General features: G+C 66.0%; 46 protein-coding genes and 2 tRNA genes. 24 read left to right on the plus strand and 24 right to left on the minus strand.

Features of this window, described 5'->3' with window-relative positions:
- Positions 1-14 precede the first annotated feature (14 nt).
- Together C8J46_RS12285 and C8J46_RS12290 are read left to right on the plus strand one after the other, a co-directional pair.
- Complete coding sequence (locus C8J46_RS12285; RefSeq protein ID WP_243643350.1) at positions 15-236, plus strand: hypothetical protein; 222 nt, start codon at positions 15-17, stop codon at positions 234-236.
- Entirely contained in the window at positions 233-1180 is a 948-nt protein-coding gene (locus C8J46_RS12290; RefSeq protein WP_132739404.1) for an aldo/keto reductase, read from the plus strand. The genes C8J46_RS12285 and C8J46_RS12290 overlap by 4 nt, the downstream gene beginning before the upstream one ends.
- Before the next feature lie 181 nt (positions 1181-1361).
- Here C8J46_RS12290 and C8J46_RS12295 read toward each other — a convergent pair whose 3' ends face one another.
- Genes C8J46_RS12295 through C8J46_RS12310 form a run of 4 tightly spaced genes read right to left on the minus strand, consistent with a single transcriptional unit; the run spans position 1362 to position 7318 of the window.
- Positions 1362-1676 (minus strand): hypothetical protein, encoded by a 315-nt coding sequence (locus tag C8J46_RS12295; protein ID WP_132739407.1) that lies wholly within the window; start codon positions 1674-1676, stop codon positions 1362-1364.
- A 48-nt stretch (positions 1677-1724) separates the two neighbouring features.
- Complete coding sequence (locus tag C8J46_RS12300) at positions 1725-3833, minus strand: S9 family peptidase (RefSeq protein ID WP_207894166.1); 2109 nt, start codon at positions 3831-3833, stop codon at positions 1725-1727.
- Positions 3830-5905 carry a S9 family peptidase gene (locus tag C8J46_RS12305; RefSeq protein WP_132739410.1) on the minus strand — a complete coding sequence of 692 codons (2076 nt, stop codon included), beginning with the start codon at positions 5903-5905 and terminating at the stop codon, positions 3830-3832. The genes C8J46_RS12300 and C8J46_RS12305 overlap by 4 nt, the downstream gene beginning before the upstream one ends.
- A gap of 42 nt (positions 5906-5947) precedes the next feature.
- Entirely contained in the window at positions 5948-7318 is a 1371-nt protein-coding gene (locus tag C8J46_RS12310; protein WP_132739413.1) for a cytochrome P450, read from the minus strand.
- Between the two features lie 104 nt (positions 7319-7422).
- Between C8J46_RS12310 and C8J46_RS12315 the strand changes: the two genes are divergently transcribed.
- Positions 7423-8202, plus strand: a complete 780-nt coding sequence (locus C8J46_RS12315; RefSeq protein ID WP_132739416.1) for an SDR family NAD(P)-dependent oxidoreductase — start codon at positions 7423-7425, stop codon at positions 8200-8202.
- 300 nt (positions 8203-8502) lie between these two features.
- Here C8J46_RS12315 and C8J46_RS12320 read toward each other — a convergent pair whose 3' ends face one another.
- Both C8J46_RS12320 and C8J46_RS12325 read right to left on the minus strand, forming a co-directional pair.
- Positions 8503-10122: a choline dehydrogenase gene (locus C8J46_RS12320; protein WP_132739419.1), complete on the minus strand. Its 1620-nt coding sequence runs from the start codon at positions 10120-10122 to the stop codon at positions 8503-8505.
- 57 nt (positions 10123-10179) lie between these two features.
- Positions 10180-10752: a TetR/AcrR family transcriptional regulator gene (locus C8J46_RS12325; RefSeq protein WP_165886535.1), complete on the minus strand. Its 573-nt coding sequence runs from the start codon at positions 10750-10752 to the stop codon at positions 10180-10182.
- Positions 10753-10847: 95 nt separating this feature from the next.
- On the opposite strand from C8J46_RS12325, the gene C8J46_RS12330 reads away from it, so the two are divergent.
- The 6 genes from C8J46_RS12330 to C8J46_RS12355 are packed head-to-tail and all read left to right on the plus strand — an operon-like array spanning position 10848 to position 18140.
- On the plus strand, positions 10848-12101 hold the full coding sequence (locus C8J46_RS12330; RefSeq protein ID WP_132739425.1) for an acetyl-CoA C-acetyltransferase: 1254 nt from the start codon (positions 10848-10850) through the stop codon (positions 12099-12101).
- Positions 12101-13639: an acyl-CoA synthetase gene (locus C8J46_RS12335; RefSeq protein ID WP_132739427.1), complete on the plus strand. Its 1539-nt coding sequence runs from the start codon at positions 12101-12103 to the stop codon at positions 13637-13639. Before C8J46_RS12330 ends, C8J46_RS12335 begins: the two co-directional genes overlap by 1 nt.
- Positions 13636-14733, plus strand: coding sequence for an acyl-CoA dehydrogenase family protein (locus C8J46_RS12340; RefSeq protein ID WP_132739430.1), 1098 nt, complete (start codon positions 13636-13638; stop codon positions 14731-14733). The genes C8J46_RS12335 and C8J46_RS12340 overlap by 4 nt, the downstream gene beginning before the upstream one ends.
- A gap of 12 nt (positions 14734-14745) precedes the next feature.
- Positions 14746-15951, plus strand: coding sequence for an acyl-CoA dehydrogenase family protein (locus tag C8J46_RS12345; RefSeq protein WP_132739433.1), 1206 nt, complete (start codon positions 14746-14748; stop codon positions 15949-15951).
- A gap of 37 nt (positions 15952-15988) precedes the next feature.
- Complete coding sequence (locus C8J46_RS12350; protein WP_132739435.1) at positions 15989-16669, plus strand: hypothetical protein; 681 nt, start codon at positions 15989-15991, stop codon at positions 16667-16669.
- A 55-nt stretch (positions 16670-16724) separates the two neighbouring features.
- The gene (locus C8J46_RS12355) at positions 16725-18140 is read left to right on the plus strand and encodes a coniferyl aldehyde dehydrogenase (RefSeq protein ID WP_132739438.1); all 1416 of its coding nucleotides are present in this window, start codon (positions 16725-16727) and stop codon (positions 18138-18140) included.
- Between the two features lie 181 nt (positions 18141-18321).
- Here the strand turns inward: C8J46_RS12355 and C8J46_RS12360 are convergent, their stop codons facing one another.
- The 3 genes from C8J46_RS12360 to C8J46_RS12370 form a co-directional block, all read right to left on the minus strand.
- Positions 18322-20301, minus strand: coding sequence for a PAS domain-containing sensor histidine kinase (locus C8J46_RS12360; protein ID WP_132739441.1), 1980 nt, complete (start codon positions 20299-20301; stop codon positions 18322-18324).
- A gap of 1 nt (position 20302) precedes the next feature.
- Entirely contained in the window at positions 20303-21814 is a 1512-nt protein-coding gene (locus C8J46_RS12365; RefSeq protein WP_279388901.1) for an ATPase domain-containing protein, read from the minus strand.
- Positions 21815-21969: 155 nt separating this feature from the next.
- Entirely contained in the window at positions 21970-23127 is a 1158-nt protein-coding gene (locus tag C8J46_RS12370) for a lactonase family protein (protein WP_132739443.1), read from the minus strand.
- Positions 23128-23346: 219 nt separating this feature from the next.
- Here C8J46_RS12370 and C8J46_RS12375 point away from each other — a divergent pair, with 219 nt between their 5' ends.
- Positions 23347-24897: an MFS transporter gene (locus C8J46_RS12375; protein ID WP_132739446.1), complete on the plus strand. Its 1551-nt coding sequence runs from the start codon at positions 23347-23349 to the stop codon at positions 24895-24897.
- Positions 24894-25898 (plus strand): helix-turn-helix domain-containing protein, encoded by a 1005-nt coding sequence (locus C8J46_RS12380; RefSeq protein ID WP_132739449.1) that lies wholly within the window; start codon positions 24894-24896, stop codon positions 25896-25898. Before C8J46_RS12375 ends, C8J46_RS12380 begins: the two co-directional genes overlap by 4 nt.
- Before the next feature lie 16 nt (positions 25899-25914).
- Here the strand turns inward: C8J46_RS12380 and C8J46_RS12385 are convergent, their stop codons facing one another.
- The 7 genes from C8J46_RS12385 to radA all read right to left on the minus strand — a co-directional run bounded on the left by C8J46_RS12385 (position 25915) and on the right by radA (position 31729).
- Entirely contained in the window at positions 25915-26241 is a 327-nt protein-coding gene (locus C8J46_RS12385; RefSeq protein WP_132739451.1) for a DUF423 domain-containing protein, read from the minus strand.
- Positions 26238-28001 (minus strand): cation:proton antiporter, encoded by a 1764-nt coding sequence (locus tag C8J46_RS12390; protein WP_132739454.1) that lies wholly within the window; start codon positions 27999-28001, stop codon positions 26238-26240. Before C8J46_RS12390 ends, C8J46_RS12385 begins: the two co-directional genes overlap by 4 nt.
- Positions 28001-28432 carry an iron-sulfur cluster assembly scaffold protein gene (locus C8J46_RS12395; protein WP_132739456.1) on the minus strand — a complete coding sequence of 144 codons (432 nt, stop codon included), beginning with the start codon at positions 28430-28432 and terminating at the stop codon, positions 28001-28003. Before C8J46_RS12395 ends, C8J46_RS12390 begins: the two co-directional genes overlap by 1 nt.
- Positions 28429-28995, minus strand: a complete 567-nt coding sequence (locus tag C8J46_RS12400; protein ID WP_132739459.1) for a CvpA family protein — start codon at positions 28993-28995, stop codon at positions 28429-28431. The genes C8J46_RS12395 and C8J46_RS12400 overlap by 4 nt, the downstream gene beginning before the upstream one ends.
- Positions 28996-29054: 59 nt before the next feature.
- The gene (locus C8J46_RS12405) at positions 29055-29636 is read right to left on the minus strand and encodes a YkgJ family cysteine cluster protein (protein WP_243643352.1); all 582 of its coding nucleotides are present in this window, start codon (positions 29634-29636) and stop codon (positions 29055-29057) included.
- 3 nt (positions 29637-29639) lie between these two features.
- On the minus strand, positions 29640-29960 hold the full coding sequence (locus C8J46_RS12410; protein ID WP_132739462.1) for a hypothetical protein: 321 nt from the start codon (positions 29958-29960) through the stop codon (positions 29640-29642).
- Between the two features lie 398 nt (positions 29961-30358).
- Positions 30359-31729, minus strand: coding sequence for a DNA repair protein RadA (radA, locus tag C8J46_RS12415; protein ID WP_056052850.1), 1371 nt, complete (start codon positions 31727-31729; stop codon positions 30359-30361).
- Positions 31730-31832: 103 nt separating this feature from the next.
- Between radA and C8J46_RS12420 the strand changes: the two genes are divergently transcribed.
- Positions 31833-32984 (plus strand): glycosyltransferase family 1 protein, encoded by a 1152-nt coding sequence (locus tag C8J46_RS12420; RefSeq protein ID WP_132739670.1) that lies wholly within the window; start codon positions 31833-31835, stop codon positions 32982-32984.
- Between the two features lie 169 nt (positions 32985-33153).
- Here the strand turns inward: C8J46_RS12420 and C8J46_RS12425 are convergent, their stop codons facing one another.
- Complete coding sequence (locus tag C8J46_RS12425) at positions 33154-33444, minus strand: DUF2218 domain-containing protein (RefSeq protein ID WP_132739465.1); 291 nt, start codon at positions 33442-33444, stop codon at positions 33154-33156.
- The gene (locus tag C8J46_RS12430; RefSeq protein ID WP_132739468.1) at positions 33441-34022 is read right to left on the minus strand and encodes a PadR family transcriptional regulator; all 582 of its coding nucleotides are present in this window, start codon (positions 34020-34022) and stop codon (positions 33441-33443) included. The genes C8J46_RS12425 and C8J46_RS12430 overlap by 4 nt, the downstream gene beginning before the upstream one ends.
- 291 nt (positions 34023-34313) lie before the next feature.
- Here C8J46_RS12430 and C8J46_RS12435 point away from each other — a divergent pair, with 291 nt between their 5' ends.
- The 5 genes from C8J46_RS12435 (at position 34314) to C8J46_RS12455 (ending at position 39023) form a co-directional block, all read left to right on the plus strand.
- Positions 34314-35633 (plus strand): replication-associated recombination protein A, encoded by a 1320-nt coding sequence (locus C8J46_RS12435; RefSeq protein ID WP_132739673.1) that lies wholly within the window; start codon positions 34314-34316, stop codon positions 35631-35633.
- Positions 35626-36498: a hypothetical protein gene (locus C8J46_RS12440; protein ID WP_132739470.1), complete on the plus strand. Its 873-nt coding sequence runs from the start codon at positions 35626-35628 to the stop codon at positions 36496-36498. Before C8J46_RS12435 ends, C8J46_RS12440 begins: the two co-directional genes overlap by 8 nt.
- Positions 36499-36530: 32 nt before the next feature.
- Positions 36531-36606: transfer RNA gene (locus C8J46_RS12445), tRNA-Thr, on the plus strand.
- A 142-nt stretch (positions 36607-36748) separates the two neighbouring features.
- Positions 36749-38722, plus strand: coding sequence for a beta-N-acetylglucosaminidase domain-containing protein (locus C8J46_RS12450; RefSeq protein WP_132739473.1), 1974 nt, complete (start codon positions 36749-36751; stop codon positions 38720-38722).
- Positions 38709-39023, plus strand: coding sequence for a GCN5-related N-acetyltransferase (locus C8J46_RS12455; RefSeq protein WP_132739476.1), 315 nt, complete (start codon positions 38709-38711; stop codon positions 39021-39023). The genes C8J46_RS12450 and C8J46_RS12455 overlap by 14 nt, the downstream gene beginning before the upstream one ends.
- Before the next feature lie 6 nt (positions 39024-39029).
- On the opposite strand, the gene C8J46_RS12460 is transcribed toward C8J46_RS12455, so the two are convergent.
- From C8J46_RS12460 to C8J46_RS12470, 4 genes are all read right to left on the minus strand, one after another.
- Complete coding sequence (locus C8J46_RS12460) at positions 39030-39695, minus strand: UPF0149 family protein (protein WP_132739479.1); 666 nt, start codon at positions 39693-39695, stop codon at positions 39030-39032.
- A 25-nt stretch (positions 39696-39720) separates the two neighbouring features.
- Positions 39721-39918 carry a hypothetical protein gene (locus tag C8J46_RS20840; protein ID WP_165886517.1) on the minus strand — a complete coding sequence of 66 codons (198 nt, stop codon included), beginning with the start codon at positions 39916-39918 and terminating at the stop codon, positions 39721-39723.
- Positions 39919-40005: 87 nt separating this feature from the next.
- Positions 40006-41028 carry a ribosome small subunit-dependent GTPase A gene (rsgA, locus tag C8J46_RS12465; RefSeq protein WP_243643353.1) on the minus strand — a complete coding sequence of 341 codons (1023 nt, stop codon included), beginning with the start codon at positions 41026-41028 and terminating at the stop codon, positions 40006-40008.
- Positions 41029-41190: 162 nt separating this feature from the next.
- Positions 41191-41556, minus strand: a complete 366-nt coding sequence (locus C8J46_RS12470; protein WP_132739482.1) for a hypothetical protein — start codon at positions 41554-41556, stop codon at positions 41191-41193.
- A 305-nt stretch (positions 41557-41861) separates the two neighbouring features.
- On the opposite strand from C8J46_RS12470, the gene C8J46_RS12475 reads away from it, so the two are divergent.
- Positions 41862-42677, plus strand: coding sequence for a glycoside hydrolase family 16 protein (locus C8J46_RS12475; RefSeq protein WP_132739485.1), 816 nt, complete (start codon positions 41862-41864; stop codon positions 42675-42677).
- A 12-nt stretch (positions 42678-42689) separates the two neighbouring features.
- On the opposite strand, the gene C8J46_RS12480 is transcribed toward C8J46_RS12475, so the two are convergent.
- Positions 42690-43907, minus strand: coding sequence for an MFS transporter (locus C8J46_RS12480; RefSeq protein WP_132739488.1), 1218 nt, complete (start codon positions 43905-43907; stop codon positions 42690-42692).
- Between the two features lie 280 nt (positions 43908-44187).
- Between C8J46_RS12480 and C8J46_RS12485 the strand changes: the two genes are divergently transcribed.
- The 6 genes from C8J46_RS12485 (at position 44188) to C8J46_RS12510 (ending at position 53349) form a co-directional block, all read left to right on the plus strand.
- Positions 44188-47238, plus strand: coding sequence for a TonB-dependent receptor (locus C8J46_RS12485; RefSeq protein WP_132739491.1), 3051 nt, complete (start codon positions 44188-44190; stop codon positions 47236-47238).
- Between the two features lie 231 nt (positions 47239-47469).
- Positions 47470-49050, plus strand: a complete 1581-nt coding sequence (locus C8J46_RS12490) for a tryptophan halogenase family protein (protein WP_132739494.1) — start codon at positions 47470-47472, stop codon at positions 49048-49050.
- On the plus strand, positions 49050-49760 hold the full coding sequence (locus tag C8J46_RS12495; protein ID WP_132739497.1) for a SapC family protein: 711 nt from the start codon (positions 49050-49052) through the stop codon (positions 49758-49760). The genes C8J46_RS12490 and C8J46_RS12495 overlap by 1 nt, the downstream gene beginning before the upstream one ends.
- Positions 49753-50784 carry a cupin-like domain-containing protein gene (locus C8J46_RS12500; RefSeq protein WP_132739500.1) on the plus strand — a complete coding sequence of 344 codons (1032 nt, stop codon included), beginning with the start codon at positions 49753-49755 and terminating at the stop codon, positions 50782-50784. The genes C8J46_RS12495 and C8J46_RS12500 overlap by 8 nt, the downstream gene beginning before the upstream one ends.
- Positions 50781-52292: a tryptophan halogenase family protein gene (locus C8J46_RS12505; RefSeq protein ID WP_132739503.1), complete on the plus strand. Its 1512-nt coding sequence runs from the start codon at positions 50781-50783 to the stop codon at positions 52290-52292. Before C8J46_RS12500 ends, C8J46_RS12505 begins: the two co-directional genes overlap by 4 nt.
- A gap of 10 nt (positions 52293-52302) precedes the next feature.
- Positions 52303-53349 (plus strand): LacI family DNA-binding transcriptional regulator, encoded by a 1047-nt coding sequence (locus C8J46_RS12510; protein WP_132739506.1) that lies wholly within the window; start codon positions 52303-52305, stop codon positions 53347-53349.
- A gap of 92 nt (positions 53350-53441) precedes the next feature.
- On the opposite strand, the gene C8J46_RS12515 is transcribed toward C8J46_RS12510, so the two are convergent.
- A tRNA-Met gene (locus C8J46_RS12515) sits at positions 53442-53518 on the minus strand.
- Between the last annotated feature and the right edge of the window lie 18 nt (positions 53519-53536).

Here is a 53536-nt window from a genome sequence, read left to right on the forward strand (position 1 = left end):
ATGACGGTGTGGTGGTGGGGGCGCTGTTTGCTATTTCTTCGTTGGCAGCCTGCTCACCCGCCAGCGAACCCGGCGCCGTCACCGCCGACGAAGCGCATCAGTTGAACGAAGCCGCCGCGATGCTCGACGCCAACAGCGTCGATCTGAACGCGATTGCCGCCGCTTCTGACGACACTGCGCCCGACACCGAAACACCATCGAATCCCCTCTCGAACCAAAGCGATCAGACCCGATGACCCTTCGCCGCCTCGGCTCGACCGATCTGAAGATCGCCCCCCTCGTCCTCGGCGGCAACGTGTTCGGTTGGACCGCCGACCGCGCCGCGAGCTTTGCCGTGCTCGACGCGTTCGTCGCCGGCGGCGGCACGATGATCGATACCGCCGACGTGTATTCGGCGTGGGTCGACGGCCACAAGGGCGGCGAGTCCGAGGCAATGATCGGCGAATGGCTGAAGGCCAGCGGGAAGCGCGACGACGTGCTGATCGCGACCAAGGTCGGCATGCTCCCTGGCGAAGGCGGCGAGAAGCTCGCCCCCGCGCGTATCGCCGCGGCCGCCGAAGCCTCGCTCAAGCGCCTCGGCACCGATCGCATCGATCTGTATTACGCACACCAGGACGACGACTCGCAAACGCAGGAAGCCGTCCTCGAAGCGTTCGGTAAGCTGGTCGATGCGGGGAAAGTCCGCGTCATCGGCGCGTCGAACTTCCACGCCGCCCGCCTCAAGTCCGCTGTCGAGGCCGCGAAGACGTCGGATCTGCCGCGCTACCATGTGCTCCAGCCCGAATATAACCTCGTCAGCCGGACCAAGTTCGAGGGCGAATTGCAGGATTACTGCGTTACGGAGAATATCGGTGTGCTGCCGTATTACGGCCTCGCATCGGGCTTCCTGACCGGCAAATACCGTACCAAGGATGATCTCGGCCAGAGCGTCCGCGGCGGCCGGATGGGCGAACTGCTCGAAGGCAAGGGCAAGGCCGTTCTGGAGGCGATGGACTCGGTCGTCGAAGCCACCAGGGCCATCCACGCACAGGTCGCACTCGCCTGGCTGATCGCGCAACCCGGCGTGACGGCGCCGATCGCCAGCGCCACCAGCGTGAAGCAGATCGAGGACCTGCTCCCCGCGATGACGCTCGAATTGTCGAAGGACCAGCTGGACGCGTTGACCGACGCTGGCGCGTAGACTTTCAAGTATCAGACGTCCGCGAACCTCCCCGTCATCCTGACGAAAGTCAGGACCCAGGGTTACAGAAGACAGCGTTTGGTGCTCTGGGTCCTGACTTTCGTCAGGATGACGGGTTTTGCCGGGTTATCTCGGACAACCATTCCAGAACTGTGGCGTAACGCTTCGCAACGACAAAGCCTCACGAACCCCAAGGGCTAGCCGTCTTCGGCACCGACGCTCTTGAGGATGCACCGCTCACGCCATCCAACCCGGCGAGCGGCAGCGCATCCGCCGCATTCCCGCTCGTAACCGGCACCGACACCAGAACCGCGATATCCGCCGCCGTCTCCGGATCGGTCAGCCGGTGAACGATGTCGCGCACCGTCGCCACTTCCCAACCATCGTCATACGCGATCGCGAGCTTGTGACCGACCGCCGGCAGCGCATCGAACTCATAATCCTCCTGCCGATCTGCCGCAGCCCAGCTCGCGCCCATGAAAATCCGAACCAGCATCCGCGCACCTTCTCGTTTCGATCCGGCACTGCTCCGAGTGCCGAGCCGTTATTTAGCCAGCCCAAGTTGTTGCAGCATGAACGCCTGCCACTCGGAATTCTGCCGGTAACGCTCGAACCGCCCCGACTTGCCGCCATGCCCCGCCTCCATGTTCACCCGGAACAGCAGCGGGTTCGTGTCCGTCTTCAGTTCGCGCAATTTGGCGACCCATTTGGTCGGCTCGTAATATTGCACCTGGCTGTCCCACAGCCCGGTGCCGACATACAGCGCCGGATAGGCCTTCGCCTTGACGTTATCGTACGGCGAATAGCTCAGCATATAATCGTACGACGCCTTCTGCGCGGGGTTGCCCCATTCGTCATACTCGAACGTCGTCAGCGGGATCGACGCGTCGAGCATCGTCGTCACCACGTCGACGAACGGCACCTGCGCGATGATCAGCTTGTAATCCTGCGGCGCCATGTTCGCGACGCCGCCCATCAGCAGCCCGCCGGCACTACCGCCCATCGCCGCGACGCGGTCCTTGGCGGCGTATTTCTGCGCGACGAGATACCGCGTGACGTCGATGAAGTCGGTGAAGCTGTTCTTCTTGTTGAGCAGATGCCCGTCGTCATACCAGCCACGGCCCATCTCCTGCCCGCCGCGGATATGCGCGATCGCATACACCACGCCGCGATCGAGCAGGCCGATGCGGCCCGGATCGACGCCCGGATCGCTCGATATCCCGTAGCTGCCATAGGCGTATTGGAAGAGCGGCGCGGTGCCGTCGCGCTTGGTGCCCTTGGCGTAGACCAGCGACACGGGGATCCGGGTGCCGTCTCGCGCTGGCGCCCAGACGCGTTCGGTGACGTATTTTGCGGGATCGTAACCCGGCACCGGCGCGACCTTCAGCACGCGCCGCTCGCCGGTCTTCGCATTGACCTCGTAGGTGGTCGTCGGGGTGACGAGCGAGCCATAGGTGTAGCGCACCCACGGAGTCGACGTCTCCTCGTTGACGTCGAGCGACATGCGATAGGCAGGTTCGTCGGCGGTCACGGCGGTCGACTTGCCCGCATCGTTGAGCACCCGGATCATGCGGTTGCCGCCCTCGCGCTGGTCGATCGCGACGAATCCGTCGAACGGCTTGAACCCCTCGATGAAGACGCTGTCGCTGGCCGGCGTCAGATCGCGCCACGCTGCCGTGCCCTTGGCGAGATCAGCGTCGGCGACGGTGACGAGCTTGTAGTTCTTTGCGTCCCGGTTGGTGCGGATGATCCAGCGGTTGCCGATGTGATCCGCGCCGTAGCGGAACTCGCGCGCGCGCGGCGCGACGATCGTGAAGCTGGTCGGCGTGACGGCCGGGGCGCAGCGTTGCTCGTCGCTGACCGTGCTGCTCACGCCGATGCAGATAAACTTGTCGTCTGCCGTGCGCGAGACGCCCATCGAGTAGGTATCGTCCTTCTCCTCGTACAGCAGCCGATCGCTGGCGACGGGCGTGCCGAGGACGTGCGCCTTTACGCGGTAGCCCCGGAGCGTGACGGGGTCCTTCTCGACGTAGAGAATGGTCTTGTTGTCGTCCGCCCAGACAACGTTCGGCTCGATGTTCGACAGCGTGTCGGCGATCGTCGCGCCGGTCGCGAGGTCCTTGACCTTGAGGACATACTGCCGACGGCCGATGGTATCCTCGGCCCACGCGACGCGGGCGTTGTCGGCGCTCACCGCCCAGTCGCTCAGCGCGAAGAAGCTGTGGCCCTTCGCCATCGCCGGCTGGTCGAACAGTGTTTCGGCAGGTGCGGTGCGGCTGCCCTTGCGGCGCTCGAGGATCGGGTAATCCGCACCGGTCTGGAACCGCGAGCCGTAATAATAGCCGTTCTTCGCATACGGCACCGAGCTGTCGTCCTGCTTGATATGCGCGACGGTCTCCTCGTACAGTTTCGCCTGGAGCGGCTTCAGCGACGCGAGTTGCGCATCGGCGTAAGCGTTCTCCGCGGCGAGATAGGCGAGCATCTCGGGGTTCTTCCGCGTGTCGTCGCGCAGCCAGTAATAGTCATCCTCGCGAGCGCCGTTGGGCGACGTCACCTGGAACGGCTTCTTCGCCACGCGCGGCGGCTGGACCTGCGCGACCGCCGCCGTCGAGACCAGCGCCACGCCGGCAAGCATCATGTACCGTATCGTCATTGTGCTGCTCCCTGTGCCGGTGCTGTTGCGACTGCCGGCTTCCGGTATCGATCGAACCAGGCGATGATCGCCGACGCCTTCGCCGCGGACTGCGACGGGCGGGCGGCGAGGCCACCGTGGCTCGCGCCCGGCACCTTCACTAGCGCGGTCGGCACGCCGCGGATCTGGAGCGCCGCGTAATATTGCTCGGATTCGCTCACCGGCGTCCGGTAATCGTCGCCACCGACCACGACCAGGGTCGGCGTCTTCACGTTGCCGACCAGGCTCAACGGCGAACGGTTCCAATAGCTCATCGGATCCTCCCATGGCAGCTTGGTGAACCAATAGCGCGAGGTGAACAGCGTATTGTCCATCGTCAGCGCCTCGCTGATCCAGTTGATTACCGGCTTTTGTGTTGCGGCGGCCTTGAACCGGTCGGTCTTGCCGACGATCCACGCGGTCAGCAGCCCGCCGCCCGATCCGCCGGTCACGAACAGATTGTCCGGGTCGGCGGTGCCGTCCTTGATCGCCGCATCGACCGAGGCGATCAGGTCGTCGTAATCGGCGGCGGGGTAGGTCTTGTCGATCAGGTTCGCGAATTCGGCGCCGTAGGAGGTCGAGCCGCGCGGGTTGGTCCAGAGCACGGCGTAGCCGGCCGCGGCGTAGAGCTGCATGTCGGTCGCGAAGCCGGGACCGTAGGCGGCGTTCGGACCGCCGTGGATTTCGAGGATCAGCGGCACACGCTGGCCCGCGACACGGCCCGGCGGGGTCGCGAGCCATGCGTCGATCGGGCGACCATCGGGCGCGGTCACCGCGATCTTGCGGACCTGCGCGAGCGCCTTCGATCCGGTCAGCACCGCGTTGAGCATCGTCAGGCGGCGGGGTTTACCGCCCGCCAGAACCCAGACGTCGGCGGGCGCGCTCGCGTCGCCGCCAGTATAGGCGATCGTCCCGCCCTTCGAGACCGAGAACTCGCCGCCGGTATAGGGACGGTCGAGCCCGCCGCCCGCGACGTTGTCGATCAGCGGCGTGACGCGGCCATCGACACCGATGCGGGCGACGCGGCGCTGGCCGTGGTCGTCATAGCTTGCATAGAGGCTGCGGCCGTCGGCGGACCACACTGCGTCTTCGATCGCGCGATCGAGTGTCGCGGTGAGCGAGTGCGGCGAGGCGGCGTCACGGTCGCCGACATAGAGCTGCGTATTCTCATAGCTGCGGCGCTTGTCGTCGAAACCGAGCCAGGCGATCTTCGCGCCGTCCGGCGACACGCGCGGCTGCGCATCGGGACCGTCGCGCGTCGTCAGCGTCCGCATCGTGCCGCTCGTCGCGTCGACCGCGATCACGTCGGAGTTCATCACCTGGCGGTCGGCCGCCGCCCCCCGGATTGCGGCGAAGACAATGCTGCCGCCGTCTGGCGTCCATGACAGGGGGCCGCCATCGTCGAACTTGCCGTATGTCAGCTGCCGCGCGGCGCCTCCGTCGGCACCGACCACGAAGAGGTGGTCGTAACCCGGCTTCACATAGCCCGGTCCGTCGTTGCGGTAGTTGACGCGGTCGATGATCGTCAGCGGCTCGGCCCATTTCGCGCCCTCGGGCTTGGGCGGCTGCGTACCGAGCTTAGTGCCCTCGCCCGCTACGGTCGCGATATAGGCGAGTTTCGTCCCGTCCGGCGACCAAGCGAGCGCCTGCGGATCGCCGGGGAAACTGGTCACGCGCGCGCTCTGCGCACCGCCGATCCAACGGACGAACAGCTGTGATCCCTCGCCGTCGCGGGCGGCATAGGCGATCCGCGCACCATCGGGCGACCAGCGTGGGCTGCTGCCGTCGGTCGCAAACGGCGTCTGCCGTCCGCTCGCGACGTCGATCAGCCAGAGCGACGACTGCATTTTGTCCGTCATCACGTCGCCGGTGCGGCGGACATAGACGATCGTCTTGCCGTCCGGGCTGATCTGCGGATCAGCCGCGATCGTCAGACCGAACAGGTCGCTCCCGGTGAAGCTGCGCGTCGGTGCGTCCGGTAGTGGCGCGGCCGGCTGTTGCTGGGCAAGGGCCGGCGTCGCCGCGAGCAGAAGGAGGGCAAGGGTCAAGCGCAACGAACGGCTCCTTCGAATGAACCGCGCGAAGATGACACACTATTACGGGGTGGCAAGCGGTACGAACGTCACCGGCAAACCATCCTTCGGGCGCGGGATCGGGAAGACCTGCCACGCATCGCCGCTGCCCGCCGCCGCCTCGATCCGGTAGCGCGTGAGCAGGTGCGCGATCAGCAGCCGCATCTGCATCGTCGCGAAGTGCAAGCCGATGCACATATGCGCGCCGCCCCCGAACGGCACCCACGCGAACCGGTGGCGGCCCTTCGACGCCTCGGGCGTGAAGCGCAGCGGGTCGAACCGCTCTGGATCGGGCCAGTATTCGGCCATCCGGTGCGTGTAGGTGATCGCCGTCCCGACGCTCGTGCCCGCGGGAATATCATACCCGCCGAAGCTAAAATCCTTCAGTGCGCGGCGCGGGATCGACGGGACGGGCGGCATCATCCGCAGCGATTCCTTGAACGCGTATTCGGTGAGGATCAGGCGATCGAGCTGCTCGGTCAGCGGCAGCGCCGTATCCAGCGCGGCGACTTCCTCGCGCAGCCGCTCCTGCCACTCCGGGTTGCGCGCGAGCAGCATGACCAAGCTCGTCGCAGACGACGTGATCGTGTCGTGCGCCGCCATCATTAGGAAATTCATGTGGTCGGCGATCGCCAGCGCGCTCAGCGGCGCGCCGTCGTCATCGGTCGCGCGGCAGAACTGCGAGAAGAAATCCTGGCCGTTTCCGGTCCGGCGCGCGGGAATCTCACGCTCGAAGAAGTCGACCAGATACGCGCGGGCCTTCACCCCCTTGCGCATCTGCGTCCCCGGCCACGGCTTGCGGATCGGCGACACGCTTGCCTGCACCTCGTCGACGAACGCCTGGTTGATCCGATCCGCCTCCGCGCCGAGCGGCACGCCGAGGAAGCTGGTCGCGGCGAGATCGAGCGTGAGCTTTTTCACCACGTCGTAGAAGCGCAACGTCTGCCCGGCCCAGCCACCGATCGCCGCTTCGATCCCGGTATCGAGTTCGGTCGCATAATGCCGCATCGGCTCGGGCTTGAACGCCACCGACAACGTCCTCCGGTCGGCGCGATGCTTGTCGAAATCCATCAGCATCAGACCGCGCGGGAACAGGAGGTTGAGCACCGGCCCCCAGCCCTGTTCGGACGAGAAGATCTTGTCGCGATCGAACAGCACCAGTTCGTTCGCATCGGGACCGAGCAGGTTGACGCCGGTACCGCCGAGCGCGCGATTGCGATACACCGGGCCATAGCGCGCCGCCATGGTCTCCGAAAACGCGATCGGATCGGCGAGCAGTTTGAAGGTGTTGCCGACGAACGGCAGTCCGTAATTGCCCGGGATATGATCGAGCGCGCCCTTACGTTGACGCGGGAGCCAGTGCGCGCTGGCGTTCTGCAACATGGCGTGGCTCATCGGCGGATCCTCAGCGACATGCCGGCTTGGCAAGCCTCGAATACCGGCATAACTAATGTTCTGCAACCGGGGCGCGGATCCCGGGGCTTTGACAGGAGAGATGCATGGACCTCGCAAACAGTGCTGCCGTGGTGACCGGCGGCGCGTCGGGATTGGGCGCGGCGACCGCGCGCGCGTTGGCCGCCAAGGGCGCGAAAGTGGCGATCTTCGACCTCCAGGCGGACAAGGGCGAAGCGCTCGCGGCGGAGATCGGCGGGGTGTTCTGCAAGGTCGACGTGACCTCGGACGACAGCGTGGACGCCGGGTTCGCAGCGGCGCGCACGGCGCACGGTCAGGAGCGGATCCTGGTCAATTGCGCAGGCACGGGGAATGCGGCGAAGACGGCGGGGCGATCGAAGCAGGACGGCTCGATCAAGCATTTCCCGCTCGATGCGTTCGACCGGATCATCCAGATCAACCTGGTCGGCACGTTCCGCTGTCTCGCCAAGTCGGCGGCGGGGATGCTGACGCTTGAGCCGGGCGAGGACGGCGAGCGGGGGGCGATCGTCAATACGGCTAGCGCGGCGGCGGAGGATGGCCAGATGGGCCAAGCTGCCTATTCAGCGTCGAAGGCGGGCGTGGTTGGCATGACCTTACCGATCGCGCGCGACCTTATGAGCGAGGGAATCCGAGTGAACACGATCCTGCCGGGGATCTTCGACACACCGTTGCTGGCCGCCGCGCCGCAGCAGGTGCGCGATGCGCTGGCGGCGTCGGTGCCGTTTCCGAAGCGCCTCGGCCGGCCGGAAGAGTTTGCGGCGCTGGCGCTGACGATGATCGAATGTGGGTATTTCAATGGGGAAGACGTGCGGCTGGACGGCGCGATCCGGATGGCGCCGCGGTGATGTAGGCCGTCCTCACCCTTCCCACCCGGCAGGAGCCGCGCGCATCCCTTCTCTCTCCCAACTCTGAGAGAGAGAGAGAGAGAGAGAGAGAGACGCCGAGGGCGGCGATGGGTGAGGATCGACGGGTGCGCAGGACTAAAACCCATCACCACCACCCCGGCGAAGGCCGGGGCCCAGTTGGGGAACGGTGCTAACGAAGGACCGCGCGTCGTTATTGCCACCTTTCCACCTGGGCCCCGGCCTCCGCCGGGGTGGTGGTTAGTTAGCGAGGGTAGTGCTCGGTTTAGCGGGACGTTGCCCTCAAGCCGCCCGAGCCAATTGCCGTCCCTTGATCATGTCCGCCGCCTTCTCCGCGATCATGATCGTCGGTGCGTTGGTGTTCGACCCGATCAACGTCGGCATCACCGACGCGTCCACCACCCTCAGACCCTGCAAGCCGCGCACCGCCAACGTCGCATCGACCACCGCCAGCTTGTCGTCCGCGGTGCCCATCTTGCACGTCCCGACCGGATGGTAGATCGTTTCGGCCGTCCGCCGCACCCAGGCGTCGATCTCGTCGTCGGTCCGCACGTCTTCGCCCGGCGACAGCTCCCCCGCCCGGTACGGATCGAGCGCCGCCTGCCGAGCGACCTCACGACCGATCCCGACACACGCTCGCATCACCCGCCGATCCTCCGCCGTCGCCAGATAGTTCGCGACGATCACCGGATCGGCGAACGGATCCGCCGAGCGCAGCCCGATCCGCCCGCGACTTTCCGGCCGCAACTGGCACAGATGCAGCGTGAAGCCGTCCTCGGTCGCCTTCACCTTGCCATGATCCTGCATGATCGCGAGCACCGCGTGGATCTGCACGTCGGGCCGCGACAGCCCCTCGCGCGACGATACGAACGCGCCGGCCTCGAGGAACTGCTGCCGCCCCGCCCCCTTGCCGCGCAACAGGTAGTTGAGCCCGACGCCGATCATCCCGACACCCTTGGTCATCGCATAGCCGGTCCGCAGCCCACGCGATTTCCAGTTCATCACGACGTCGAGATGATCCTGTAAATTTTCGCCCACGCCGGGCAGCGCATGCACCACGCCGACCCCCGCCGCGGTCAGCCGGTCGGGATCGCCGATCCCCGACAGTTGGAGGATCTGTGGCGACTGCACCGCCCCCGCGCACAAAAGCACCTCGCGCGTCGCGGTCACCGACTCCGCCCGCGCGCCCTTGTCGAGCACATAGTCGACACCGACCGCCCGCCCCTTGTCGATCCGGATCCGCGTCGTCCGCGCCCCCGTCACACAGGTCAGATTTCGCCGCGCCAACACCGGCCGCAGATACGCTGCCGCGGTGCTCCAGCGCTTCCCGTCCGCCACCGTCAGGTCGTACCGCCCGAACCCCTCCTGGCTCGCGCCGTTAAAGTCCTCGGTCACCGGGTACCCCGCCTGCCGTCCCGCCTCGACCAGCGCGTCGTAGAACGGGCTGTCGGACTCGCCGCCCGAGATCGTCAGCGGCCCGCCGCCACCGTGCAGGGCGCACTCGCCGCGGTGATGCCCCTCGAGCCGCTTGAAATACGGCAGCACGTCGTCGAACGACCAACCGGGCAAGCCCATCTGCCGCCACTCGTCGTAATCCTGCGGATGACCCCGCGTGTAGATCATGCCGTTGATCGACGAACTGCCGCCCAGCCCCTTGCCGCGCGGCCACCACAGCCGGCGGTTGTCGAGATGCGGCTCGGGCTCGGTCGAAAAGCCCCAATTGCTCGCATTCTTGCTCTTTATAAGCTCGCCGACCCCCGCCGGCATCCGCACCAACACGCCGTCGTTGCGCCCGCCCGCCTCGAGCAGCAGCACGCTCACATCGGGGTCCTCGGTCAGTCGCGCGGCGAGCACACAGCCGGCCGAGCCCGCGCCGATAATCACGTAGTCATACGTCTGCATGCCCGCATCCTCTTGTTCACGCTCCGCTTTTTTACGGAGTCGCGTCAGTTCCCTACGCTAGCGCTCGCACAGCAGGGTCAGCAATCCCTCACGCAACACGCTACGCTCGATCTCTTCGGCCGCAGCGACCTGGCTAAGCCCGATTGCCAAGAGCGCGTAACCCCGAATCCCTGCCTCAACCGGCTCGAACCCATGTGCCACGAGTTGCTCGACGAGGAACGCCATTACCTTGTCGTCATGCTCGCGGATCGCCGCCGCCACCCGCGCGTCGCTTTTCGCCCAGGCGCGCATCGCCAAGGCCAGCTGGGCCATGTCGTGGTCGCGAACATGATCCGCGAATGCCCGAATGCGCTCGACCGGTGGAAGCTCCGACGCGGACAGCGTGACGATCAACGGATCGATATGCGATTCGACGAAATACCCCGCGAGCGCCGCGTGATATCCATCGAAGTCTTTGAAATGATGATAGAAGCTTCCCGTCGATGCACCGAGCGCCTGCGCCAGGCCGCGGAGTTTTAGCGCACGCAGCCCGCCGTCCTTCAGCAACTGCAGGCCAATTTCCAACCAGTCGCGCGGCGCCAGATCAGCGCGTGGTGCCGCCCCGTCTTCCAACAATACCCTGCTTGACAAGCCATTCCCCATAACGAATGTTACGTCGTACCGAAGCCGGACGCAATCCGGCTCAGGCACCACGACCGAACCGGCGGGTGCAACAGGAGAGCGATGTGGCCGAGGCACTGATCATCGACGCCGTCCGTACCCCGCGCGGTATCGGCAAGACCGGCAAGGGCGCGCTTGCGCACATGCACCCCCAACATCTCGCCGCGACCGTCCTGAAGGCGATTGCCGAGCGAAACAAGCTGGATACCGCCGATGTCGACGACATCATCTGGTCGACCTCGACCCAGCGCGGTGAGCAGAGCGGCGATCTCGGGCGGATGGCGGCGCTTGATGCGGGCTATGACGTCAAGGCGAGCGGGACGACGCTCGACCGGTTCTGCGGCGGCGGGATTACCGCGGTAAACTTCGCCGCGGCGCAGATCATGAGCGGGATGGAAGACCTCGTCATTGCCGGCGGTACCGAGATGATGTCGCTGACCACGACGATGATGCAGGACGACATGGCGGCGGGGAAGCGGCCGCTCGGGATCGGCTCGGGCAACGCCAGGCTAGACGCGGCGCATCCGCAATCGAACCAGGGCATCTGCGCCGACGCGATCGCCAGTATCGAAGGGATCGACCGCGAAACGCTCGAAGCGCTTGGGCTGGAAAGCCAGCGCCGTGCCGCGGTAGCGATCGCCGAAGGGCGGTTCGATCGCAGCCTCGTGCCGGTCACCGACGATACCGGTGCGCTGGTGCTCGAGAAGGATGAATATCCGCGGCCCGATACGACTGCCGAGGGCCTTGCGGCGTTGCGCCCTTCGTTTGCCGGGATTGCCGACATACCGCTCGACGACAAGGGCACGACGTATCGCAAGCAGATCAACCGGCGTTATCCCGACGTCGATATCAAGCACGTCCATCATGCCGGCAATTCGTCGGGCGTGGTCGACGGCGCCGCCGCCGTGTTGCTCGCCAGCGCCGACTATGCCGCCAAGCACGGACTCAAACCTCGTGCGCGGATCGTCGCGATGGCAAACATGGGCGACGACCCGACGCTGATGCTCAACGCCCCCGTCCCCGCCGCGCGAAAAGTGCTGGCGAAGGCTGGATTGACGGTCGACGATATCGATCTGTGGGAGATCAACGAGGCGTTCGCGGTGGTCGCCGAGAAGTTCATCCGCGACCTGAAGCTTGACCGCGACAAGGTGAACGTCAATGGCGGCTCGATCGCGCTCGGCCATCCGATCGGCGCGACCGGCGCGATCCTGATCGGCACCATATTGGACGAGCTCGAACGCCGCGACCTGAAGCGCGGGCTCGTGACGATGTGCGCGGGCGGCGGGATGGCCCCGGCGATCATCATCGAGCGCGTCTGATGCACCCCGTCGCGCACGCGCTGACGACGCCCGACAAGCCCGCCTACATCATGGCGGTGACGGGCGAGACGGTGACGTATCGCGACTTGGACGAACGGGCGAACCAAGGGGCGCATCTGCTCCGCTCGCTCGGGATGAAGCGCGGTGACGGGATCGCGGTGCTGATGGACAATTCGCCGCGCTATCTCGAAGTGATGTGGGCGGCGGAGCGCACCGGCGTCTACTGCACCTGCCTGTCCTCGAAACTCACCGCGAGTGAGGCAGCGTACATCATCCGCGACGGCAATTGCCGCGTGCTGATCGCGAGCGAGGGGTGCGGCGAGGTTGCGGCGGCGCTGGTGCCGATGCTCGACGACGTGCGCCGCTACGTCGTCGACGGCGCGATCGACGAGTACGCGTCTTATGAAGCGGCGCGCGATGCAAAACCCGCCACGCCCATTGCCGATCCATCGCCCGGCGGCATCCTGCTCTATTCGTCGGGCACCACTGGCAAGCCGAAGGGCGTCAAGCACGCGCTGTCGGACGAGGCGTTCGGCACCAACGTCTCGCCGCTCGTGATGCTCGGGAAGGGGCTCTACGGGTTCACGCCCGAGATGGTCTATCTCTCGCCCGCGCCGCTGTATCATGCGGCGCCGCTGCGCTGGTCGATGGCGGTGCATCAGGTCGGCGGCACCGTCGTCGTCATGGAGCATTTCGATCCCGAAGCTGCGCTCGCTGCGATCGAACGCTACCGGATCACGCACGCGCAATGGGTGCCGACGCACTTCATCCGCCTGCTCAAACTCCCGCCCGAGGTCCGTGCCCGCTACGACGTGTCGTCATTGAAGGCGGTTTGGCACGCCGCGGCTCCCTGCCCGCTCCCGGTCAAGCAGGCGATGATCGACTGGTGGGGCCCGATCATCGGCGAATATTACGCGGGTACCGAAGGCAACGGGTTCTGCGCGATCTCCAGCGCGGAATGGCTGGCGCATAAGGGCTCGGTCGGACGTAATCTGACCGCTAAGACGATGATCTGCGACGAGGAGGGCAACGCTCTGCCGCCACGCGCTGAAGGCGACGTCTATTTCGCGGGCGGTGGGGCGTTCGAATATCACAACGACCCCGCCAAGACTGCCGAGGCCGCCAACGCGCAGGGCTGGACGACGCTCGGCGATGTCGGCTGGCTCGACGAGGAAGGCTATCTCTACCTCACCGACCGCAAGAGCTTCATGATCATTTCGGGCGGCGTGAACATCTACCCCGCCGAGATCGAGAACCTCCTCGTCACCCACCCGAAGGTCGCCGACGTCGCGGTGATCGGCGCGCCCGACGACGAGATGGGCGAGCAGGTGGTGGCGATAATCTGCCCCGCCGATCCATCCGAGGACCGCGCGCAACTTGCCGCCGAACTCAGCGCATTCGCCCGGGCGAACCTCAGCCACGTCAAGGCGCCACGCCGGATCGACTTCCGCGAGACGCTGCCGCGGCACGAGACGGGCAAGCTCTACAAGCGCCTGCTGCGCGACGAATATTGGGCGCATTCGAAGGAGTCCGCATGAACTTCGATTATTCCGACGACCAGAAATTCCTGAAGGACGAAGCGCGCAAATTCCTGACGGCGCATTGCGGCAGCGACCGCGTCCGCGCGGTGCTCGACGATCCCGCCAAAGCGCATGATGCGGACTTATGGAAAGCGGTCGGCGCACAAGGCTGGCTCGGCGCAGCGATCCCCGAAGAGTTCGGCGGACTAGGCCTCGGCCATATCGAACTCTGCGCGATCGCCGAGGAACTGGGCCGCGCCTGCGCCCCGATCCCGTTCGCCTCGACCGTCTATTTCGTCGCCGAAGCCTTGATGCTCTACGGCAGCGACACCCAGAAGGTCCGATGGCTGCCGAGGATCGCGGCGGGCGACGTCAACGGCGCGTTCGCTACCTCCGAAGGCGCCGGCCCCGTCACCGCACGCTCGATCCGTACCACCGTCTCCGCCGGCAAGCTCACCGGCGAGAAGATCCCCGTCACCGACGGCGACGTCGCCGACCTGATCGTCGTCCTAGCCCGCGACGGCCTCTACCTTGTCGAAAAGGGCGTTGGCGTTACTGCCGAAGTCCTCGAAACGCTCGACCCGACTCGCAGCGCCGCCCGCCTCACCTTCACCGACGCCCCGTGCGAGAAACTCGGCAGCGACGACGGCATCGCCGCGATGCAGGCGGTATTCGACCGCGCCGCGGTGCTCCTCGCGTTCGAGCAACTCGGCGGCGCGGATCGCTGTCTTGAGATGGCGAAAGGCTACGCGCTCGATCGCTACGCGTTCGGCCGACAAATCGGTGGCTACCAGGCGATCAAGCACAAGCTCGCCGACATGTACGTGAAGAACGAACTCGCGCGCTCGAATGCCTATTACGGCGCGTGGGCGCTGAACGTGGGCGCCGCCGAACTGCCGCTCGCTGCCGCCACCGCGCGCGTCGCCGCCTCTGACGCATACTGGTTCGCATCGAAGGAGAACATCCAGACGCATGGCGGGATGGGCTTCACCTGGGAGTCCGACTGCCACCTCTATTACCGCCGCTCGCGCCAGCTCGCGCTCGTCGCCGGCAGCCCCGCCGCGTGGCGCGAACGCCTCGTCGGCCAACTCGAAATGCGCAACGCCGCCTGATCGGAGCAGCACATGGACTTCAAGGACAGCGACGCCGAAGCCACCTACCGCGCCGCCGCGCGAGACTGGCTCGACGCGAACATCGCCGAGCATGACGCCGGCCGTTACCCCGACGACATGACCAAAGCGAAGGCGTGGCAGGCGCGCAAAGCGGCGGGCGGATACGCCTGCATCACCTGGCCGCAGGAATGGGGCGGCGGCGGCGGCACGCCGATCGAAAGCGTCATCTTCGGCCAGGAAGAGGCGAAACACGCGGTCGACGGCAGCTATTTCACGATCGGGCTCGGCATGTGCGTGCCGACCGTGATGGCCTATGCCGACGACGCGACCAAGCACCGTTTCGTCGGCCCGGCGGTACGCGGCGACGAGATCTGGTCGCAGCTCTTCTCCGAACCCGCCGGCGGCTCCGACGTCGCCGCGATCCGCACGCGCGCCGTCCGCGACGGCGACGACTGGGTGATCAACGGTCAGAAGGTCTGGACCTCGGGCGCGCATTACAGCGATTACGGCATCGTTCTGGTCCGCACCAACCCCGACGTGCCCAAGCACCAGGGCCTGACGATGTTCTGGCTCGACCTGAAGGCGCCGGGGATCGAGATCCGCTCGATCCACCAGATGTCCGGCGGGTCGAGCTTCAACGAAGTCTGGTTCGAGGACGTCCGGATTTCCGACGCGCAACGCCTCGGACCCGTAGACGGCGGCTGGAAGGTCGCGCTGTTCACGCTGATGAACGAGCGCCTCGCGATCGGCACGAGCGGCGGCGTCGGCCCCGAGGACATCCTCGCCTTCGCCGCCCAGGCCAATGGCGCAGACGGCCCGTTGCTGAAGGACACCGCGTTCCGCCAGACGCTCGCCGACTGGTGGGTGCAATCGGAGGGCCTGCGGAACACCCGGATGCGGACGATCACCGCGCTATCGAAAGGCCAGGTGCCCGGTCCCGAAAGCTCGATTGGCAAGATCGTCGCCGCCAACCAGTTGCAGGCGATCGGCAACACCGCGGTCGAGGCGGGCGATCAATACGGCATCATATCCGACCCCGCGCTGACCCCGTTGAAGGGCGCGTTCCACGCCGCGACGATGTGGGCACCCGGCCTGCGCATCGCTGGCGGCACCGACGAGATCCTCAAGAACATCATCGCCGAACGCGTCCTCGGCCTGCCCGGCGAAATCCGCGTCGACAAGGACCAGGCGTTCCGGAATTTGCCGGTGGGGGCGTGAAAATTAGCAATCGCGCCCTAGTCGTTGATCGTCGCCGATGACTGGCGATCATCCCGTCATCATACTTGATAACGGTGATGATCGAACGACGCGCCGCCCGTACAAGTCAACGCTTCGCGTCGCGCATAGAACGTCCGGCCTGGTGGTGCTGACGTTTGCCGTCCTGCACATGGCTAATCACTTGGTGGGCCTGCAGGGTCAGGCCGACCATATCGCGTTCATGGCTGCGATCCGCCCCGTCTATCGCAACCCGGTCGTCGAGCCGATCCTTCTCACGCTGATCATAGTCCAGGTGTTGAGTGGTATCACGCTCGTCATTCGCGGCTGGCGCGGAAGAACGGGCATCGCGGCTTGGCTTCAGGCCATCTCCGGTCTGTACCTGTCGGCGTTTCTGCTCAATCATGTCGCCTCCATCCTCTACGGGCGGATCGCGCTCGCGCTCGACACCGATTTTAGGTTCGCTGCGGCAGGCTTTCATGTCGCCGGATTCTACTGGTTTTTTGCGCCCTATTACCTGCTCGCGATCACCGCGCTTTTCACGCATCTGGGGTGCGCGGCCTATTGGCTGACGTACGCCCGAAGCCAACGGTTGGGAGTCGGCCTGTTGGCGGCTTTCTGTAGTCTCGGCGTCGTCTTCGGCGCGTTTGTAATCGCGGCCTTGTCCGGCTTGCTGTACGCGGTCGATATCCCGACGGCGTACCTCAGGACATATCAATAGCATCATCAATCATGCGCTCGAATGCCTGAAAACTCCCCATTCCTAGGATGCCCCGATGACCGACATGCACACCATCCTGACCACCCAGCGCGAAGCGTTCATGGCCGAGATGCCGGTCACCAAGGCGGTCCGTCTCGACCGACTCAAGCGTGCGGCGGCGATGGTGCGCGATAACGCGGCGCGGTTCTGCGACGCCGTGTCGGAGGATTTCGGGCACCGCAGCCGCGAGCAGACGATGATGACCGATATCGGCGCGTCGCTCGCGCCGATCGCGCATGCCGCCAAGCATCTCGACCGCTGGATGAAGCGCGACCGCCGTCCGGTCCAGTTCCCGCTCGGCCTGCTCGGCGCGAAGGCGTGGGTCGAATACCAGCCCAAGGGCGTGATCGGCATCATCGCGCCGTGGAATTTCCCCGTGAACCTGCTGATCGGGCCGCTCGCGGGCGTGTTCGCCGCGGGCAATCGCGCGATGGCGAAGACGAGTGAATACACCCCCGCCACCGCGGCGCTGTTCGAGGAGATCGCCCCCAAGTATTTCGCGCAGGACGAACTCGCGATCGTCTCGGGCGATGCGGAGGTCGGCAAGGCGTTTTCCGCGCTCCCGTTCGACCACCTCATCTTCACCGGCGCGACCGCGATCGGCCGCCACATCCTCCACGCCGCCGCCGACAATTTGACCCCCGTAACGCTCGAACTCGGCGGCAAGTCCCCCGTCATCCTTGGTGCATCGGCGGATATCGCGAAGGCGACCGAACGCGTGACGCTCGGTAAGATGATGAACGCGGGCCAGATCTGCCTCGCGCCCGACTATATGCTCGTCCCCTCGGCGGATGAGGCCAAGGTCGTCGACGGCATCAAGGCCGCCGCCAGCGCGATGTACCCGACGCTGCTCGCCAACGCCGACTACACCTCGGTGGTCAACGATCGCCACCACCAGCGTCTCACCGACTGGATCGCCGACGCCCGTGCGAAGGGTGCGACGGTCGAGGTCGTGAACCCCGCCAACGAGGATTTCGGCGCCGCCAACTCGCGGAAAATGCCGCTGCACATCGTCCGCGACGCGACCGACGACATGATCGTGATGCAGGAGGAGATCTTCGGCCCGGTCCTGCCGATCCGCCGCTACGACGGGATCGACGACGCGATCGCGCAGGTGAACCGCCGCGACCGGCCGCTAGGGCTCTATTATTTCGGCAGCGACGAGGCGGAACGCCGCCGCGTGCTCGACCGCACCATCTCGGGCGGGGTGACGCTCGACGACGTGATCTTCCACATCTCGATGGAGGACCTCCCCTTCGGCGGCAGCGGCCCATCGGGGATGGGGGCGTATCACGGCATCGACGGCTTCCGCACCTTCAGCCACGCGCGCGCCGTCTTCAAGCAATCGCGGCTCGATGTCGCCAAGCTCGCCGGGTTGAAGCCGCCTTACGGCGCGGCGGCGGCCAAGACGATCGCGCGCATGGTCCGCTGAGTATCCTTTTTGAGTAAGCAAGCCTGCTTCCCCGTGAAGGCGGGGATCCAGACCGGGCTCCGCCTCCGCGGGAGAACAGGGCGCGGAGCCGTCGATTTTACAGACCTTGCAGGCCGGACCGTGTCCGGCATGACGGTGAGAAAGCCGAGGTGGCAATCTCAAATCGAATGCGCGATCAGCCTTAGTCGGCTGCGCGCAGTTTCGGCCGCCGCGCGGGCGATTGCCGCAGCAATTCGTCGACCCGCGCGGCCAGGTCGACCTGGCGAAACGGCTTGGCGAGCCGGATGATGTCGTCGGGGACATCCTCGCCCGCCGCCGCATAGCCGGTGACGAGCAGCGCCGGCATGCGGTTGCCTGACGATCGCAACTCCCCGATCAATTGGCCCCCGGTCATCCCCGGCATCAGGTAGTCGCTGACGAGAATATCGGCATCGACGCCCGATCGGATCGCCGACAGCGCCTGGCTCGCCGATGCCATCTCGACGACGACATAGCCGATGTCGCGCAGCATATCCGCGGTCGCCGCGCGCACCAGATCCTCGTCGTCGACCAGCAGCACCTTCGCGCCCTGTCGCGCCTGGACGGGTTCGGACGCGGTTTCGATCGTATCGACGGGCGTCTCGGTCGTCGCGGGCAGCCAAAGCTCCACTGCGGTCCCGGCACCCGGCTCGCTCGTCAGGCGCAGCGTGCCGCCCGATTGTGCGGCAAGACCATGGACCATCGACAAGCCAAGCCCGGTGCCTTTGCCCACGCCCTTGGTCGAGAAGAACGGCTCGGTGGCCCGTGCCAGCGTCGCGCGGTCCATCCCGGTTCCGGTATCTGCCGCAGTCAGCCGGACATAACTCCCCGCCGCGAGCCCGACAATATTGCGGTCGTCGACCACCGACTGACTGACCGACAGCGTCAGCCGCCCGCCCCCCGGCATCGCATCGCGCGCGTTGATCGCGAGGTTGAGAAGCGCCAATTCGAGCTGGTTGGGATCGACCCGCGCCGACGACAGATGTTGCGGCACTTCGAGCACCACGGTGATCGACGGTCCGAGCGATCGACGGATCAGGTCGACAAGCCCGTCGATCAATGCGCCGATATCGACCGCGCGCGGCTGCAACACCTGGCGCCGCGCGAACGCAAGCAGGCGCTGCGTCAGCGTCGCGGCGCGCTCGGCCGCCTGCAGCGCGCCCCCGATCATCCGTTGCGTCCGCTCGTCGTCCTTGTGCCGCCGTCGCATCAGGTCGAGGCTGCCGACGATCGGGGTCAGCAGATTGTTGAAATCATGCGCCACGCCACCGGTCAGCTGGCCGATCGCGTCCATCTTCTGTGCCTGGGCGAGTTGTGCATCGGCTTCCTTGCGATCGGTCACGTCGGAGATGACGCCCGACATCCGCACCGCCGCACCTTCGGGATCGTGGCGGACCCGGCCTTTGAGGACGACCCAGCGCTTGACCCCGTCGGCCGCGTCGATGCTGCATTCGAGATCGAGCGTCCCGATCCGCCATGCCTCGTCGACCGCATGCTTCACGTCGTCGCGCTGCTTGGGATCGATATGCTCGAGAAACGAGTCGAGGTTCCACTGCGCGATGCCGTGCGGATACCCGAAGATATCGTCATGCCGCTGCGTCCGGCGCGTTTCTCCGGTCGTTAGGTCGAAGTCCCAGCTGCCCATCCCGGCCGCATCGAGCGCGATTTCGAGGCTTTCGCGCGCCAGCCGGAGTTCGGCGGTACGATCCTCGACCGCACGCTCGAGCGTGACCGCGACATCGCGCAGTTCATATTGCCGACTGCGTGCGGTCAGCGCCGACCGGATCGCGCCCAGCATCGCCTCGGCATGGAGCGGCCGTTCGAGCAGCACGACATTGCCAAGATCGCGCAGGCGCTGCGTCGCGTGCAATGTCCGCGGCGTCTTGGTGCCGTTTGTCAGCACGACGAACGGGATATCCGCCCAGCTTGGTTGCGCGGACACCCAGGCGGTCAGCGCGGTCGAATCCTCGGCGGTCAGCGCTTCCTCGGTGAGCAGCACCGCACCCGCCGCGACATCGAGGTGTCGGAGCAACGCCGCTTGATCATCACAGATCGTCGCAACAATCGCGTTTCTGTCGAGCAGATCGGCCGCAATTGCCGCATCGCGGCCACGCGGCGCGAGAATTAGCACCCGATCCTGCATGCTAGCGCTGCGCGTCCTCGGTCCCGATCCGGCTAGCCATGAGTGTTTTCCCTTCACCGGAGAATGTCGGCACGCCGGTCAGCACGCCTTGGAAATGCCGGAGAGGTTCGCCGACATGCAGACCACTGCTGCCGATCTGAAACTCCCGGATCGTCCGTTCGTGCCGTGCGGTACGCGTCTTGATCACCGAAATCGCCTGACGGACTTCGCCATGCGCCTCGAAATAGCGCAGTTGGACGATCGTATCGGACAGATAGCTCAGGTCGACATCGGACCGGACGTCCCCGGTAATCCCGTGCAACCCGAGGATCAGCAGGCTGACGATGCCCTTCTGGCCGAGATAGGTCAGCATCTCGTGCATTTGCAGGATCAGGAACTGCTCGTTCGGCATCGCTTGCAGGTATGCGTTCAGGCTGTCGATCACGACGACCTTGGCACCGTGCACCTCGACCGCCGCACGCACCGCGTTGGAGAACTCCCCCGGCGACATTTCGGCAGGGTCGATCGCGCGCAACAGCAATTGCCCGCTGTCGACGAACGGCGCCATGTCCATGCCGAGCGCGTCACTCCGCTTGAGCAACGTCGGCAACCGCTCGTCGAACAGGAAATAGGCGGCGCGCTCACCGCGCTTCAGCGCTGCGATCATGCACTGTACCGATGCGGTGGTCTTGCCGACGCCCGCCGGGCCGGTCAGCAGCGTGGCCGTGCCGGGAATGAGCCCGCCGCCAAGCAAAGCGTCGAGTTCGTTCGACCCGGTCGACATCGCCTCGTCCGAATAGGGATCGCCGTGCTCCGACGCGACTAGTCGAGGATAGACGCGAAGCCCGCCTCGCTCGATCTCGAAGTCGTGATAGCCGCCGCGGTACCGCACGCCGCGCATCTTGACGACGTGCAGCCGCCGCCGTTGCGACCCGAAGCCGGACAGCGTCTGCTCAAGCGACACCACACCGTGCGCGATGCTGTGCAACTGGAGATCGCTGCCGCTGCCGCTCTTGTCGTCGAGAAACAGCACGGTGCAGTCGCGCGTCGAGAAGAAGTGCTTCAGCGCGAGGATCTGGCGACGATAGCGGATCGGGCTCTGCGCGAGCAGGCGCAATTCGGACAGGCTGTCGATGACGATCCGCGCCGGGCGGATTTCGTCGACCTTTGCCATCACGTCGCGGACCGTTTCGCCGAGTTCGACTTCGCTCGGGTGGAGCAACGTCTGTTCGTGATCTTCGCTGAACCCGTCCGCAGGGACCATCTCGAACAGCACCAGCGAGTCCAGCGACCAGCCATGCGTCTTGGCGACCGCGCGCAGTTCGACCTCGGTCTCGGCCAGCGTGATATACAGGCCGATTTCACCCGCCTCCACGCCAGCCAGCAGGAACCCCAGCCCGAGCGTGGTCTTTCCCGTGCCCGGCGTCCCCTCGATCAGATACATCCGGTCCGGGGTCAGTCCGCCATTGAGGATATCGTCGAGCCCGTCGATCCCTGTCCGTGCCCGCGTCGGCAGGTCGTCGTCTTGTGCCAATTGGCACTCCTTCCTCTCGCCCGGCGCGCCACTATCGGACACCAAAGCTCGGTGAACATAGGAGGTCGCGGGATAATCGCAAAGCCGGGGCAATGTCCGCGCCGCCGCTGGCTCAAACGACGCGCAGATCGACGCCCCGGTCGCGTCGGATACGGCTATTCCGGTCGCCCGAGGAACACGACGCCCGGTACGGACAGCGTCTCCCCGGTCGCCGCGAGACGGCCATCGCCGGCGACCCGGAAGACCACCAGCGTCCCCGATCGCTCGTTGCCCACGACTAGCTGCCGTTCGTCATCGAGCAGCGCGAAGACGCGCGGCCAGTGGCCACCGCTGGCGATGTGCTGGAGCAGCGTCGGCACGCCCGCGGCATCGAGCGCGAACACGGCGATGCTGTCATGGCCGCGGTTCGAGACGTAAAGCCGCCGCCCGGCGCGATCGATCGCGATATGCGCAGCCTGTGACGCGCCGGTATGGCCTTTGGGCAGGGTCGAGATGCTATGACGCGTCACGAAGTGCCCGTCCGTGCGCGCATCGAGCGTATAAAGCGTGTTCGACAGCTCGCAGACGACATAGGCCAGCGGCTGCCGCGGGTGCCGGGCGATGTGACGCGGGCCCGCCCCGGCCGGCGCACGCCATGCGACCACCGGCGGCGCCACGCTTCGCGCCTGCGGATCGAAGCGATAGGCGAAGATCGCGTCGGCCCCGAGATCGACCGCATGAAGCCAGCGCCGGTCCGGACTGAACCCGACCCAGTGCGCATGCGGGGCTTCCTGGCGGTCGTGATCCTTCCCGGTACCCATGCCCGCGCCGATACCGGTATCCGCATGGCGGAACACCGTCGCGGGTGCGGGCACCCCGGTACGCCGATCGAGCTGGATGAACGCGACGCTGCCGCTCGAATAGTTCGCGACGGCGAGGCAGGCGGATGGCCGATCGAGCGCCAGGTGGCACGGGTCGGCACCACCGGTCGACACCGTCGCGCGGTGATCCCAGCCGGTGGCCCAGCCAGTGGCATAAGCGGACACTTCGCCCTGCGCCTGCTCACGGACCAGATACCACATGCCGCCAGGACCGCCGCCGATCCCGAACGATGCATCCGCGATCCCCGTGACCGGCGTCCCGACCCGCCATCGATCGCCTTCTCCGGCGATCGGATACAGACCCTTGCCGCCCTCGCGCGCATAGGTTCCAGCGATCAGTCTCGGTGCGAGGCTCGCTGCCCTAGCTGCGCGCGCCGCCGCCGCCGCCAGCGGAAAGACGAGGGTCGCACCCATCGCGCCGAGCATCGTCCTGCGTGTCGTTCGATATGCCATGCTCTACTCCCCTGCACCCGGCCTTTTAGACGCCGGCGCCAGCCAAGCAAGCATCGCCGACCGGGCAAAAGATCGGCATCACTCTATCAATTAACTATAATCTGCAGGGCCATTTGCGCTGATTGCTCGACCAGTTTTCGCGATATCTGCAACAAGCATAATAATACTTACCCCAGACCGGTCGCCAAAACCTTGGTTATAAAAACCGGCCCGATTTGGATGTTTTTATCCTCTATCCGAATACAAGATTCAGCCAAGCTAGTCCTGCCCCCCGCCCCTACGATCTTGTCACAATTACACCAGCCACCGCCGCCTGATCGCACGGCCGCCGGCCGGTCGCGACCAAGGCTTGACCCCTGCGACGGCGAAGACCAAGTCGCTGCTGTTATTGGAAATATCGAACGCCGGGGGGCGCGGGTCATCAGGCGTATTATTACCATATTCGCCACGCTTCATTGTCTCGCGTTCATCGATCGTACCATGATTGGTGGCGCGTTGCCGTTGATGCGTGTGGACCTGCCGATGACCGATGCCGGAGCGGGTTGGCTGATCGGGACCGCGTTCGCCTTGCCGTATGGCGTGACCGCATTGGTGCTGGCGACGATCCTCCGTGGGCGGCGGGTATCGCTATGGTGGTTGATCGGCGGCGTGACGATCTGGACCGCTGCCACGCTCGTGACCGGCGCGGCACAGTCCACCGCCGCGCTGATGCTGGCGCGAGCGGGGCTCGGCATTGGTCAGGCGATGTTCGTGCCGGTCGCGATCGCCTGGCTCGTCGACGTTGCAGGCATCGACGGTCGCGCACGCGCGCTGTCGCTCTTCACGAGCGGGTCGACGATCGGGCGAAGCACCGCGCTGTTGACGATCGGCGCCCTGCTTTCGGCATTGACCGTCATCACCCCCGGTAATTCTGCAAGCGCTCTCGGCGGCATCGCGCATTGGCGCCTGCTCTTCATGATCACCGCGTTGCCGAACATCGTGATGATCCCGCTGCTCGCCGGTCTCCGCAAGAGAGACGCGCGCCACCGCTCCGTCGGGCCTGCGTTCGATGATCCCATGCCCGATATGCTCCCCAGCCCATCGGCGACTGCGCTACGAGCGCCACCCCGGGCGTCGGCACACGCCGGTGTCCAATGGGGGACCATCGCGCTGTTCTTTGCGGCGGCGATCATGCCCATAATGCTTATTCAGGCGATGGGCGCGTGGTTGCCGACTCTGTTTGTACGAGACCGCGGGATCCTGCCCGCCCAGGCGGCAATGCTGCTGGGGGCCATCACGCTATTCACCGCGCCCGCTGGCCAGCTTGCGGGCGGCTGGCTGATGACGCGCTTTGCATCCTGGCACCGTCATGTCCCGGCGATCATCCTGGTCAGCTTGATCGCAACATTGCTGCCGCTGGCGGCGCTGGTCTGGGCGCCGGGATTGGCGGGGGCGGCCGTCGGCGTGGCGATCGCGAACCTTACGCTCGGGATCGCATCGTTTTGCGGGCTGTTCGGTGTGCAAATGCTAAGTCCGGTGTCGGCACGCATCACCATCAACGGCATCTTCTTCGCGCTGGTCACGCTGGTTGGCGTGGGTATCGGACCGTTGCTGACGGGGGCGCTGGCGACCTTTGCCCATAGCGGTCCCGCCACGATCGGGGCGGGCACCATGTCCCCGGCCGGGGCGCTCGGCACCGCGTTATTCACGACAGGCGTCATCGCAAGCTGCGCCTGCGCCATGGCCGTCGGTGCGGTACGAGACCGCTATCGCCAGCACTGCGCCGTATGACCAGTCCCGAAACACCCGAGCGGGTCGCGTTCGACAGCGAGGCGTTGCCACCGGACGAGCGGATGGATCGCTATCGCGCATTATATGCGATCGGCGCTGACGTCACGCAGGTCGGTCCCAACCCGCGTGCGACGTTCGAGGCGTGGCGACTGGACCGCGCGCTGCTCTACGACCGGCGGCTGAACGACATAAGCCATAGTCGGAGCGAACAGCGGGTCGGTCACGACGGGTTCACGCACTGGACCGTCACCCTGGTATTCGAAGGCCTGTTGCAGGTCGATTTCGGCGATGGCATGCTGGACATCAGGGCCGGCGAAATCGTCCTGATCGATGTCAGCCGCGCGACACGCAACATGATGCGGCACGCGCGGATCGCGACGCTGGCGATCGCGCAAGACCGGATCGAGGAGACCGTAGGGCCGATCGGCGCGCTCCATGGGCGCGTGCTGGCCGCCGATCATTGCCGACTTTACGCCGATTTCGTCGGGTCGCTGCTATCCAACCTGCCAACGATGAAGACGTCGTCGCTTCCGGCTGCGACCTCCGCGCTGTGCACGCTGTTGAAGGTTGCACTGGAAGCCTATGGTCTACACGACGCAGTGGTCGAAGGCAGCCGCGACGGGCGGCGGCTTGGTCAGCTTCGCACGTTGGTCGATGGACGGCTGGGCGACCCGACCTTCGATCCCGAGACGGCGATTGCGGAAAGCGGCGTCTCGCGCGCAACGCTATACCGGATGCTGCGGCCGCAACGCGGGCTTGCGGCCTTCATACTTGCACGTCGCCTCGAACATGTTCGGCGGGCGCTCTCCAACGCCGCCGAACGGCGCTCATTCGCAGACATCGCGCTCGATGCAGGGTTAGTCACCGAAAGCCATGCGAGCCGTGCGTTTCTGGCCCGCTATGGGCTGCGGCCCGGCGGCTATCGGGCGGCGATCGCCACCGCCATCGCCGAGACGGATCCGATCGAGCAAATGCGGTTATGGCAGCAGGAACTGCGCTGATCTGCACGCGAAAGGTTTAGCCGCGCGCGGTCCAGGCCAGCCACAACCAGCCGCCGATCAGCAGTGCCCCACCGATCGGCGTGATCGCGCCGAACCAGCGCGGTGCGCCCAGCGCCATCGCGTACAGCGTCAGCGCAAAGATCGCCGCACCGACCACGAACAGCCACGCCGGCCCGCGCGCCTCCATCCGGATCGCAACCAGCGCCGCGACGACGTGGACGAGCTGATATTGCGCGCCGGTCTTCAACCATTCCGCGGCCGAGCCGGTCGCACCGTGCGCACCGAACGCCCCTGCCGCGACTGCGATCGCCCCGGACAATGCTGCGAGAATGGCGATGATCATTGCGTATCATTCCCCCAGGGAAAGCGTTTGGCAGTCTCGGCCCGCGCCGCGCGCATGTCGCCGGAGTCGATCTGCAACTGCAACCGCTCCTTGTCGCGCGACCGGTATTGCTCCTCCGCACGGTCGATATCCGCCGGCGACACGTCGAGCCCGCGCAGCGCCAGCCGCGCCATCTTCACCGCGGACTCCATCACTTCGCGCACCACCGCGGTCGCCGACGTGTTCTTCAACTTCACCAGCGCACGGCGATCGAACGCGCGGACGTAAATCGCGGCGTCCGGGAACGCCTCATGCACGCCCTCGATCGTGTCCGGATCGAGCTGGTCGCCGTCCATGCAGAAGCAGATGATCTCCGCCTCCGCCGCGCCCGCCTGTCGCAACAGGTCGAGCCGCGTGCCGTCGCCATAATAAACCTTCGCGCCGAACTCGCCGGCGATGTCGATCATCTCGATATCGGTGTCGATCAGCGTCACCGGGATATCCTGCGCGAGCAACATCTGGCCGACCGTCTGGCCGAACCGTCCATAGCCGACGATGATCGCATTGGCGCCGTCGACCTTGGGCCCGTCGCGCTCCTGCCCGTCGGCGATCGGCTCGGTCCGGAAGCGGCGTGTGATACCCATCAGGAACGGCGTGGTCGCCATCGACAGCGTGATGATCGCGCCGAACAGGCTGGCCGCCTGCGGTTCGATCAACAGCCCCGCCTGCGCCTGCGCGAACAGCACGAAGCCGAACTCGCCGCCCTGGCTGAGTAAAAGGCCGAGCGCGAACGCCTGCCGCCACGTCATCTTGAACGCCATGCCGATCAGCATGATCACGCTGGTCTTGGTCAGGATCAGCGCCGCCGCCATCGCCATCACGAAGAACGGCCGCTCGGCGATCGCGCCCAGGTCGAGCACCATGCCGACCGCGAGGAAGAACAACCCGAGCAGGATCGAGCGGAACGGCTCGACATCGGCCTCCAGTTCATGCCGATACGGGCTGTCCGCGAGCATCACGCCCGCGATGAACGCCCCAAGTGCGGTCGACAGCCCAAGCCATTCCATGATCGCCGCGCTGGCGATAACCGTGAACAGCCCAGCGAACACGAACATCTCGCGCTCGCCGAGATTGCCGATCAGCCGGAAGAACGGCCGCAGCAGGAAGCGCCCGGCGATCACCAGACCGACGACCGCCAGCACCGTATAGACCGCGAGCAGCCAGCCCGGCGGTGCGTTGGCATCGGCCGGGTTGCGGCTCATCGCCGCGACGATCGTGATCAAGGGCACGATCGAAAGGTCCTGGAACAACAGGATCGAGAAGGCGCGCTCGCCGAACGGCGTTCGCATCCGCCCCGACGAGCGCAGCATCGGCAGCACCTGCGCGGTCGACGAAAGCGCGAGCGGGAGCCCGAGCGCGAGCGCGGCGGGGAGCGAGAACTTCGCGCCGATCCAGACGATCGCGGTGATTGCGAGCCCGCAGATCGCGACCTGCAAGAGGCCGAGCCCGAAAATCTCCTCCTTCATCCGCCACAAGCGGGAGGGATTGAGTTCGAGACCGACGATGAACAGCAGGAGCGTGATGCCGAGTTCCGCGAACCCGAGCTTAGACTCCGCATCGCCGACCAGTCCCAGCACATGCGGCCCGACGACCGCGCCCGCGACCAGGTAACCCAGCGTCGCACCGAGCCCGAGCCGGCGGAACAGCAGCACGAACATCAGGCCGAAACCGAGCAATACGACGCCGTCGCGGAGCAGCGACGGGGCCGTACCCTCCGCCATCAGACTTTCGCCTTTGCAGCGGTGTCGGCAGCCTCGGCCGCGGCTTCGAAGGCGAGCCGGATCGAGGGGTGGCGCGCGGTATAGTCGAGCGCGGGGGTGAAGATATCCATCCCCGGCCAATCGGGCGCTTCGCCCTCGCGCGCAAGCCACGCGGTCAGCGCGTCGCGGGTCGCGGCGAGTTCGGCAGGGGTGCGGCCGAGGATGTTCGCCGCCAGCAACGACGACGACGCCTGCCCCAGCGCGCAGGCCCGGACCAGCAGACCGACCTCGCTGACGCGACCTTCGCCGTCCACCGCGACGTCGATCGTCACCCGGCTGCCACAGATCGGCGAGCGTTTCTCCGCGGTCGCCATCGGCTCGGGGAGGCGTTCGTGATACGGGATCGTCGCGGCAAGGCGGAGGATCTCGGCGTTGTAGAGGGGCGCGCTCATGGCTTTGGTTCGCTTGCGTTGTCGGATTTGGAAGGCGGCGTACGGGCGCCGAATACGGGCTGACCGCGACGACGACGGTCGACGAAATCGGCGATGCCCGCGCTGGTCGCGTTGAGCAGCGGGTAGGTCCGCGACCGGGTCATCCATTCCGGGCGGCGCGATGGTCCGCCACTCATCGTGTCGATGACCAGCGTCGCGAGCAGGAACACGAGGCTGGCGAGGATCAACCCTTTCAACGCCCCGAAGCCGAAGCCAAGCGCACGGTCAACCGGACCAAGTATCGAAGTCCGCGTCCGCGCCCCGATCGCATTGGCGACCAGCCGCCCGCCGATATAGGTAACGCCGGTGATGATCGCGAACGCGAGCACCGCCGCACCGCCGACCGTGCCGACCATCGGCGACAGCGCCGCGGCGAGCGGGATGTGGAACAGCTTCAACATCGCCACCATCGCCACCCAGGCGAACATCGACAGGACTTCGGTGACGAACCCGCGGATCAGCCCCAGCACCGCCGAGCCGGCGACGGCGAGCAGGACGACGATGTCTAGGGCGGAAAGGTTCATGGCTTCTGGAATAGGGACGCGGGAGGCGAACCGCTAGTGCGCGCTGCGCCCGACGATTCTTAGCGGTTCAAGCCGAAAACACCGTAGCGTTCGCGCCACGCGGCGACTTCGCCCTGCAGATGCCTGGGCGCTGCCTCTCCCGAGAGGACAAAGCCAGCGACGTCGTTGTCGGGATGCATCAGCATTTTCTCCGCCCCGTCGCTGAACCACACCGGGACTAGCTGGTCGCACACGGCGTCCAATACCGCCGCCGCCATGCCGTTCGCGATCGCATCGCTGCCGGCGAGCATACGGACATGGATCGAGACGCCTTCGAGACAGGTCTGCGGCTTGTCGACGAAATTGAGCGACACGAGCAGCCCGGACCGGTCGGGCCGAGCCGCGTCGGGCAGGCTCGCGACCCGGCGCCAGACGCAGAACCACGTCCGGCAGATGCGCGGGCGGATCGCATGGATACCGCACCCTTGGTCGCAGAGGTGGATGCACGGCGTTCCCGCGGGTTTGGCGAACTCGGGCGTCTTCACCGTCAGCTCGGTGCAGCACGCCGTGCAATCCCCGCACGCCCGATCAGGAAGGATCGGTCCCAGCAGCGCGGTTTCCACGTCGGCATGTGGTTGGGTCGGGATGTCACGCCGATCCACGGTTCAATTCCCTTCGGAATCCACCGTGAAGACCATCGGCTTGCCTCGAGACATCGGTTCCCATCCCGCCTGCAAGGCGGCCCGCACGCCGCGCACGATCGTCGCGTCGTCGATCTGGAGCCGCCCGCGTGGCAAGCCCTTCAACAGACGCTTAGGCGCGGGGAATTCCAGCAGCGCTTCGCGTTGCGCATCGTCCTGCAACAGCGAGATAGTCATGCCCTTCCAACCATCGGCATCCGTGTGCTGCGGCTCGCGCTCGAGGTTCCAATCGTATCGGGTGCCATCGACCTCGACAGTACCGGTATTGCTTTTCGTGTTCGCCATGCGAGCGCCATAGCATGGCTGTCGCGAGAGGCCATGCGTTCGGGGGTGGCGGATTTGCAGGACGCGGTGCCGTTGCGTGCGGTTTCATTAACCGGTGATCGCCCCCCCCACCGCCCCACCCCGGCGGAGGCCGGGGCCCAGTTGGAGAGGTCGCAGTAATTAAGCGCAGCGGTCGCCATCAGCGTCTCCCAACTGGGCCCCGGCCTCCGCCGGGGTGGGGCTCTTCTTGGGTCAAATCAGGCCGAACAATAAAAGGATGACAAGGACTTTAGAGCGCGAGTTATCCAATCGGATATCAACGGGCCGCCCACCCCGTCACTAACGCTGCCCTGTTCTCCCGCGAAGGCGGGAGCCCAGTCTGGATCCCCGCCTTCGCGGGGAAACAAGATTTTGAGCGCCTACCCCCGCCCCATCATGTGATCCACGAACGACGCAAGCGTCTTGAACCCCGAGAGCTTCATCCCGCTCTTCTCCCCCGTCATCGACGCCGGCACCAGCGCGCGCTCGAAGCCGAGCTTGCTCGCTTCCTTCAACCGCAGCGGGCCATGCGCGACCGGACGGATCTCGCCCGACAGCGCAACCTCGCCGAACGCCACCGCATCGACCGGCACCGGCCGCTCCGACATCGCAGAAATCAGCGCCGCCGCCACCGCCAGATCCGCCGCGGGATCCTGCACGCGGTACCCACCGGCGATGTTGAGATACACTTCGGCGTTGGAGAAGCTCAGCCCGCACCGCGCTTCCAGCACGGCCAGGATCATCGCGAGCCGACCTGAATCCCAGCCGACCACCGCACGTCTCGGCGTAGCGCCGGACGCCAAACGAACGGTCAACGCCTGGATCTCGACCAGCACCGGCCTCGTCCCCTCCAACGCCGGGAATACCGTCGCACCGGTCATCGCGTCGTCACGGTGCGTCAGGAACAGCGACGACGGATTGCCGACCTCCGCCAGTCCTTCGGTCTGCATCGAGAACACGCCGATCTCGTCGGTCCCGCCGAAGCGGTTCTTGATCGCGCGGAGGATGCGGTATTGGTGGCTCCGCTCGCCTTCGAACGACAGCACCGTGTCGACCATGTGCTCGAGCACGCGAGGACCGGCAATTGAGCCGTCCTTCGTCACGTGCCCGACCAGCACGACCGCGGTCCCGCGTTCCTTGGCAAAGCGGATCAGCTCCTGCGCCGAGGCACGGACCTGGCTGACCGTCCCCGGAGCGCCCTCGATCAAGTCGGAGTGCATCGTCTGGATCGAATCGATCACCAGCATCGCGGGCGGCTTGGTCTGCAACGTCGTCAGGATGTCGCGCGTCGACGTTGCCGCCGCCAGCTGCACCGGCGCATTGCCCAAGCCCAGCCGCCGCGCGCGCAGACGCACTTGGTCCGCCGCTTCTTCGCCCGATACGTACGCGACCGACTGCCCGGCCAGCGCCATCTTCGCCGCCGCCTGCAACAGCAGCGTCGACTTGCCGATCCCAGGATCGCCGCCGATCAGCGTCGCCGAGCCCTCGACGAACCCGCCGCCCAGCGCACGGTCGAGTTCGGCGATGCCCGTCGCCATCCGGTCGGGCAGCTTGATCTCCGCATCGAGCCCGACCAGCTGGATCGCTCGGCCGCCGGTCTGGAGATTATGCTTCGAATGGAACGGCGTGGCGGCGGTGTTCGCCTCCTCGACCAGCGTGTTCCACTCGTTGCAATCGGCGCATTGCCCCGCCCAGCGGTGCGACACCGATCCGCAGGCCTGACATACATAACGCTTCTGGGGTTTCGCCATGCGGCCGATGTACGAGAACGATACGGGAACATCAATGGCCGGCATACGACCTATGTTGCGGATTTAGTGGCGCTTGACGGCGCACGGCGTTATCCGCGCGATGATGCACGCCACCGACCTGCGCATCGCCCTGTTCAGCGGCAACTATAATTACGTCCGCGACGGCGCGAACCAGGCGTTGAATCTGCTCGTCGGTCATCTGTTGTCGAAGGGCGCGACGGTGCGTGTCTATTCGCCGACCAATGCCAAGCCGGCCTTCCCGCCGACCGGCGATCTGGTCGCGGTGCCGTCGTTGCCGCTGCCGGCGGGGCGCGGCGAATACAAGATGGCGCGCGGGCTGCCCGCGGCGATCCGCCGCGATCTCGACGCGTTCGCGCCGAACATCGTCCACGTGTCAGCGCCCGATTTTCTTGGCCACCGCGCGATCAGTTATGGACGCCGAAACGGTATCGCGACGGTTGCGTCGCTGCACACGCGGTTCGAGACGTATTTCCGCTATTACAAGATGGCGTTCTTCGAACCCGTGATGGTGAAGATCCTCACGCGCTTCTACAACCGCGTCGACGAAGTGCTGGTGCCGGGGCGCGGCATGGCGGAGATCGTCCGCGACTGGGGTGTGACAACGCCGACCGCGATCTGGTCGCGCGGCGTGAACCACGACCGCTTCGCACCGACGCGCCGGGACCTGGAGTGGCGACGCGCGCGCGGTATTGCAGACAGCGAGGTCGCGGTCGGGTTTCTCGGGCGGCTGGTGAAGGAAAAGGGTCTCGACGTCTTTGCGGACGTGATCCGAACGCTGGAACAGCGCGGGTTGCGTCACAAGGTGCTGGTGATCGGCGAGGGTCCGGCGCGCGACTGGTTCGCCGAGCGCGTGCCGGGCGCGGTCTTCGCCGGGTTCCAGTCGGGTGACGATCTCGGCCGCGCGGTCGCGTCGATGGATGTGTTCTTCAATCCGAGCGTGACCGAGACGTTCGGCAACGTGACGCTGGAGGCGATGGCGGCAGGTGTGCCGGTGGTCGCTGCGCGTGCGTCGGGTGCGGTCGGGCTGGTCGATGACGGCGTGACCGGGTTCCTGGTGCCACCGACCGATATCGCCGGCTACGCCGATGCGATCGGGCGGATCGTGTCGGAGCCGGGCCTGCGCGAGACGATGGGCTGGGCCGGGCATGACAAGGCCGCTGGCTATCTGTGGGATACGATCAACCAGACGGTGCTGGATACGTATCTCGAGGTGATGGCGCGGCGGGGTGGCTAAGTTGTCTGCCACGTGTACCTTTCGAATTCACCTTCCCCCCGCTCCCCTCCCCGTCACCCCAGCGAAAGCTGGGGTATCCCTGTTGGCGGGCGCCGCGACCCGAATGGGGAGATCCCAGCTTTCGCTGGGATGACGATCGAGGGCCGGGATGACGGTTTGGGGGACGATGTCAGACCGTCACCCAGTCGAACGTCAGCGGCGCCTCGCGGAAGGCGAAGCGGTCGAGGTGGCTCGACACCACCCCGCGCATCCGCTCGACGTCCTCGCCCTCCGGCACGGTCAGCGCGACGTCGAGCGTTTCGCTGTCGGCGCGCATCTCCAGCACCGCCCCGTTCGGGAAGGCGATGCGGCCCTCTTCCTCCGAGAAGGTGACCTCCATCTTGTGGCTCCAATGCTTGGCGAGCTGCTGGAGATACTTGCTGGCCGAATGCGTCGGCACCCTTGCAACCGAGACGCTCACTTGAGGCGCTCGATCTTCTGTGCGGCTTCGTCGAGCAGTGCCGCGACCTCGTGCAGCGTGTCCTCATTGACGTCCTCGCGCATCAGCCGGTGCTGGAGCACCTGCCGCAGATTGCCCATCGCCCGCCGGATTGGCGCGCCATCGGTCCGCTCGGATTCCGCCCCGACCGCCGCCAGCCGCGCGAACAGGCCGTCCACCACGGCCGCATTCTCGGCCAGATGCGCGCGGCCCTCGTCGCTCGCCGCAAAGCGCTTTTTCGCGCCTTCCGACTGCTGCTCCTCGATCAGCCCCATCTCGTCGAGCATGCTGAGCGTCGGATAGACGACCCCCGGGCTCGGCGCATAGCCACCGCCGGTCAGCCCCTCGATCTCGCGGATCAGGTCGTAGCCGTGACGCGGTGCGTCCGCGATCAGCTTCAGCATCACGAGCTTCAGCTCGCCGCCATCGAACAGCCGACGCCGACCACCGGAACCACGATGGCCGTGGCGACCATGACCTTCGTGGCCGGGGCGACCGCGGCCTTCGCCGTCAGCCCGCGGACCACCGGTCCAAGCTCCATAACCCATACCAAAACGCATTTGAGTGCTCTCCGATATATCTTCATTCATGAGTTGCGATATATCGCAGAATGTTTCTGATTCAAGAGGCGGGTGAAATAAGATTCGCTTTTTCACGTCTGTCATCCCCGCGGAGGCGGGAGACCCAGACCCTCGGACCGAGCGAGCATGCATAGCAGTCAGCCAGTATGGATCCCCGCCTGCGCGGGGATGACGATGCGTGTGAAACTGACAATACGTGCGAGGAAGACTAGCGCGCGCATGCATTGCGGACGGATGGGCAAACCGGTCGCCCGCCCCTATCTTGCCGGAATGGCCGACCTCTTCGCGGGCTTCGAACCCGCCGCCCCTACCGAAACGCACCCCGAAAACGCGCCGCTCGCCGACCGCCTGCGTCCGCGCACGCTGAGCGAGGTGGTCGGGCAGGATCACATCACCGGCCTCGAAGGCGCGATCGGGCGGATGGTGTCGGCAGGACGGCTGTCCTCGATCATCCTCTGGGGGCCCCCCGGCACCGGCAAGACCACGATCGCGCGGTTGCTCGCCGATGCGGTCGACCTGCGGTTCGTCGCGATCTCCGCGGTGTTCTCCGGCGTCGCCGACCTCAAGAAATCGTTCGCCGAAGCGCGCGAGCACGCCAAGATCGGCAAACGCACGCTGTTATTCGTGGACGAGATCCACCGCTTCAATCGCGCGCAGCAGGACGGCTTCCTCCCCTATGTCGAGGACGGCACCGTCACGCTCGTCGGCGCGACCACCGAGAACCCATCGTTCGAACTCAACGCCGCGCTGCTCAGCCGCGCGCAGGTGCTGATCCTCGAACGCCTCGGCCGGGGTGCGCTCGAACAGTTGCTCGACCGCGCCGAGACGGAGATGGAGCGCCCCCTCCCCCTGACCCCGCCCGCCAAGGACGCGCTGATCGCCAGCGCCGATGGCGACGGCCGCTTCCTGCTCAACCAGGCGGAGACGTTGTTCTCGGTAAACCTGCCCGAACCGCTCGATCCCGCCGGCCTCTCGAACTTCCTGCAACGTCGCGTCGCGGTGTACGACAAGGACCGCGAGGGGCATTACAACCTCATCTCCGCGCTCCACAAATCGATCCGTGGGAGCGACCCGCAGGCGGCGCTCTATTATCTCGCGCGGATGCTGACCGCGGGCGAGGAACCGCTGTTCCTGCTCCGCCGCCTGACCCGCGCCGCGGTCGAGGATATCGGCCTCGCCGACCCCCAGGCGCTGGTCCAGTGCATCGCCGCCAAGGACACCTATGATTTCCTCGGCAGTCCCGAAGGCGAACTCGCGATCGCCCAAGCCTGCGTCTATCTGGCCACGGCGCCCAAATCGAACGCGGTCTACAAGGCGCAGAAGGCGGCGTGGAAATCGGCGCGCGAGACCGGCTCGCTGATGCCCCCCGCGTCGATCCGCAACGCACCGACCAAGCTCATGCGCGATATCGGCTACGGCAAGGGCTATGCGTATGATCACGATGCGGAGGATGCATTCTCCGGCTCGGATTACTGGCCCGACGAGATGAGCGCGCAGACCTTCTACACGCCGACCGAACGCGGGTTCGAGAAGCGCCTGTCGGAACGGCTCGCCTATTGGGATGCCTTGCGCACCGAGAAGAATGGCTGAGCCACGGTTTACGCGGTTTGCGGCGATCGACTGGTCCGGCGCGCAGGGGCATCGCCACAAGGGCATCGCGGTCGCGATCTGCGAAACCGGTGATGCCGCGCCGAGACTGGTCCCGCCGCCGGGAGCGTCGGCATGGTCGCGCGACGATGTCCTCGACTGGTTGATTGACCAGGACACGCCGACGCTGATCGGCCTTGATCTCTCCCCCGCGTTTCCGTTCGTCGATCTGGACGGTTATTTCCCCGGCATGCCCGACAGCCCTCCAGATGCCCGCGCGCTCTGGGCAATGGTCGACGACGCCTCCGCCGCCGATCCGCACCTTGCCGTCGCGAACCTGCTCACCAATCCTGAACTCCGCCGGCACTTCCGCCAGCACCGCGATTGCGGCGACCTGTTCCCCGGCGGCGCAGGCCGGATGCGCGTCTGCGAGCACGGCCAGCGCGCGATGGGCTTTTCGCCGACAAGCTGCTTCAACCTCGTCGGTGCGGCGCAGGTCGGCAAGTCGAGCCTCACCGGGATGCGCGTCCTCCACCGCCTCGCCGGTCGCGTCCCCGTCTGGCCGTTCGATCCGCTGCCGCCAAAGGGGCCGGTCATCGTTGAAATCTACACCACGATCGCCGCGCGCGCTGCCGGCATCCGCAAGGGCCTCAGCAAGATGCGCGATGCGGGCGCGCTCGATACCGCGCTGGAGGCGCTCGGCAGCGCGCCCCATGATCCGCTCGCCCGCTATGATGATCACGCCACCGACGCGATCCTGACCGCCGCCTGGCTCCGCACGGCAGCGCATCGCCCGGACCTCTGGACACCAAGCGCAATGACACCGCATATTGCGCAAACCGAGGGCTGGACCTTCGGCGTGTCTTGAAGCATTGGGCGGTTAGGCCTGACACGCACCGGGCCGGTTTAGCTCAGTTGGTAGAGCGCCAGTTTTGTAAACTGGATGTCGCGGGTTCGATTCCTGCAACCGGCACCACCCCTTCCAAATACTGTCGTACGCGATCTCCTCCCTTGCCGCACCCGCGCCATAGCCTTATCGAATGGCAACAAGACCAATCTGATACCGGGGAGCAACGGATGGCGCGACGTAGCGGAAAGATTGGCGCCGTCTAGCGCTGATGATGATGTCCGCGAGCTTGGCGATCGCGGTGCCGAGCCATGCATTGGGACATCCCGTAACGCGCCCCGCAATCTTCCCGGCGCCCACTTCGATGGTGCTGACATCGGGCACACTCGCCTTGGGCACCGCCGTCGTGTTGATCACAGCGCCGGGTACCGATCCGGAGACCGTTGCCCGGGTCCGCGACATCCTGACGGCGGCGGGGGTGAAGACGATCACATCGGCGCGCCGGCTGCCCGTCGCGCCCGATCGCGTTCACCCCGATCGCGTTCACATCGTCCTCGGCCTTGGCGACTCAGGCGTCGTGCGCGACTCGCTATCTCGCAGCAAGGCCACGCTGGAGACGCATACCGAAGGCTACACCCTCACCACGGTAGCGGCCGGTGCGGGCATCGTCACGCTCGCCGGTCACGACGCCGATGGCCTGTTCCACGCGGTCCAGACGTTCCGCCAGCTCGCCCGGCGCCCCACCCTGCCCGCGTTGGTGATCCAGGATCACCCCGCAATGCCGATCCGCGGCACGATCGAGGGCTTTTACGGCGCGCCCTGGTCGATGACGGATCGCACCAAACATCTCGACTTCCTCGCCACGGTGAAGGCGAACACCTATGTCTACAGCCCGAAGGACGATCCATACGCGCGCGATCGGTGGCGCGAGGCCTATCCCACCGCGACGTTGTCATCGCTGGGCACGCTGGCCCAGACCGCGCGGCGCAATCATGTCGACTTCGTCTACGCGGTCTCGCCCGGGCCATCGGTCTGCTTCTCGGACCCCGCCGACGTGCAGGCGCTGGAACGCAAGTTCGACGCGCTGCGAGCGATCGGCGTCGGCAGCTTCTACGTCGCGCTCGACGACATCGAATATACCAAGTGGAACTGCGAGCGCGACAAGACCGCGTTCGGCCCCTCGGGCGCGGAAGCGGCCGGCGTCGCGCAGGCGCAGTTGCTCAACGCGGTGCAGGCCGGCCTGAGCACCAAGGATCCGGGTGCGCGCGCGCTGATCATGGTGCCGACCGAATATTACGACGCGAAGGAAACCCCGTACAAGGCGGCGTTGCGCAAGCATCTCGACCCGCGGATCGTCGTCCAGTGGACCGGCACCGACGTCGTCCCGCCGGCCATCTCGATCCCCGACGCCAAGGCGGCGACCAAGGCGTTCGGCCGCAAGACGCTGTTGTGGGACAATTATCCGGTCAACGACTATGCGCAGACTACCGGTCGGCTGCTGATGGCACCCTATACGCGACGCGAGGCCGGACTGTCGGGCGAACTGACCGGCATTCTGTCGAACCCGATGAACCAGGAAGCACCGAGCCGCCCGGCGGTCACCGGCGTGGCCGCGTTCGGCTGGAACGACACCGCGTACGATGCCGAGCGGACCTGGCATTTTTCCGCGCGGGAACTGGCGAGCGGCGACGATCGCGCGACCGCGGCCTTGCTCACCTTCTTCGATACGCAGCACATGGCGCCGACCTTCGGCAGCCAGCCTTGGCAGGAGCAGGCACCGCGACTGAAGGCAGCGCTCGACGCGGTCCGGGAAGTGCTGGCGGACGGCGATGCGGCGGCGCGGCAGCGGGCGATCGCGGACCTGACCACGCGTGCCGACGCAATCGCCAACGCGCCCGACATCATCCGCTCCGGGACGATCGACCCCGGCTTCGCGGCGCAGGCGCGGCCTTGGCTCGATGCGATGCAACGCTGGGGCCGCGCGCTCCAGTTGACGGCCGCCGGCCTCGGCTCTGCCAATAGCGGCAGCACTGCCGCCGCACGCTATTTCGCCGAGGCGCGGACACTGGCGCGCGAGGCGGCTGCGATCACGACGATCCCCGGCGCGACCCGGTTCGATGGTCCGATCAAAATCGCGGACGGCGTGCTCGACGCCTTCGTCAGCGACGCGCCGACCCTAATTGCCGCCGCGCCGGCAATCGAGGCTGACGGCGCGGTACCGGTGCGATCCGATGGCCCAAAATGACCGGTCCTCAGCCGAGGCTCGCTGGCTGACGCTGACCCGCGACATCCTGCCGACCGCGGCGCCGACGCGTGGCTGGCCGGTCCGCGCCGATCATTGCTTCCAGCGTATCTTCCTCGACAACGCCTGTGGCGGCGTCTGGTACGACTTCATACCCGATCGACCCGCCTATGCGCGCGCCGACCGCGTCGTGCTCGATCGCGCTATCGCGCTCGCCGAAGCGAGCTTGGCAGGCGAACTGGATCTGGCCGTACTCAATCGGCAATCGCTGGCGTGGCGAAGGGCTCGCGCCGCACGCAAATGACGCCCGTCACCCGCAGCAGCGTTTGGACTTCTTGCCCGATCCGCATGGACAGGGATCGTTCCGTCCCGCTTTGACCGGCGCTGCGCCAGCCGTTGGCAGCGGAACGGCGGCAGCTGCCCGCAATCGGGACGCATGGAGCTGGAGGACACTCGTCGCGAGATCGGCCGGTGCCTGGTCCTCGCGTTCGTTGATCTCCATGCTGTCCAGCGCGCTTTCATTGCGCGCGATCGCGATCAGCACCGACAGACGCGCGAGACCGTCGACCGCCCCGGCATCGTCGCCAGCCGCTACCGCGTCCCAGCTTTCGGGCCGCAATGCCATCGCTTCGGCGAACCCGTCGATCCACAATTCCCAAAGGATGTCTCCGGTCCGCTCGTCCACGTCGAAGATAGGACGCAGCTTGCCACGCTCCAGATCGCGGGCGATCTCGGCGTATCGTGCCATGACGGCATCGACGAACCATTGCACGTCGAGCGGATCCTCGAACGGCGCGATGCCGGTTTCATCGAGCCCCCATATGCTCTGCAGCCATTCGCCTTGCTCGATACGCTCGGGTCCGACCAGCAGCCCGGTGAGAAACCCGTCGAGCTCAGTCAGCAGCATCGGCTCTTCGAGCGGCAGGTCGGCGAGCGCATCGTCGAGACGACGGAGTCGGGACGGGCGCTGCTTCATGCCCCCAGGCACCGTGTCGTCGTCGTCACAGGCTCAAATTCCGTTTGGTCATTTCGGCTGCCGCCATCGCGGTCAGCGGCGCGCGCGTTGCTCGAGCGAAGATATCCGCCAGATCGAGCAGGTCCTCGTCGTTCAAGGCGGTGATCGACGCCTCGATTTCCGCCAGGCACAAGACCGCCCGGTCATGCTCGATCATGCGTCGCTTGATACGGGATTTCAACATTGTCAGGCCGATAGCAGGAGGGGATGGAAAGACAGACGCGGATACAACCAGCTTTGGGGGCAGCTTTGGGGGGCGCCCCGGTAGATGTTACACCCCTTTGGGAGACCTTCGCTTGGTCTGTTTGGCGGTGTTCGCGCGCTCTTCGGCTCCCAGCCGCTGCCAACGCTCGAATCGGGCACGCGTGAGATGTCCCGCTGCGATCCCGGCCTGAACCGCGCACCCGGGTTCGACGCTATGCGAACAGTTGGAAAAACGACACTCCTCCGCAGCCGCGACGAAATCGTCGAAGATCTCCGCGATCCCGGTGGCCGCATCGGCCAACTGCAATTCGCGCATGCCCGGCGTATCGAGCAGCCACCCTCCCTGCGCCAGCCGGTGCATCTCGCGCACCGTCGTGGTGTGGCGGCCGGTGGAGTCGTTCGCACGAATGGCCTGGGTCGCGATGCTGTCCGAGCCGCGTAGCGAGTTGACCAGCGTCGACTTGCCGACCCCGGACGAGCCGAGGAACGCGACGGTCTGGCCGGGGCCGCACCAGTCCGCGAGGCCGGTGACGGCATGTGGATCACGCCCATTGACGATCTCGACCCGCAGGCCGGGCTCGATCGCTCGAGCCGCCGCGACGTAAACGTCCGGTGTGTCGGTCAGGTCCGCCTTGGTCAGCACGACCACCGGGGTAACCCCCACGTCGTGCGCCAGCACAAGATAGCGCTCGAGCCGCGCAACGCTGAAGTCTTCGTTGCACGAAGCGACTAGGAATACCGTATCGACGTTCGCGGCAATCATCTGCTCGCGACGCGGATCGCCCGGCGCGCGACGCTTGAACAGGTTCTTGCGGTGAAGCACGCGGATCGGCAACCCGGTCGACGTCTCGATCAATACCCAGTCGCCGACGGTCGGATGATCGTCGGTCGGTTGCGCCCCCGCGATATAGGGCGTCACGAGCTGCCGGCCGCCGGCTCCCGCCACCGCGATCTGACCACGATGGACCGACATCACTCGGACGGGATGACGGTCGCGCAGGTCCTCGTCCGACAGCTGGGCGCTGAAATGGTCATCCCAGCCAAGATCTTCCAATGTCTCGTCGGTCGGCATCATAGGGCGCAGCGGCATCTTTCTTCACGACGGTTCGCGATCATCGTAGGGCGGGCTCACCGATATGGCGATCCTTGCCCGGTATGACACGCTCGGCTCTGCGAAGCGACCATGCAGGGCATCCGGCGGGACGGCAAACCGACAACGCCCGGTTTACTGGTCCCGGTTATTGGTCCCGGCTCACTGGTAATGCGTGACCTTCTCGAAGCCATCGTTGAGCTTCACCATCCGGATCACCTTCTTTGCATAGCTGCGGACGTGGCGGTCGAAGCGCGTGTCATCGTAGACTCCGCGCCAGATATAGTCGTCCCGCTCCAGCAGCGCGCGGAGGAGGTTCGATACCGCCTCCTGCGTATCCAGCGATGCCTTGGCCTTCAGGATCAGCGAGCAGACCATCTCCTCGGCGCTTGCCTTGTCGCAATCGTCCTGAAGCTCCCGCCCGCCGCGCTCCGCGACGACTTGATCCGCGCGCGCCGCAACGACCCGGCTTTCGAGCCATTTGCGGGCCACCGCCCCGTGCCAGGTCTTTACGATCTTGTCCGCCACACGCTTCTCGCATTCTCTCGCACGCGACGCAGGCCTGCCGACGTTTCCCGGCCGGCCACGGTGATCACGCCAGCCGACCGCCGCCGATACCACCGACGCTCGGCCAGGTACACCGCGCCTTGGGAGGGCCGGAGTTGAGCTCGCGTGCCGATTGACCTAGATCTGTCGCGCTACCCGAACGCATCCGCATCACGCGGTGACGGCTCCGGGGCGAATTGGGAGAGGTGCCGCATGGACCAGCAACCAACGCACCGGTTTGTGCCGGACGGGTCGATCGGGCGCATCATGATGCCGGGGGCGATCCGATGATCCTGCTGATACTTGCCGCGCAAGCCGCCACGCTGGGCGCGACCAATTACAGCGTCGATGCACCGATGCCCGTGCCCAAGAGCCGCCCGAGCTTTGCCGACGAGTTCGACGGCAAGGCGATCGACCAGACCAAATGGCGCTTCGACGTGTCGCGCAACGCCGAAGGCTGGTACAATCACGAACGCCAATATTATGCCAAGAACCGTGCCGAGAATGCGCGGATCGAAAACGGCGCGCTGGTCATCGAGGCGCGGCGCGAGACGCTGTCGAAGGCGCGATTCGCCGATTGGGGCGGTCAAGCATATACCTCAGCCAAGCTCGTCTCGCGCACCCCGCGCGGGTATGGCTTTTACGAGGTTCGCGCAAAACTGCCGTGCGGGCGTGGCAGCTGGCCGGCGATCTGGCTGCTGCCGTCGGGCGGAAAATGGCCCGACGAGGGCGAGATCGACATCATGGAGATGGTGGGCTGGGATGCCAATGTCGTCCATGCCACGCTTCACACCGCGGCATTCAATCACACCAAGGGCACGCAACGCGGCGCGCAGATCGGACTCGCGACCGCCTGCACGGCATATCACCGCTATCAGCTCGACTGGCGCGCGGATGCGATCACGATCGGTGTCGATGGCCGCGCGATCATGCGCGTCGCCAACGACCAGCCCGGCGGCAAGGCGGCGTGGCCGTTCACGCGCCCCTATGACCTGATCCTCAACCTCGCGGTGGGTGGCGACTGGGGTGGCCAGAAGGGGATCGACGACGTGGCGTTTCCGCAGCGGATGGCGATCGATTACGTCCGCTACTGGCAGCGCTGACCGAAGCCCCCTTCACCGGCGCCCCTGCGCGAAGAGGATGACCAGCCCGCCGCACAGCGTCAGTGCGGCGAGCACGAGCATCACCCCATCGAAGTCGGTCGGCGTGGCAAGTGCCCAGGTCAGCGTCGGTCCAAGCAGGCCGGGCAGCGTGTTGGTCAGGTTGAGCAACCCGAGATCGCGGCCACGATGGCGGGGGTCAGGCAACAGCTGCATCGCGAATGATGCGTGGAGCGCCAGAAACACCGACGTCCCGGCGCTGTAGACGCAGAACGCGACCGCACCGCCCATAAAGCTCTGCGCGCCCGCCATTCCCAATAGTCCGGCAGCCGCGACGACGGTTGCCGCGAAGAGGAACGGCTTGGTCCGACCCGAACGATCGGCAAGACGACCGACGAAGACCGCGATCGGCAGCGGCACCGAATAGGCGACGATCATCACCGTTCCCATCCGCGCCGCGATCGTCGCTGGTGCGACTGTCGGCGCGACGCTTTCGAGATAGTAGAAGAAATAGACGAACAGCGCGCTGCCCGCGATCTGGACGAACAACCGCGCGGTCCAGGCCAGCGCCAGGTCGCGCCGTAGCACCGCCCTCGCCGGCCGTGGCGGATCGTCCGGCACCACCGGCTGCGCGTGCTGCAGCAACAGAGGCATCGTACAGGCGACCACTACGAGTGGCACGATCGCCAGCCGCGCCGTCTCGCCGAGCAGGGCGGTTGCCATCAACGCCGCCGCCAGCGCCGCGGCGACCGGGCTTGCCACCGCGAGCAGACCGCCGGCTAGCCCCTTCTGCGCATCGGGCACCTCGTCGGCCATGATCGCCAGCAGCGGCGCGAGCACTGCGTTCACCGCGACCTGGAACGTCACAACCGACAGGATAAGACCGGTCGACGACGTCGCCGCGCCGATCGCCGCATAGGAAAGCGTCGTGGCGACGAGCCCGCCGGCGAGCCACCTGCGACGCCCGCCGCCGTGGGCCACCGATCGGTCGCTCAGCCAACCGAACGCGATGTTGGCGACGCTGGCCGAAAGCGCGCCCGCAACCACGATCATGGTGAGGACGCCCAGCCGCCCTGCCCCGGCGACGGCAGCGACCTTGATCGGCAACAGCAACGTCAAGAACGGCAGGTAGCCGATGACTCCACCGACATAAGCGAGCGCGAAAACCAGCAGAAAGCCGGTTGACCGACGGTCGGGTAGCGGCGCGGTCGGGAGAGCGGGATGGCGCGCCATTGCGCTGTTCCTAGGCCGCTCGATACCAGCAGGGCAACCTCCGTCCGTCGCCAACACGGTCGTCTCTGAGGCCCTTGGCGCGACGCATTGCATCGCCGCACGACCCGACGCGCAGCCCCTTCGAACCGCGACGTGTTGCAGCGCGGACACTATATTCAACATAATTTGTGAACGTTCACAACGGTAGCGCTACCGTGCTTGACACACTGTGACGGACAGAGAATGTGAACGTTCACGGGGAAGGCGCAGCTTATAGCGCCGTCTACAGGGGAGGACTATCATGCGTGGCTTCACAGCTCGCTCGCTTTCGCGTTTCGTCATCGGCACATCGGCACTGGCCTTAGTTGGCCTGCCCGGCATCGCCATGGCGCAGGACGCTGCCGCAACGGTCGGCAATCCAGGCTCTTCGGACATCGTACCGCAGGCCACCCCCACCGGTCCGAACGAGGCCACCGACGATATCGTCGTCACCGGCATCCGCGCATCGCTGCGCGAGGCGATCGACATCAAGCGCAATGGCCAGGGCGTGGTCGACGCGATTTCGTCGGAAGATATCGGCAAGTTCCCGGACACCAACCTCGCCGAGTCACTGCAGCGCATCACCGGCGTATCGATCGACCGCTCGAACGGTGAAGGCTCGACCGTCACCGTCCGCGGCTTCGGCCCGGAATATAACCTCGTCACGCTGAACGGTCGCCAGATGCCGACCTCGACACTCGGCGACGGCGCCAGCGCGCCCGCCTCGCGCTCGTTCGACTTCGCCAACCTCGCCTCCGAAGGCGTCGCCGCGGTCGAGGTCTACAAGACCGGTCGCGCCGCCGTGCCCTCGGGCGGCATCGGCTCGACGATCAACATCCGCACCCCGCGCCCGCTCGACAAGCCGGGCACGCGTGGCAGCATCGCCGCCAAGGGCGTGCTCGACAGCTCGCGCAACGGCAAGGACCAGATCACGCCGGAAGTGTCGGGCATCCTGTCCACCACCTTCGCCGACGACCGGATCGGTATCCTGTTCAGCGGCGCGTATCAGCGTCGCAAGGCGAGCAACAACTCGGCGAGCGTCGGCTTCCGCGACGGGTTCCTGGGGGCTGAGAATAACTGGGGCACGCTGGCACAGCCCGGCACGCCGGGCGCCGCCAACATCACCAACCGCCCCGGTCCGACCGACGTCTATGAGATCCCGCAGAGTGCCGCCTACGACGTCATCGACATCGACCGCGAGCGCATCAACGGCCAGCTGGTCCTTCAGGCCAAGCCGACCGACACGCTGACGGCGACGCTCGACCTCACCTATTCGAGCAACAAGGTCGAGGTGCGCGACAGCAGCGTCGGCATCTGGTTCAACTTCGGCGACACGCGCAGCGCATGGACCAACGGGCCGGCAGCCGGTCCGGTCTTCTATTCGGAGAATTTCGCGCCGGGCAAGGATCTGTCGTACAGCAGCTCGCTCACCGCGAACAAATCCGAGAACAAGTCGATCGGCGGCAACCTGACCTGGGAAGCGCCCGGCAACGTCACGATGTCGCTCGACGCGCATCACTCGACCGCGGTTTCCAAGCCGACCAACGATTACGGTAGCAGCACGTCGATCGGCGGCGCGATCTTCGGCGTCCAGTCGCAGACCGTGAATTTCGAGAACGACCTGCCGATCATCTCGTACCAGATGTACCCCGGCATCGACCCGCTGAACGCGTCGTTGATCACGCCGACCGGCAACGCGTTCCGCAACGCGTATTTCAAGGACGAGATCAACCAGCTCCAGCTGAAGGGGCATTACGACCACGACGGCGACTTCCTCGACAGCATCGACTGGGGCTTCTCGTACGTCGACAACAAGGTCCGCTCGGCCTACGGCTTCATCCAGAACGAGACCTGGGGCGGGATCGATCCGCGCGGCGCGGCGGCCGGTGCAGCGGCGGTTCCCGACGATTTCTTCAACCTCACCAGCATACCCGACAAGTTCAAGGGCGTATCAGGCGCGAACAATCCGGCGATCCCGCAGTCGATCTACACGTTCAATTTCGAGCAGATGGCCGAACTGCTGCGGTCGCAGTATAATATCTGCAGCGCCCCGCAGACCGGCACCGCCGCGCCTGGCACGTGCCTTGCCAACTACACCAATGATCGCCGCATCCGCGAGCGGACGATCTCGCCCTACATCCAGTTCAACGGCAAGTTCGACGTCTTCGATCGACCGGCGCACATCATCGGTGGCGTCCGCTACGACGAGACGCAGGTGAACTCGTCGGCATTGGTGCCGATCCCGACCGGCACGCGCTGGACCGGGGCGAACGAATTCGCCCTGACCTATGCGGCCAACGCCGCGTTCACGACGCTCAAGGGCCGCTATCACAACTGGCTGCCCGCGGTCGATTTCGACATCGAACCGGTCCGCAACGTCAAGCTGCGCGCGTCGTACAGCCACACCATCACGCGCGCAGATTACGGCAGCCTCCAGGGCGGCCTGAACATCGACTCCAATCCGCGGATCGGTGGCGGCACCGGCAGCCAGGGCAACCCGAACCTGATCCCGTACAAGTCGAAGAACATCGATCTGTCCGCGGAATGGTATTACGGCCGCGAAAGCTATATTTCGGTCGGGTATTTCACCAAGGACGTGCAGAACTTCATCGGCACGACGCAGATCAACACGCCGGCATTCGACCTGCGCAACCCGGGCTCGGGCCCGCGCTATCGTCAGGCGGTGGCGGCACTCGGATCGACCGACAACAATTTGGTGCGCGATTACATCCTGCGCAACTTCCCGGCCTCGTCGCAGGTCACGGGGACGAGCGATGCGGGGCTGCTGACGGGCAATATCTTCGGCCTGCCGCAGGACGATCTGTTCAACTTCCAGGTCAGCCAGCCGTTCAACAGCGACCAGACCGCCAATATCAACGGCTGGGAATTCGCGATCCAGCACCGCCTGTGGGAAACCGGGTTCGGCGTCATCCTGAACTACACGATCGTCAACGGCGACGCGAAGTACGACAACGCGCTCGATCCGAATATCGGCCAGTTCGCGCTGACCGGGCTCAGCGACAGCGCCAACGCGGTCGGCTATTACGACAAGAACGGCTTCCAGGCGCGTGTCGCGTATAACTGGCGCGGGCAATTCTACGCCGGCGGCGCGTTCGACCCGACCTATGTCGAGGCGTACGGTCAGGTCGATGCGAGCGCGAGCGTCCAGATGACCAAGGGGCTGGCGGTGTTCGGCGAGGTCATCAACCTCACCGGCCAAGGACGTCGGGGGCATCGTCGCTCGGACAATTTCGTCACCTTCGCGCAGCCGGGCTACGCACGCTACTCGGCCGGCCTGCGCTTCAACTTCTGAGGCGGATGTTTGGAATCCTCCCCCGCAAGGGGGAGGTGGCGCCGGAGGCGACGGAGGGGGAGGAACACGGGACCGCTGTTGCCCTTACCTCCCCCTCCGTCTGGCAAGAGCCAGCCACCTCCCCCTGGCGGGGGAGGATTCGAGCGACCGCAATGACCGGGGAAAGATGGCGTTTTCGCCGCTGACAGGGCAAGTCGGGACGCATTCGAACGAGGGAATAGGCAGCAGACGATGGCCACGAATACCGGCCCCGAAGCAACGAGCGACCATCCGATCACGAACATCGTGGTTGTCGGGGGCGGTACGGCCGGTTGGCTCGCCGCCTGCCTGATCGCCGCCCGCACCGATCGCGGCGCCGGACACCCCCTCGAGGTGACCCTGATCGAGTCCCCCGACGTCGCGACGATCGGCGTCGGCGAAGGCACATGGCCGACGATGCGCCGCACGCTCGAACGGATCGGCATCACCGAGACCGACTTCCTCCTCGCCTGCGACGCATCGTTCAAACAGGGATCGCGGTTCGACGGCTGGCGGACCGGCGCCCCCGACGACAGCTATCTCCACCCCTTCACCGCACCCGTCGACGGCGACCCGCGCGACATCGTCGCAGCCTGGGCCGAGCATGGCGGCCAGTTCGCGAACAGTGTCGGCGCGCAAGGCGAGATCTGCCACCGCGACCTCGCGCCCCGCCAGCGGGCGATGCCCGATTATGCCGGTACGCTGAACTATGCCTACCACCTCGACGCCGGCAAGCTGGCCGCGCTCCTGACGCGCCACGCAACCGAGCGGCTCGGCGTGCGCCACGTCCGCGACCACGTCGTCGGCATCGACAGCACCGAGCACGGCGACATCGCCGCGGTCCGCACGCGCGCGTCGGGTGCGATCGTGGGCGACCTGTTCCTCGATTGCACCGGTCACGCCGCACTGTTGATCGGCGGGCATTACGGCATCGCCACGATCGACCGCGGCGGCGAACTGTTCAACGATCGCGCGCTGGCGGTGCAGATGCCCGTCGCGCCCGACAGCGCGATCGCCTCGCAGACCAACGCCACCGCGCACGCCGCCGGCTGGATCTGGGACATCGGCCTGCCGACCCGACGCGGGATCGGCTGCGTCTATTCCTCCGCGCATCTGAGCGACGACGCCGCGGCTGAGACGCTTGAGCGCTATATCCGCACCACCTCGCCGGGCGTTGCACCGCCCATTTTCCGCCAACTCAAGTTCCAGTCGCGCCATCGCGAGCGATTCTGGGAACGCAATTGCCTGGCGGTCGGGCTGTCGGCCGGATTCCTGGAGCCGCTCGAAGCGTCGGCGATCGTCCTGATCGAATTGTCGCTCGATGCGCTGCTCGACAATTTCCCCGCGACGCGGCGCGCGATGGATATTCACGCGACGCGCTTCAACACGCTGTTCCGCTATCGCTGGGACCGGATCGTCGAGTTCCTGAAGCTGCATTACGTGCTCAGCGAGCGCGACGAACCCTATTGGCTAGATCACCGCGACGCCGCATCGATCCCGCCGCGCCTCGCCGAACTGCTGACGCTCTGGCGCCACCAACCGCCGTCGCGCGCGGATTTCCCGATGATCGACGAGATATTCCCGGCGGCGAGCTATCAATATGTCCTGTACGGAATGGGCTTCCCCGTACCGACCCGCGGACCGATCGCCACGACCGACCGGGCGCGCACGGAAACCTTGCTGGCGCAGGTCGATCAGCGCAAGCGTATGCTCGCCGCTGGCCTGCCGACCAACCGTGCCTATCTCGATGCCCTGCGGCATGCGACCGCCCCTGCCATGGAATTGTCAGCCTGATGTCCGACCACGTCATCCTCGCCGCCGAAGATCACCGCGACCTTCGTATCCGTACCGAACGCGCCCCCGAACTGGGCGACGCGGTGATGACCTGCATCACCGTCCCGAGCGAGTTCCGGCGGGTCCAGACGCACTATCCGATCCTGTTCCAGCTCGACGCGGAGCGCGACAGCTTCACCGCGCTGGCGATGTTCGGGTTCGAGCCGGGCGAGAACCTGTTCCTGAGCGACGCCGGATGGGACGCGCGCTATCGTCCGCTTGCGATCGACAGCCAGCCGTTCCTGGTCGGGCGCGGCGCCGGCGACGTCCGCCAGGTCCATATCGACATGGCGAGCCCGCGGATCGGGGCGGACGAAGGCATGCGCGTGTTCGACGATACGGGCCGACCGACGCCGTATCTCGAACGGATCGCCGATCAGCTCCGGGCGCTCGACACCGATTATGTCGCGTCCGCTGATTTCTTCGCCGCATTGCGCCGCTACGAGCTGCTCGAACCGCTGACGCTCGATGTCACGCTCGACGATGGCGCGAAGAACCGGCTGGTGGGCTATCACGTGATCGACGAGGACCGGCTGGCCGGGCTCGACGGCGCTGCGGTAGCGGACCTGCACGCTGCCGGGCACATGATGCCGATCTTCATGGCGCTCGCCTCGCTCGGCAACATCGGCGATCTCGTCGCGCGGAAGAACCGGCGGATGACGCGTGGCTGACGCGGAGCCCGGTATCTTCGCGACCATGCCGCGCATCCGCGAGATCGTCATCCGCGATGCCACGGACCTGGACGTGCATCTGCGCGAGGAGACCACGCCGTTCATCGTGCGCGGGCTAATCGCCGACTGGCCGATGGTCCGCGCCGGGGTGCAATCCGCGAAGGCCGCACGCGACTATATCCAGGCCCACGCGCGCGACCTCCCTTTCGCAGTTTCAGTCGCGATGCCCGACAGCGGCGGCCGATTGTTCTACGACGCGGCGCACGCGATGAACTTCCAGATGCTGCGCGCGAAGTTGCCCGAAATCTTCGCACGGATCGACGCCAACGAAGGCGCCGCCGACGCGCACGCCATCTATCTCGCCTCGATCGACATGTATCAGTTCTTCACCGGACTCCACGAGGCGAACCATGTCGAGTTGGGCGACCGGACGCCGCTCGCCAGCATCTGGATGGGCACCCGCACGCGGATCGCAGCGCATAACGACGTGCCCGACAACCTCGCCTGCGTGGCGGTCGGCCGGCGACGCTTCACGGTCTTCCCGCGCGATCAGTTCCGCAATCTCTACCTCGGCCCGGTCGACAACACGCCGGCGGGTCGCGCGGTCAGCATGGTCGATTTCCACGCCCCCGACTTCGCCGCGCATCCCCGCTTCCGCGAGGCGCTAACGCACGGCCAGGTCGCCGAGCTTGAGGCGGGCGATGCGCTCTACATCCCGGCGATGTGGTGGCATCATGTCGAGGGGCTGTCCGACTTCAACGTGCTGGTGAATTACTGGTGGCGCGAGACGCCGCGGTGGCTCGGCCAGCCGCAGGATGCGCTGAACCACGCGATGCTGGCGATCCGCGATCTGCCTGCGGACGAGAAGCAGCACTGGCGCGAGATGTTCGATCATTACGTCTTCGCCAATGGCCGCGAGGTCGTCGACCATATCCCCGAAGCAGCACGCGGCGTGCTCGCGCCGCTCACCACCGACACCGCGGGTCGCCTCCGCGCCTTCCTCCTGAGAGCGCTCAGCCGATGACAAATACACCTGTTCGTCGCGTCGTAATCGCCGGGGGCGGCACCGCCGGCTGGATGGCCGCCGCGGCGATCGCCCGCACGATGGGCAGCACGATCGAGCTCACGCTGGTCGAATCCGACGCGATCGGCACGGTCGGCGTGGGGGAATCGACGATCCCGCCGATGATCACCTTCAACCGCCTGCTCGGGATCAACGAAGCCGAGTTCATGCGCGAGACGCAGGCGACGTTCAAACTCGGTATCCTGTTCGACGACTGGAAGGATCGCGGCGAGAGCTATTTCCACTCGTTCGGCATCACCGGCAAGGATCACTGGTCCGCCGGCTTCCAGCATTTCTGGCTGCACGGGCTGACCAAGGGCCACGACCAGCCTTACGACGATTACTGTCTTGAGCTGCGCGCGGCGTTGCAGGGCAAGTTCGCGCATCTACCCGACGATCGGATGAACTATGCGTATCAGCTCGATTCGACGCGCTACGCGAAATATCTGCGCGGGATGGCCGAAGCAGACGGCACGCGCCGTCTCGAAGGCAGGATCGCGCAGGTCGACCTGAACGGCGAGAGTGGCGACATCGCCGCGCTGGTGCTTGAGTCCGGCGTGCGAATCGAGGGCGACCTGTTCCTCGACTGCACCGGCTTTCGCGCGCTGCTGATCGAGGGCGCGCTGCACGCCGGATTCGACGACTGGACGCATTACCTGCCCTGCGATTCCGCGATCGCGATCCAGACCGAGAGCGTCCGCCCGGCGCTCCCCTACACCCGCGCGATGGCGCATGATGCGGGCTGGCAGTGGCGTATCCCGCTCCAGCATCGCACCGGCAACGGCCTGGTCTATTGCAGCCGCTATCTCGACCGCGATGCGGCGCTCGACCGGCTGCTCGGCAACATCGAGGGCAAGACGATCACCGAGCCGAACATGATCCGCTTCGTCACGGGAGCGCGACGCCAGCAATGGCATCGCAACTGCATCGCGATCGGCCTGTCGGGTGGGTTCATGGAGCCGCTCGAATCGACCAGCATCCACCTGATCCAGCGCGCCGTGCTGCGATTGCTGCGGCTGTTCCCATCGGGCGCAGTCAGCCCCCGCGATGTCGCCGAATTCAACGACCAGCAGCATACCGACATGCTGCAGATCCGCGATTTCCTGATCCTGCACTACAAGGCGACGAACCGCCGCGACAGCGCGTTTTGGCGGCAATGTGCAGCGATGCCGATCCCCGCCTCGCTCGAACAGAAGATCGAGCTGTTCCGCGAGACCGGCCGCGTGTTCCGCAAGAACGAGGAGCTGTTCGCGGAAAACAGCTGGGTGCAGGTGATGCTCGGCCAGGGGATCGTGCCGCGCAGCTATCACCCGATCGCCACCAAGCTGCGCGACGAGGAACTGGCGCGGCTGCTCGGTGGCTTGCGCGACGGCACCAACGCGACCGTTGCCGGGCTGCCCGAGCACGCCGCCTATGTCGCGCGCTACTGCGGCAACGCCCCCACTCCCTCGCCCGTCCTCACAGCCTGAATTCAGACGCATGGCACGGCGACGTCAAGCGGTAACGATCAAGCATGTCGCGGCGGATGCAGGCGTTTCGCTGCAAACCGTCAGTCGCGTCGTCAACAAGGACTCGGGCGTGCGCCCCGAGATGATGGCCCGCGTCCAGGCGTCGATCGACAAGCTTGGCTACGTCCCGTCGATCGCCGCGCAACGCATGGGCGGCTCGCGCTCGTACCTGATCCTCGCGCTCAACGACCGCGAGCGGACGATCGCCGACTGGCGCGCGCGACAGGGCACCGATTGGTTCGACCAGATGATGCTCGGCGGCATGCTGACGTGCGCGGAACACGGGTACCGGCTGATCGTCGAACTCGTCGACACGCATAGCGACCATATCGAGCGCGAGCTGCAGGCCGCGATCGCCGCGCTGCAGCCCGATGGCGTGATCCTGACTCCCCCGCATTCGGGCAATCCGCTGATCATCAACCTGCTCGAGGCCCATGGCATCAGCTTTGCACGGATCGGCTCGCTGACCGAAGGCCCCGGCATCAGGCTGATCATGGACGACACGCGCGCCGCACGCATCGCGACCGAGCATCTGCTCGAACTCGGCCACCGGCGGGTCGGCTTCATCGCCGGGCCGGCAGACTATGAACTCAGCGCGTGGCGGGTCGATGGCTGGCGCGCGGCGATGCAGGCGGCGGGGGTCGCATGCGATGATCTGTTGGCGGTGGGCGACTTCAGCCACGCGTCGGGACGCGCGGCGGCGATGCAGCTGCTGGCGCTCGCCGAGCCTCCGACCGCAATCATCGCGAGCAACGATCAGATGACGCTTGCGACGCTCGAATTGGCGCGCGAGCGTAATTTGGCAATCCCTCGCGAGCTGTCGCTCATCAGCTTCGACGACACCCCGATCATTCGTCTGGCGCATCCACCGCTGACCGCGATCGTCCAGCCGATCGCCGAAGTCTCCGCGCGTGCAGTCGCGCTGATCATCGCGGATCTCGACGCCCGACTGGCAACGACCACGCCCGTGACGGTCCCCGCGGTACTGACGTTACGCCATTCGACATCCGCACCTTAACGGGGGCCTGTACGCATGCTGGAGTTTGCGAGCGGTGTGTGTAGCCCAGACATGACAAAGCCCCGCTTTGTGAGCGGGGCTATTGTAGAAGATGGTTGCGGGGACAGGATTTGAACCTGTGACCTTCAGGTTATGAGCCTGACGAGCTACCGGGCTGCTCCACCCCGCGACATTCGCGTTAGCGAAG

The organism is Sphingomonas sp. PP-F2F-A104-K0414, assembly GCF_004340945.1.
GTDB lineage: Bacteria > Pseudomonadota > Alphaproteobacteria > Sphingomonadales > Sphingomonadaceae > Sphingomonas.

Excerpts from the sequence above, each read along its gene's own strand:
- C8J46_RS12435 (WP_132739673.1), top strand. The coding sequence starts at position 34,314 with ATGGCCGACCTCTTCGCGGGCTTCGAACCCGCCGCCCCTACCGAAACG.
- C8J46_RS12380 (WP_132739449.1), top strand. The coding sequence starts at position 24,894 with ATGACCAGTCCCGAAACACCCGAGCGGGTCGCGTTCGACAGCGAGGCG.
- C8J46_RS12295 (WP_132739407.1), bottom strand. The coding sequence starts at position 1,676 with ATGCTGGTTCGGATTTTCATGGGCGCGAGCTGGGCTGCGGCAGATCGG.
- C8J46_RS12315 (WP_132739416.1), top strand. The coding sequence starts at position 7,423 with ATGGACCTCGCAAACAGTGCTGCCGTGGTGACCGGCGGCGCGTCGGGA.
- C8J46_RS12450 (WP_132739473.1), top strand. The coding sequence starts at position 36,749 with ATGATGATGTCCGCGAGCTTGGCGATCGCGGTGCCGAGCCATGCATTG.
- C8J46_RS12390 (WP_132739454.1), bottom strand. The coding sequence starts at position 28,001 with ATGGCGGAGGGTACGGCCCCGTCGCTGCTCCGCGACGGCGTCGTATTG.
- C8J46_RS12290 (WP_132739404.1), top strand. The coding sequence starts at position 233 with ATGACCCTTCGCCGCCTCGGCTCGACCGATCTGAAGATCGCCCCCCTC.
- C8J46_RS12355 (WP_132739438.1), top strand. The coding sequence starts at position 16,725 with ATGACCGACATGCACACCATCCTGACCACCCAGCGCGAAGCGTTCATG.
- C8J46_RS12490 (WP_132739494.1), top strand. The coding sequence starts at position 47,470 with ATGGCCACGAATACCGGCCCCGAAGCAACGAGCGACCATCCGATCACG.
- C8J46_RS12485 (WP_132739491.1), top strand. The coding sequence starts at position 44,188 with ATGCGTGGCTTCACAGCTCGCTCGCTTTCGCGTTTCGTCATCGGCACA.
- C8J46_RS12510 (WP_132739506.1), top strand. The coding sequence starts at position 52,303 with ATGGCACGGCGACGTCAAGCGGTAACGATCAAGCATGTCGCGGCGGAT.
- rsgA (WP_243643353.1), bottom strand. The coding sequence starts at position 41,028 with ATGCCGCTGCGCCCTATGATGCCGACCGACGAGACATTGGAAGATCTT.
- C8J46_RS12320 (WP_132739419.1), bottom strand. The coding sequence starts at position 10,122 with ATGCAGACGTATGACTACGTGATTATCGGCGCGGGCTCGGCCGGCTGT.
- C8J46_RS12340 (WP_132739430.1), top strand. The coding sequence starts at position 13,636 with ATGAACTTCGATTATTCCGACGACCAGAAATTCCTGAAGGACGAAGCG.
- C8J46_RS12385 (WP_132739451.1), bottom strand. The coding sequence starts at position 26,241 with ATGATCATCGCCATTCTCGCAGCATTGTCCGGGGCGATCGCAGTCGCG.
- C8J46_RS12455 (WP_132739476.1), top strand. The coding sequence starts at position 38,709 with ATGGCCCAAAATGACCGGTCCTCAGCCGAGGCTCGCTGGCTGACGCTG.
- C8J46_RS12495 (WP_132739497.1), top strand. The coding sequence starts at position 49,050 with ATGTCCGACCACGTCATCCTCGCCGCCGAAGATCACCGCGACCTTCGT.
- C8J46_RS20840 (WP_165886517.1), bottom strand. The coding sequence starts at position 39,918 with ATGTTGAAATCCCGTATCAAGCGACGCATGATCGAGCATGACCGGGCG.
- C8J46_RS12400 (WP_132739459.1), bottom strand. The coding sequence starts at position 28,995 with ATGAACCTTTCCGCCCTAGACATCGTCGTCCTGCTCGCCGTCGCCGGC.
- C8J46_RS12360 (WP_132739441.1), bottom strand. The coding sequence starts at position 20,301 with ATGCAGGATCGGGTGCTAATTCTCGCGCCGCGTGGCCGCGATGCGGCA.
- C8J46_RS12420 (WP_132739670.1), top strand. The coding sequence starts at position 31,833 with ATGCACGCCACCGACCTGCGCATCGCCCTGTTCAGCGGCAACTATAAT.
- C8J46_RS12345 (WP_132739433.1), top strand. The coding sequence starts at position 14,746 with ATGGACTTCAAGGACAGCGACGCCGAAGCCACCTACCGCGCCGCCGCG.
- C8J46_RS12475 (WP_132739485.1), top strand. The coding sequence starts at position 41,862 with ATGATCCTGCTGATACTTGCCGCGCAAGCCGCCACGCTGGGCGCGACC.
- C8J46_RS12375 (WP_132739446.1), top strand. The coding sequence starts at position 23,347 with ATGTTTTTATCCTCTATCCGAATACAAGATTCAGCCAAGCTAGTCCTG.
- C8J46_RS12480 (WP_132739488.1), bottom strand. The coding sequence starts at position 43,907 with ATGGCGCGCCATCCCGCTCTCCCGACCGCGCCGCTACCCGACCGTCGG.
- C8J46_RS12395 (WP_132739456.1), bottom strand. The coding sequence starts at position 28,432 with ATGAGCGCGCCCCTCTACAACGCCGAGATCCTCCGCCTTGCCGCGACG.
- C8J46_RS12460 (WP_132739479.1), bottom strand. The coding sequence starts at position 39,695 with ATGAAGCAGCGCCCGTCCCGACTCCGTCGTCTCGACGATGCGCTCGCC.
- C8J46_RS12440 (WP_132739470.1), top strand. The coding sequence starts at position 35,626 with ATGGCTGAGCCACGGTTTACGCGGTTTGCGGCGATCGACTGGTCCGGC.
- C8J46_RS12335 (WP_132739427.1), top strand. The coding sequence starts at position 12,101 with ATGCACCCCGTCGCGCACGCGCTGACGACGCCCGACAAGCCCGCCTAC.
- C8J46_RS12410 (WP_132739462.1), bottom strand. The coding sequence starts at position 29,960 with ATGGCGAACACGAAAAGCAATACCGGTACTGTCGAGGTCGATGGCACC.
- C8J46_RS12300 (WP_207894166.1), bottom strand. The coding sequence starts at position 3,833 with ATGACGATACGGTACATGATGCTTGCCGGCGTGGCGCTGGTCTCGACG.
- C8J46_RS12430 (WP_132739468.1), bottom strand. The coding sequence starts at position 34,022 with ATGCGTTTTGGTATGGGTTATGGAGCTTGGACCGGTGGTCCGCGGGCT.
- C8J46_RS12505 (WP_132739503.1), top strand. The coding sequence starts at position 50,781 with ATGACAAATACACCTGTTCGTCGCGTCGTAATCGCCGGGGGCGGCACC.
- C8J46_RS12370 (WP_132739443.1), bottom strand. The coding sequence starts at position 23,127 with ATGGCATATCGAACGACACGCAGGACGATGCTCGGCGCGATGGGTGCG.
- C8J46_RS12350 (WP_132739435.1), top strand. The coding sequence starts at position 15,989 with ATGACTGGCGATCATCCCGTCATCATACTTGATAACGGTGATGATCGA.
- radA (WP_056052850.1), bottom strand. The coding sequence starts at position 31,729 with ATGGCGAAACCCCAGAAGCGTTATGTATGTCAGGCCTGCGGATCGGTG.
- C8J46_RS12310 (WP_132739413.1), bottom strand. The coding sequence starts at position 7,318 with ATGAGCCACGCCATGTTGCAGAACGCCAGCGCGCACTGGCTCCCGCGT.